Annotated in this window: 48 protein-coding genes, 2 tRNA genes, 1 other RNA gene and 3 pseudogenes (1 of these 54 running past the window's edge); 18 read left to right on the top strand and 36 right to left on the bottom strand. The window is 56.2% G+C overall.

Annotation, left to right across the window (positions count from 1 at the left end; all coding sequences use genetic code 11):
* Positions 1-1,166, top strand: a pseudogene (locus TU74_RS16405) (DUF748 domain-containing protein); its annotated part reaches 1,393 nt to the left of the window's first position; the annotation flags it as partial.
* 244 nt (positions 1,167-1,410) lie between these two features.
* On the opposite strand, the gene TU74_RS16400 reads toward TU74_RS16405, so the two are convergent.
* From TU74_RS16400 to rlmE, 16 genes are all read right to left on the bottom strand, one after another.
* On the bottom strand, positions 1,411-1,764 hold the full coding sequence (locus tag TU74_RS16400) for a BON domain-containing protein (protein ID WP_048377104.1): 354 nt from the start codon (positions 1,762-1,764) through the stop codon (positions 1,411-1,413).
* Between the two features lie 299 nt (positions 1,765-2,063).
* On the bottom strand, positions 2,064-4,169 hold the full coding sequence (pnp, locus tag TU74_RS16395) for a polyribonucleotide nucleotidyltransferase (RefSeq protein WP_047277518.1): 2,106 nt from the start codon (positions 4,167-4,169) through the stop codon (positions 2,064-2,066).
* 225 nt (positions 4,170-4,394) lie between these two features.
* Entirely contained in the window at positions 4,395-4,664 is a 270-nt protein-coding gene (gene rpsO, locus TU74_RS16390) for a 30S ribosomal protein S15 (RefSeq protein WP_047277520.1), read from the bottom strand.
* A 155-nt stretch (positions 4,665-4,819) separates the two neighbouring features.
* The gene (truB, locus tag TU74_RS16385) at positions 4,820-5,737 is read right to left on the bottom strand and encodes a tRNA pseudouridine(55) synthase TruB (RefSeq protein ID WP_048377103.1); all 918 of its coding nucleotides are present in this window, start codon (positions 5,735-5,737) and stop codon (positions 4,820-4,822) included.
* 3 nt (positions 5,738-5,740) lie between these two features.
* A complete protein-coding gene (rbfA, locus tag TU74_RS16380) occupies positions 5,741-6,142 on the bottom strand; it encodes a 30S ribosome-binding factor RbfA (protein WP_047277524.1) in 402 nt (133 codons plus the stop codon).
* A 158-nt stretch (positions 6,143-6,300) separates the two neighbouring features.
* Positions 6,301-8,805, bottom strand: coding sequence for a translation initiation factor IF-2 (gene infB / locus TU74_RS16375; RefSeq protein WP_047277526.1), 2,505 nt, complete (start codon positions 8,803-8,805; stop codon positions 6,301-6,303).
* A gap of 27 nt (positions 8,806-8,832) precedes the next feature.
* Positions 8,833-10,314: a transcription termination factor NusA gene (gene nusA / locus TU74_RS16370; RefSeq protein ID WP_047277528.1), complete on the bottom strand. Its 1,482-nt coding sequence runs from the start codon at positions 10,312-10,314 to the stop codon at positions 8,833-8,835.
* 47 nt (positions 10,315-10,361) lie between these two features.
* Entirely contained in the window at positions 10,362-10,820 is a 459-nt protein-coding gene (rimP, locus tag TU74_RS16365; protein ID WP_047277531.1) for a ribosome maturation factor RimP, read from the bottom strand.
* 142 nt (positions 10,821-10,962) lie between these two features.
* A tRNA-Met gene (locus TU74_RS16360) sits at positions 10,963-11,039 on the bottom strand.
* A gap of 96 nt (positions 11,040-11,135) precedes the next feature.
* Positions 11,136-11,221, bottom strand: a tRNA-Leu gene (locus TU74_RS16355).
* A 28-nt stretch (positions 11,222-11,249) separates the two neighbouring features.
* Positions 11,250-11,633, bottom strand: a complete 384-nt coding sequence (gene secG, locus TU74_RS16350; protein WP_047277533.1) for a preprotein translocase subunit SecG — start codon at positions 11,631-11,633, stop codon at positions 11,250-11,252.
* A gap of 4 nt (positions 11,634-11,637) precedes the next feature.
* Positions 11,638-12,393 (bottom strand): triose-phosphate isomerase, encoded by a 756-nt coding sequence (gene tpiA / locus TU74_RS16345; protein ID WP_047281250.1) that lies wholly within the window; start codon positions 12,391-12,393, stop codon positions 11,638-11,640.
* 66 nt (positions 12,394-12,459) lie between these two features.
* Positions 12,460-13,797, bottom strand: coding sequence for a phosphoglucosamine mutase (glmM, locus tag TU74_RS16340; RefSeq protein WP_048377102.1), 1,338 nt, complete (start codon positions 13,795-13,797; stop codon positions 12,460-12,462).
* 10 nt (positions 13,798-13,807) lie between these two features.
* Complete coding sequence (gene folP, locus TU74_RS16335) at positions 13,808-14,665, bottom strand: dihydropteroate synthase (protein WP_048377101.1); 858 nt, start codon at positions 14,663-14,665, stop codon at positions 13,808-13,810.
* Positions 14,666-14,673: 8 nt separating this feature from the next.
* Positions 14,674-16,581, bottom strand: coding sequence for an ATP-dependent zinc metalloprotease FtsH (gene ftsH, locus TU74_RS16330; protein ID WP_047277542.1), 1,908 nt, complete (start codon positions 16,579-16,581; stop codon positions 14,674-14,676).
* A gap of 192 nt (positions 16,582-16,773) precedes the next feature.
* Positions 16,774-17,424 carry a 23S rRNA (uridine(2552)-2'-O)-methyltransferase RlmE gene (gene rlmE, locus TU74_RS16325; RefSeq protein WP_047277544.1) on the bottom strand — a complete coding sequence of 217 codons (651 nt, stop codon included), beginning with the start codon at positions 17,422-17,424 and terminating at the stop codon, positions 16,774-16,776.
* Between the two features lie 107 nt (positions 17,425-17,531).
* On the opposite strand from rlmE, the gene TU74_RS16320 reads away from it, so the two are divergent.
* Positions 17,532-17,840 (top strand): YhbY family RNA-binding protein, encoded by a 309-nt coding sequence (locus TU74_RS16320; RefSeq protein ID WP_048377100.1) that lies wholly within the window; start codon positions 17,532-17,534, stop codon positions 17,838-17,840.
* A gap of 12 nt (positions 17,841-17,852) precedes the next feature.
* Here TU74_RS16320 and TU74_RS16315 read toward each other — a convergent pair whose 3' ends face one another.
* From TU74_RS16315 to grpE, 8 genes are all read right to left on the bottom strand, one after another.
* A complete protein-coding gene (locus TU74_RS16315; protein WP_048377124.1) occupies positions 17,853-18,257 on the bottom strand; it encodes a hypothetical protein in 405 nt (134 codons plus the stop codon).
* Positions 18,258-18,285: 28 nt separating this feature from the next.
* The gene (gene greA, locus TU74_RS16310; protein WP_047277680.1) at positions 18,286-18,762 is read right to left on the bottom strand and encodes a transcription elongation factor GreA; all 477 of its coding nucleotides are present in this window, start codon (positions 18,760-18,762) and stop codon (positions 18,286-18,288) included.
* A gap of 2 nt (positions 18,763-18,764) precedes the next feature.
* A complete protein-coding gene (gene carB, locus TU74_RS16305) occupies positions 18,765-21,986 on the bottom strand; it encodes a carbamoyl-phosphate synthase large subunit (protein ID WP_047281252.1) in 3,222 nt (1,073 codons plus the stop codon).
* 114 nt (positions 21,987-22,100) lie between these two features.
* Positions 22,101-23,237 (bottom strand): glutamine-hydrolyzing carbamoyl-phosphate synthase small subunit, encoded by a 1,137-nt coding sequence (gene carA, locus TU74_RS16300; RefSeq protein ID WP_047278439.1) that lies wholly within the window; start codon positions 23,235-23,237, stop codon positions 22,101-22,103.
* Positions 23,238-23,496: 259 nt separating this feature from the next.
* Complete coding sequence (dapB, locus tag TU74_RS16295) at positions 23,497-24,303, bottom strand: 4-hydroxy-tetrahydrodipicolinate reductase (RefSeq protein WP_048377099.1); 807 nt, start codon at positions 24,301-24,303, stop codon at positions 23,497-23,499.
* A 10-nt stretch (positions 24,304-24,313) separates the two neighbouring features.
* Complete coding sequence (gene dnaJ / locus TU74_RS16290) at positions 24,314-25,438, bottom strand: molecular chaperone DnaJ (RefSeq protein ID WP_047277553.1); 1,125 nt, start codon at positions 25,436-25,438, stop codon at positions 24,314-24,316.
* A gap of 321 nt (positions 25,439-25,759) precedes the next feature.
* Positions 25,760-27,676 carry a molecular chaperone DnaK gene (gene dnaK, locus TU74_RS16285; RefSeq protein WP_047277556.1) on the bottom strand — a complete coding sequence of 639 codons (1,917 nt, stop codon included), beginning with the start codon at positions 27,674-27,676 and terminating at the stop codon, positions 25,760-25,762.
* A gap of 101 nt (positions 27,677-27,777) precedes the next feature.
* Positions 27,778-28,344 (bottom strand): nucleotide exchange factor GrpE, encoded by a 567-nt coding sequence (gene grpE, locus TU74_RS16280; protein ID WP_048377098.1) that lies wholly within the window; start codon positions 28,342-28,344, stop codon positions 27,778-27,780.
* A 254-nt stretch (positions 28,345-28,598) separates the two neighbouring features.
* Here grpE and recN point away from each other — a divergent pair, with 254 nt between their 5' ends.
* Positions 28,599-30,281 (top strand): DNA repair protein RecN, encoded by a 1,683-nt coding sequence (gene recN / locus TU74_RS16275; RefSeq protein ID WP_047278443.1) that lies wholly within the window; start codon positions 28,599-28,601, stop codon positions 30,279-30,281.
* Between the two features lie 86 nt (positions 30,282-30,367).
* Here the strand turns inward: recN and fur are convergent, their stop codons facing one another.
* Entirely contained in the window at positions 30,368-30,781 is a 414-nt protein-coding gene (gene fur, locus TU74_RS16270) for a ferric iron uptake transcriptional regulator (RefSeq protein WP_047277561.1), read from the bottom strand.
* A gap of 98 nt (positions 30,782-30,879) precedes the next feature.
* On the opposite strand from fur, the gene TU74_RS16265 reads away from it, so the two are divergent.
* Positions 30,880-31,401, top strand: coding sequence for an outer membrane protein assembly factor BamE (locus tag TU74_RS16265; RefSeq protein WP_047277563.1), 522 nt, complete (start codon positions 30,880-30,882; stop codon positions 31,399-31,401).
* A gap of 58 nt (positions 31,402-31,459) precedes the next feature.
* On the opposite strand, the gene TU74_RS16260 is transcribed toward TU74_RS16265, so the two are convergent.
* Genes TU74_RS16260 through TU74_RS16250 form a run of 3 tightly spaced genes read right to left on the bottom strand, consistent with a single transcriptional unit; the run spans position 31,460 to position 33,612 of the window.
* Positions 31,460-31,774 carry an RnfH family protein gene (locus tag TU74_RS16260; protein ID WP_082149886.1) on the bottom strand — a complete coding sequence of 105 codons (315 nt, stop codon included), beginning with the start codon at positions 31,772-31,774 and terminating at the stop codon, positions 31,460-31,462.
* A complete protein-coding gene (locus TU74_RS16255; protein ID WP_047277567.1) occupies positions 31,767-32,201 on the bottom strand; it encodes a type II toxin-antitoxin system RatA family toxin in 435 nt (144 codons plus the stop codon). The genes TU74_RS16260 and TU74_RS16255 overlap by 8 nt, the downstream gene beginning before the upstream one ends.
* Before the next feature lie 7 nt (positions 32,202-32,208).
* The gene (locus TU74_RS16250; protein ID WP_047278451.1) at positions 32,209-33,612 is read right to left on the bottom strand and encodes a sodium-dependent transporter; all 1,404 of its coding nucleotides are present in this window, start codon (positions 33,610-33,612) and stop codon (positions 32,209-32,211) included.
* Between the two features lie 116 nt (positions 33,613-33,728).
* On the opposite strand from TU74_RS16250, the gene smpB reads away from it, so the two are divergent.
* Positions 33,729-34,211, top strand: a complete 483-nt coding sequence (gene smpB, locus TU74_RS16245; RefSeq protein WP_016783457.1) for an SsrA-binding protein SmpB — start codon at positions 33,729-33,731, stop codon at positions 34,209-34,211.
* A 93-nt stretch (positions 34,212-34,304) separates the two neighbouring features.
* On the opposite strand, the gene TU74_RS16240 is transcribed toward smpB, so the two are convergent.
* Entirely contained in the window at positions 34,305-35,072 is a 768-nt protein-coding gene (locus tag TU74_RS16240) for a GntR family transcriptional regulator (RefSeq protein WP_047277571.1), read from the bottom strand.
* 259 nt (positions 35,073-35,331) lie between these two features.
* Between TU74_RS16240 and TU74_RS16235 the strand changes: the two genes are divergently transcribed.
* From TU74_RS16235 to TU74_RS16215, 5 genes are all read left to right on the top strand, one after another.
* Positions 35,332-37,026, top strand: coding sequence for a lactate permease LctP family transporter (locus TU74_RS16235; RefSeq protein WP_047277573.1), 1,695 nt, complete (start codon positions 35,332-35,334; stop codon positions 37,024-37,026).
* A 122-nt stretch (positions 37,027-37,148) separates the two neighbouring features.
* Positions 37,149-37,973, top strand: coding sequence for a (Fe-S)-binding protein (locus TU74_RS16230; RefSeq protein WP_048377096.1), 825 nt, complete (start codon positions 37,149-37,151; stop codon positions 37,971-37,973).
* On the top strand, positions 37,970-39,427 hold the full coding sequence (locus TU74_RS16225; RefSeq protein ID WP_047277577.1) for a LutB/LldF family L-lactate oxidation iron-sulfur protein: 1,458 nt from the start codon (positions 37,970-37,972) through the stop codon (positions 39,425-39,427). Before TU74_RS16230 ends, TU74_RS16225 begins: the two co-directional genes overlap by 4 nt.
* Positions 39,427-40,098: a LutC/YkgG family protein gene (locus TU74_RS16220; protein WP_048377095.1), complete on the top strand. Its 672-nt coding sequence runs from the start codon at positions 39,427-39,429 to the stop codon at positions 40,096-40,098. Before TU74_RS16225 ends, TU74_RS16220 begins: the two co-directional genes overlap by 1 nt.
* Positions 40,095-42,911, top strand: a complete 2,817-nt coding sequence (locus TU74_RS16215) for an FAD-binding and (Fe-S)-binding domain-containing protein (RefSeq protein ID WP_048377094.1) — start codon at positions 40,095-40,097, stop codon at positions 42,909-42,911. The genes TU74_RS16220 and TU74_RS16215 overlap by 4 nt, the downstream gene beginning before the upstream one ends.
* Before the next feature lie 48 nt (positions 42,912-42,959).
* Here TU74_RS16215 and TU74_RS16210 read toward each other — a convergent pair whose 3' ends face one another.
* Complete coding sequence (locus TU74_RS16210; protein WP_047277584.1) at positions 42,960-43,310, bottom strand: DUF6124 family protein; 351 nt, start codon at positions 43,308-43,310, stop codon at positions 42,960-42,962.
* A 532-nt stretch (positions 43,311-43,842) separates the two neighbouring features.
* Between TU74_RS16210 and TU74_RS16205 the strand changes: the two genes are divergently transcribed.
* From TU74_RS16205 to TU74_RS16190, 6 genes and pseudogenes are all read left to right on the top strand, one after another.
* Positions 43,843-44,133, top strand: coding sequence for a hypothetical protein (locus TU74_RS16205; RefSeq protein WP_048377093.1), 291 nt, complete (start codon positions 43,843-43,845; stop codon positions 44,131-44,133).
* 72 nt (positions 44,134-44,205) lie between these two features.
* Positions 44,206-44,597, top strand: a transfer-messenger RNA (tmRNA) gene (gene ssrA / locus TU74_RS23620).
* Between the two features lie 323 nt (positions 44,598-44,920).
* Positions 44,921-45,496 carry a pyocin activator PrtN family protein gene (locus tag TU74_RS24995; RefSeq protein WP_338148447.1) on the top strand — a complete coding sequence of 192 codons (576 nt, stop codon included), beginning with the start codon at positions 44,921-44,923 and terminating at the stop codon, positions 45,494-45,496.
* Between the two features lie 44 nt (positions 45,497-45,540).
* Positions 45,541-45,797, top strand: a pseudogene (locus TU74_RS24720) (hypothetical protein).
* Positions 45,798-45,845: 48 nt separating this feature from the next.
* The gene (locus TU74_RS16195; RefSeq protein WP_048377092.1) at positions 45,846-46,094 is read left to right on the top strand and encodes a helix-turn-helix transcriptional regulator; all 249 of its coding nucleotides are present in this window, start codon (positions 45,846-45,848) and stop codon (positions 46,092-46,094) included.
* Complete coding sequence (locus TU74_RS16190) at positions 46,091-47,596, top strand: YfjI family protein (RefSeq protein WP_053070029.1); 1,506 nt, start codon at positions 46,091-46,093, stop codon at positions 47,594-47,596. The genes TU74_RS16195 and TU74_RS16190 overlap by 4 nt, the downstream gene beginning before the upstream one ends.
* Positions 47,597-47,769: 173 nt before the next feature.
* Here TU74_RS16190 and TU74_RS16185 read toward each other — a convergent pair whose 3' ends face one another.
* The 4 genes from TU74_RS16185 to TU74_RS16170 are packed head-to-tail and all read right to left on the bottom strand — an operon-like array spanning position 47,770 to position 55,225.
* Entirely contained in the window at positions 47,770-48,681 is a 912-nt protein-coding gene (locus TU74_RS16185; protein ID WP_048377091.1) for a restriction endonuclease, read from the bottom strand.
* Positions 48,682-48,690: 9 nt separating this feature from the next.
* Entirely contained in the window at positions 48,691-51,900 is a 3,210-nt protein-coding gene (locus tag TU74_RS16180; RefSeq protein ID WP_048377090.1) for a type I restriction endonuclease subunit R, read from the bottom strand.
* On the bottom strand, positions 51,900-53,252 hold the full coding sequence (locus tag TU74_RS16175; RefSeq protein WP_048377089.1) for a restriction endonuclease subunit S: 1,353 nt from the start codon (positions 53,250-53,252) through the stop codon (positions 51,900-51,902). The genes TU74_RS16180 and TU74_RS16175 overlap by 1 nt, the downstream gene beginning before the upstream one ends.
* Complete coding sequence (locus tag TU74_RS16170; RefSeq protein ID WP_048377088.1) at positions 53,249-55,225, bottom strand: type I restriction-modification system subunit M; 1,977 nt, start codon at positions 55,223-55,225, stop codon at positions 53,249-53,251. Before TU74_RS16170 ends, TU74_RS16175 begins: the two co-directional genes overlap by 4 nt.
* A gap of 866 nt (positions 55,226-56,091) precedes the next feature.
* On the opposite strand from TU74_RS16170, the gene TU74_RS24205 reads away from it, so the two are divergent.
* Positions 56,092-56,352: a hypothetical protein gene (locus TU74_RS24205; protein WP_157315182.1), complete on the top strand. Its 261-nt coding sequence runs from the start codon at positions 56,092-56,094 to the stop codon at positions 56,350-56,352.
* Positions 56,353-56,449: 97 nt separating this feature from the next.
* Positions 56,450-56,794 carry a hypothetical protein gene (locus TU74_RS16165; RefSeq protein ID WP_048377087.1) on the top strand — a complete coding sequence of 115 codons (345 nt, stop codon included), beginning with the start codon at positions 56,450-56,452 and terminating at the stop codon, positions 56,792-56,794.
* Between the two features lie 109 nt (positions 56,795-56,903).
* Here TU74_RS16165 and TU74_RS25115 read toward each other — a convergent pair.
* Together TU74_RS25115 and TU74_RS16155 are read right to left on the bottom strand one after the other, a co-directional pair.
* A pseudogene (locus TU74_RS25115) lies at positions 56,904-57,017 on the bottom strand (recombinase family protein); the annotation flags it as partial.
* 182 nt (positions 57,018-57,199) lie between these two features.
* Positions 57,200-57,493 (bottom strand): hypothetical protein, encoded by a 294-nt coding sequence (locus TU74_RS16155; protein WP_048377085.1) that lies wholly within the window; start codon positions 57,491-57,493, stop codon positions 57,200-57,202.
* Positions 57,494-57,671: the final 178 nt, after the last annotated feature.

Below are 57,671 nucleotides of genomic sequence, written 5' to 3'. Positions count from 1 at the left end.
GTTCGGCTAACTTTGCCGACTTCAGCCTGACCCCCAACTTTGCGACAGCGATTCAACAGCTAAACGGCCAGATTGGCACCATTGATAGCCGACAGGCCAAACCGGCCAGCGTCAACATCGCCGGTAAAGTGGACCGCTACGCGCCTGTCACCATCAAAGGCAGCGTCAATCCTTTCGATCCGATGGCGAGCCTGGACATCGCCACCAGCTTCAAACGCGTAGAACTGACCACACTGACGCCCTACTCCGGCAAATTCGCGGGGTATCGGATCCGCAAGGGTCGCCTGAACCTGGATTTGCACTATTTGATCACCAAAGGTCAGCTCAAGGCCGAGAACAAACTGGTGGTTGAACAATTGCAACTGGGGGAAAAGGTCGACAGCCCTGATGCCGTGGATTTGCCCATTAAACTGGCCATCGCATTGCTCAAGGACACCGACGGCAAGATTTCCATCGAGCTTCCGGTAACGGGGGACCTCAATAACCCGCAGTTCAGCGTGATGCCAATTGTGTGGCAAACCTTGCGCAATCTCGTGCTGCGGGCAGCACAAGCGCCCTTCAAGTTCATTGGCGGGCTGATCAGCGGTGGGGGTGCCGAGGACCTCGGTACCGTGTCCTTCGCGCCTGGCTCCAGTGAGCTGAGCCCTGAGGCCCAGAAAGCCCTGACAACCCTGGCTGCAGCGCTCAAGGAACGCCCTGCGCTGCGCCTGGAAATTGAAGGCACTGCCGCGCAAAGCAGTGATGGTCCGTTCATTGCCAAGGAACGCCTGGAGCGTGAATTCCAGTACAACTACTACAAAATCCTGCAACGCCGCGGCGAGAAAGTGCCGGCGCAAGCGTCACTGCTTAAAGTCCCTGATGACGAGAAAGGCCCGTTACTCGAAGGCATCTATCGCACCCGACTCAAGCAGCAGCCGCCGGCCGAGTGGGCGAAATTGAGTCGTGATGAGCGCGCGCAAAAAATGAGCGACGCGTTGATCGACTTCTGGAGCAAAAGTGAGGTGCTGTTACGTCAGTTGGGGCAGGAGCGCGCCAGCCGCATCAAGGATTTCCTGGTGGACAAAGGCCAACTGGCCGATGAGCGCGTCTACTTTGTGGACGCCACGCTGGGTGAGGCACAAAGCGACGGTCGCGTGATCTCTCCCTTGCATCTGGACAGTGAATGATCGCTGTTCACACATCAAAGTCAGCGCGAGGCAGGTCTGTATGTGGCTTGCCCGTTGCACTTGATGGGTCAGCAAACCCGATCGATGCTTTTATCTCCCCCAAATAGAACAGCCCCCGACGCAAGCGTCGAGGGCTGTAATGACCACATCCATGTGGCCGTCGCATGAACCAATTTTGAAAGCTGCAGATGATCGGTTAGATCATCTGCTCCGGCTTTCCCCCGGTTCTACGAGAAAAGTAAACTTACTGAGCTTTCAGGCCATCAGCCGAAACAGCTTTTACGCCTTTGATTTTCTTGGCGATGTTAACTGCCATTTCTTTTTGCGCGTCAGTGACTGCAACGGTGGAGGACAAAGAAACAACACCTTTGTTGGTCTCAACTTTGATGTCAGTGCCTGGAATACCTTTTTCAGTCAGCAGGTCTGATTTAACTTTGGTGGTGATCCAGGTATCAGAAGTGGCTTCTTTGGCTTGATCCATTTCGCCAGCAGCGACGACCATAGGCGCCTGAGCAGTGGATTGAGCAGCAAATGCTGCGTTAGCCATGGTCAGGGTCAGAGCGGTGGCAGTTGCAGCAGCGATAGCGAACTTCATCATACGAGTAACTCCTGTCTTCTTTAAGATCTGCGCCGGCGTGCGGCTGCAGGGTTATCAGTACTATTGCAGGCGCTGTGCCAACTTTTTGAAAAAATAAAATCCTTTTATATCAAGCACTTAGTAGCATGTCTATTTTTCAGCTTCGTGCAGAATGCATGAACGCTCGCAGTGACTGCATGCAAGATGCGGCTTTTTGATCATGGCCTTTAGCCCACCTGCAAAAAGATCCCCTGTCGTTATCACCGCCCATAAAAAAAGGATCCCGAAGGATCCTTTTTCATCACACGCTCAGGTCGCGATTAAGCTTCCGAAGCCTTGGCGGCAGCAACGTCCTTGATGGACAGCTTGATACGGCCGCGGTTGTCCACGTCCAGTACCAGCACTTCCACTTCCTGACCTTCTTTCAAGATGTCAGTCACTTTCTCTACGCGAGCATCGCTCAGCATGGAGATGTGAACCAGGCCGTCTTTGCCCGGCAGGATGTTCACGAATGCGCCGAAGTCGACGATGCGCTCAACCTTGCCGATGTAGATCTTGCCGATCTCAGCTTCAGCGGTGATGCCCAGAACGCGCTGACGCGCCGCTTCTGCCGCTTCCTTGGTCTCGCCGAAGATCTTGATCGAACCGTCGTCTTCGATGTCGATCGACGCTTTGGTTTCTTCACAGATTGCGCGGATGGTTGCGCCACCTTTACCGATAACATCACGGATTTTGTCGGTGTCGATTTTCATCGCGATCATGGTCGGCGCATTGGCAGACAGTTCGTTACGCGACTGACCAATGATCTGGTTCATCTGACCCAAGATGTTCAGGCGAGCGTCCAGGGCTTGGCCCAGGGCGATCTCCATGATTTCTTCGGTGATGCCTTTGATCTTGATGTCCATCTGCAGCGCGGTCACACCTTTGGAGGTACCGGCTACTTTGAAGTCCATGTCGCCCAGGTGGTCTTCGTCACCCAGGATGTCGGTCAGTACAGCGAACTTCTCGCCTTCTTTAACCAGACCCATGGCGATACCGGCAACCGGTGCCTTCATCGGTACACCGGCGTCCATCAGTGCCAGGGAAGCACCGCACACCGATGCCATGGAGCTGGAGCCGTTGGATTCGGTGATTTCCGATACGACACGAATGGTGTACGGGAACACGTCAGCAGCAGGCAGCATGGCCTGAACGGAACGACGCGCCAGGCGGCCGTGACCGATTTCGCGACGGCCGGCACCACCCATGCGACCACACTCGCCTACCGAGAACGGAGGGAAGTTGTAGTGCAGCATGAACGGGTCTTTCTTTTCACCTTCCAGCGTGTCCAGCAGCTGTGCGTCACGGGCAGTACCCAATGTCGCGACAACCAGCGCCTGGGTCTCGCCACGGGTGAACAGTGCAGAACCGTGAGTTTTCGGCAGGACGCCCACTTCGATGTTCAAAGGGCGAACTGTCTTGGTGTCACGACCATCGATACGCGGTTTGCCGTTTACGATGTTTTCGCGAACGGTGCGGTATTCGATTTCACCGAAAGCAGCTTTGACTTCAGACGCAGAAGGCTGGCCTTCTTCGCCTGACAGCTTGGCAACCACCTGGTCACGCAACTCGCCCAGACGTGCATAGCGCTCGTGCTTGACGGTGATGGTGTAAGCCTGGGAGATCGCTTCGCCGAACTCGGCACGGATTGCGCCCAGCAGTTCAGTGGCTTCTGGAGCAGCAGCCCAGTCCCACGTCGGTTTGGCAGCTTCGGCAGCCAGCTCTTTAACAGCCTGGATAACAACCTGGAATTCGTCGTGGGCGAACAGTACGGCACCCAGCATCTGGTCTTCGGTCAGCTCTTTGGCTTCCGACTCAACCATCAATACGGCTTCCGACGTACCGGCAACCACCATGTCCAGGCTGGACGCAGCGAGTTGTTCGTAAGTCGGGTTCAGCAGGTAACCGGTGCTTTCGTGGAATGCAACACGGGCAGCACCGATCGGACCATCAAAAGGAATGCCGGAGATTGCCAGGGCAGCCGAAGTACCGATCATTGCCGCCACATCAGGATCGGTTTTCTTGCTGGTGGACAGAACGGTGCAGACAACCTGCACTTCGTTCATGAAGCCTTCCGGGAACAGCGGACGGATCGGACGGTCGATCAGGCGCGAGGTCAGGGTTTCTTTCTCGGAAGGGCGACCTTCACGCTTGAAGAAACCACCTGGGATTTTACCGGCGGCGTAGGTTTTTTCTTGGTAGTGAACCGACAGAGGGAAGAAGCCCTTGCCTGGATCAGCTTGTTTGGCGCCGACGACAGTCACCAACACGCTGACGTCGTCGTCAACGGTGACCAATACTGCGCCGGAGGCCTGACGGGCGATACGGCCAGTCTCTAGGGTAACGGTCGACTGACCGAACTGAAATTTTTTGATAACCGGGTTCACGGTGTCCTACCTTCTCTTTGTGGCTCTTGGGGAACAGGTTTCTTGCGAAATACGGGTGCAATGCCGGGTGTCAGCCCGATCAAGATGCTTACGAAAACGGCCGACGGGGTGAGTTTTCGTAAACATCCGGTGAGTCCAGATAAAACTTGAGGCTGGAAGCCCGCCGCCCACCCGCGAGAAACTCGCAGGTGGACGACAGACAACCAGCCTCCAGCAACATCGCTATTAGCGACGCAGACCCAGGCGAGCGATCAGCGTAGCGTAACGGCTGATGTCTTTGCCTTTCAGGTAGTCCAGCAGCTTGCGACGCTGGTTTACCATGCGGATCAGACCACGACGGGAGTGGTGATCTTTACCGTTGGCCTTGAAGTGACCCTGCAGCGTGTTGATGTTGAAGGTCAGCAGTGCAACTTGCACTTCTGGAGAACCTGTATCACCTGGAGCACGCTGGTAGTCAGCTACGATTTCTGCTTTGTGTTCAACTGTAAGTGCCATGTGGCTTTCCTTTCTTCAGGGGTCTGTCTGCACGCAAACAGATCCAATAGGCCGAGGACAAATCCTCGTATTTAAATGTGAGATGTGACCGTGCCTAATAACAGCCACCCTCGTTCCAGTCCTCACAGGCAATAGCCGGCTTGGCCTGGCTCCGGTCATTCCGACCGAATCAGTCGACGCGGCGCAATGCGCCCGTCTTCGCTCACTTCACCGATACCGATGAAGCGACCATTGTGATCTTGTACCCGCACCATGCCAAACTTTGGCGCATCGGGAGCGCGAACCGGTTGGCCATTGAGCCAATAGAACGCGCTGTGCTCCGAGAAGTGCAGCAAAGGCCAGTCAAGCAAGCCGCTGTCCGATGGCATCAGGAAGCGGTCGACAGCTTCATTGCCACCTTCAGCATGCACGGCTTCCAGTTCATCCAGCGTTACCGTCTGGGCCAAACTGAAAGGGCCTGCCTGGGTGCGGCGTAGTTGCGCAACATAGGCTCCGCAACCCAGCTCTTCACCGATATCTTCCACGAGGGTACGAATATAGGTGCCTTTGGTGCAATCCACAGCCAAGCGGGCAGTGTCACCTTCGCTGGCCAGTAATTGGAGGCGGGTAATAGTAACAGAACGCGGTTCGCGCTCCACCACCTCACCTGCACGGGCGAGCTTGTAAAGCGGTTGCCCATCACGCTTGAGCGCCGAGTACATTGGCGGTATCTGACTGATTTGCCCGCGAAACTTCGGCAAGACCGCCTCAATATCGGCGCGACCAACGGTCACCGGACGGGTCTTTAAAACCTCGCCTTCTGCATCGGCAGTGGTGGTGGTTTTGCCCAACTGCATCAAGGTTTCATAACCCTTGTCAGAATCGAGCAGGTATTGCGAAAACTTGGTGGCTTCGCCAAAGCACAGCGGCAGTACGCCGCTGGCCAATGGGTCCAGGCTACCGGTGTGCCCTGCCTTCTCGGCATTGAGCAGCCAGCGGACTTTCTGCAAAGCCGCGTTGGACGTAAAACCCAATGGCTTGTCCAGCAGGATAATGCCGCTGACGTTACGACGGATACGCTTGACCTGAGCCACCGGTTACTCCTTGGTGTCTTCGGGAGCAGTCGCATCGGGATGCTGATTGTCTTCAGCCACTGCACGCTCGATCAACGCAGACAGGTGCGCGCCACGCACGACGCTTTCGTCGTAGTGGAAGTGCAGCTGAGGAACACTGCGCAGCTTCATTTCACGCGCCAGTTGCATACGCAGGAAACCAGCCGCCGAGTTCAGTACCTTGATGGTCTGAGCGATATCTTCAGCGTTGTCCTGCCCCATTACGGTGATGAAGATCTTGGCGTGACCCACGTCACGGCTGACTTCAACAGCAGTAATGGTGACCAGACCCACACGCGGATCTTTGACTTCACGACGGATCAGCTGTGCCAGCTCTCGCTGCATCTGATCGCCGATACGTTGGGTACGGCTGTATTCTTTTGCCATGTCTTGTTACCTGTTACTCACCCATGGGAAACCCATGCGTTCTGAAAGCGGCAAACGCCCGGCCAGACAGAAGCCGGACCGGGCGTTGCGTTTAGAGTCCGGGACGGGCCACGTGCATTGGCATGCCGCGGGACGTCCTGGCTCTTGAGGCTCGCGATTTAGAGGCTGCGAGCAACCTGGACCTTCTCGAACACTTCGATCTTGTCGCCGACTTTAACGTCGTTGTAGCTCTTGACGCCGATACCGCATTCCATGCCGGCACGCACTTCGGCAGCGTCATCCTTGAAGCGGCGCAGAGATTCCAGCTCGCCTTCAAAGATAACGATGTCGTCACGAAGTACGCGGATTGGACGGTTACGGTGAACAACACCTTCGAGCACCATGCAACCTGCGATGGCACCAAACTTCGGCGAACGGAATACGTCGCGAACTTCAGCAATACCCAGGATGTTCTCGCGGACATCGCTGCCAAGCATGCCGGTAAGGGCTTTCTTGACGTCTTCGATGATGTCGTAGATGACGTTGTAGTAACGCATGTCCAGGCCTTCCTGCTCGACAATCTTGCGAGCGCCAGCATCAGCACGCACGTTGAAGCCGAACAATACAGCGTTGGAGGCCAGTGCCAGGTTTGCGTCGCTTTCGGTGATACCACCGACGCCGCCGCCCACTACACGCACTTGCACTTCGTCGTTACCCAGGCCGCTCAGGGCGCCCTGCAGGGCTTCCAGCGAACCACGGACGTCAGATTTGAGGACGATGTTAAGCGTCTTCTTCTCTTCCTGGCCCATGTTCTCGAAGATGTTTTCCAGCTTGCCTGCATGAGCACGCGCCAGTTTCACTTCGCGGAACTTGCCTTGACGGAACAGGGCAACTTCACGTGCCTTCTTCTCGTCAGTCATTACGCTCATCTCGTCGCCAGCGTCTGGCGTACCGTCCAGGCCGAGAATCTCGACAGGGATGGATGGACCGGCTTCCTTGATGGCCTTGCCGTTCTCATCGAGCATGGCGCGGATACGGCCATAATTGGAACCGACCAGAACCATGTCGCCTTGACGCAGGGTACCGTCTTGAACCAGCACGGTCGCAACAGGGCCACGGCCTTTGTCCAGACGGGACTCGACAACTACGCCACGGCCTGGAGCCGATGGAGTGGCCTTGAGTTCCAGAACTTCAGCTTGCAGCAAGACGGCTTCGAGCAACTCGTCAACGCCAGTACCCATTTTCGCCGAGACCGAAACAAACGGAGTGTCACCACCCCACTCTTCCGAGGTCACGCCGTGGACGGACAACTCGCTGCGGATGCGATCGAGGTCAGCACCTGGCTTGTCGATTTTGTTCACTGCAACCACCAGCGGCACGCCAGCTGCTTTCGCATGCTGTACAGCTTCGATGGTTTGCGGCATGACGCCGTCGTCAGCAGCCACAACCAGAATCACGATGTCAGTTGCCTTGGCACCACGTGCACGCATTGCGGTAAACGCAGCGTGACCCGGGGTATCGAGGAACGTGACCATGCCGCGTTCGGTTTCAACGTGGTATGCACCGATGTGCTGGGTGATACCGCCTGCTTCGCCAGCCGCAACCTTGGCACGACGAATGTAGTCGAGCAGGGACGTTTTACCGTGGTCAACGTGACCCATTACGGTCACAACCGGAGCACGGGAGAACGACTCGCCTTCGAACTTCAAGGACTCGGCCAGGGAATCTTCCAGGGCGTTGTCGCTGACCAGCGTCACTTTATGGCCCAGTTCTTCAGCAACCAACTGGGCAGTTTCCTGATCCAGAACCTGGTTGATGGTGGCCGGAGTACCCAGCTTGAACATGAACTTGATGACTTCAGCAGCCTTGACCGACATCTGCGCAGCCAAATCGCCGACAGTGATGGTCTCGCCAATCTGTACGTCACGAACAACCGGGCCGGTCGGGCTCTGGAAACCGTGCGCGTTACGTTTTTTCAGCTTGCCTTTGCCACGACCGCCACGGCGGAAGCTATCGCTTTCTTCGTCAGAAGTGCGCGGAGCAACACGTGGTGCAGGGGCTTTTTCTTTAACCGATGCACGATGAGGAGCATTTTTACGCTCGCCATCACCACTGCCGCGACGATTGTTGTCGTCTGCGCGTGGTTTGTCCGGACGACGCTGTTCATCACGCTTACGTGCATCGGCGGCTGGCGCAGGTGCTGGCGCTGCTGCAGGAGCAGCTTGCGCCGGAGCAGGCGCGGCAGGTGCCGCGGCGGCCGGAGTCGAGGCAGGCTGACGGCGCGCTTCTTCTTCGGCGCGACGCTTGGATTCTTCTTCAGCCTTTTGACGTGCAGCATTTTCTACTGCGCGGCGTTCATCCAGCTCACGCTTGCGCTCAGCTTCGATTTCTTCCGGGCTGCGCTGTACGAAGACTTTCTTCTTGCGTACTTCAACGCTGATGCTTTTGCTGCCAGCGACACGCAGGGTGCTGGTGGTTTTACGCTGCAAAGTGATTTTGCGCGGTTCTTCCACTTTCGCCTTGTGGCTGCTTTTCAAGTGAGTCAGCAGAGCTTGCTTCTCACTGTCGGTTACATTCTGCTCGGCGGCGGTGTGCGGCAGACCTGCCTCACGCATCTGCTGCAACAGGCGCTCAACCGGTGTTTTGACCTCATCGGCCAGTTGTTTCACCGTGACTTGCGTCATGCATTTCTCTCCTCAGGCCGCGCCTAATTACTCGAACCAATGGGCTCGGGCGGCCATGATCAACTTGCCGGCACGATCATCGTCAATGCCGTCGATGTCGAGCAGGTCGTCAATAGACTGCTCGGCCAGGTCTTCGCGGGTAATTACGCCGCGCACCGCCAGTTCCATCGCCAAATCCTTGTCCATACCCTCAAGCGAGAGCAGGTCTTCGGCCGGATGGGCGTCTGCCAGCTTTTCCTCAGTAGCGATGGCTTTGGTCAACAAACGATCCTTGGCCCGAGCGCGAAGCTCGTTGACGATATCCTCGTCAAAGCCGTCGATGTTGAGCATCTCCTCCACCGGTACGTAGGCAATCTCTTCCAGGCTGGTGAAGCCCTCATCAACCAGTACCTGCGCCAACTCTTCATCAACTTCGAGTTCTTCGATGAAGTTGCGCAGAATGTCACCGGTCTCTGCTTGCTGCTTAGCCTGGATGTCCGATTCGGTCATCACGTTCAGGGTCCAGCCAGTCAACTGGCTAGCCAAACGTACGTTCTGACCGCCGCGACCAATCGCCTGGGCCAGATTGTCTGCGCCAACGGCGATGTCCATTGCATGGGCATCTTCGTCGACAATAATTGCCGCCACTTCAGCAGGCGACATTGCGTTGATCACGAACTGCGCCGGATTCTCATCCCACAGAACGATATCCACTCGCTCCCCGCCCAATTCGCCGGACACTGCCTGGACGCGCGAACCGCGCATACCAATGCAAGCACCTTGCGGATCAATGCGTTTGTCTTTGGAACGAACGGCTATTTTAGCGCGAGATCCAGGATCGCGGGAGGCCGCCATCACTTCGATCAGGCCTTCGGAGATCTCAGGAACTTCGATCCGGAACAGTTCGATCAGCATTTCAGGCGCGGTACGCGACAGGATCAGCTGAGGACCACGGTTCTCGGTGCGAATCTCTTTCAACAACGCACGAAGTCTTACGCCAACACGGAAAGTTTCACGCGGAATGATGTCTTCACGGGCCAGCAACGCTTCAGCGTTATTGCCCAGGTCGACGATTACATTGTCACGCGTTACTTTCTTGACAGTGCCGGAAATAATTTCGCCAAGACGCTCGCGATAGGCATCAACGACTTGAGCACGTTCAGCTTCGCGGACCTTTTGCACAATTACCTGCTTGGCAGTTTGTGCAGCAATCCGGCCGAATTCGATGGAATCGATTTTTTCTTCGATAATGTCACCGGCCACCGCGCCTGGCTGTTTCGCCTGCGCCTGGTCAACCGCCAACTCGATTGCTGGATCATCCAGATCTTCGTCTTCGACCACGGTCCAGCGACGGAACGTCTCATAGTTACCGGTGTGGCGATTGATCTCCACACGCAGTTCGACTTCGTCTTCAAAACGCTTTTTGGTAGCAGTGGCCAGAGCCAGCTCCAGCGCTTCAAAAATAACGTTTGCCGGTACGCCCTTTTCATTGGACACCGACTCAACAACCAGCAGTACTTCTTTGCTCATCGTACGCCTCGCCTTTCGCAAGCCATTGGATCCGCGGGATCCGCGTCTCAGTCAAAACTGGGAATAATGTTGGCCTTGTCGATCATATCGATCGGCAGCAGGAACTCATGGTCTTCAACTTGCACCACGATATCCTGTTCCTCTACGCCGCGCAGAAGGCCCTGAAAGTTGCGACGCCCTTCGAATGGCGACCGCAGCTTGATCTTCACTTGCTCACCGGCATACTTGGCAAACTGTTCAAGCGTGAACAGAGGGCGTTCCATGCCAGGAGAGGAAACTTCAAGGGTGTATTCAACGGCGATAGGATCTTCAACATCCAGTACGCCACTGATCTGACGGCTCACGATGGCGCAATCGTCCACCAATACACCGCCTTCCTTGTCGATATACACACGCAACATTGAATGGCGGCCTTGAGCCGAAAATTCAATACCCCAGCATTCATAGCCAAGGGCCACGACCACCGGGGCCAACAAGGCCTGCAACTGTTCTAGCTTGCTCGACACCTGAACCCCCTAGTGCATGTTTGTGCATGCTATGCAGAATGAAAAAATGGGCGAAGCGCCCATCCCTGAAACGCCGTTGAATACCGACGTTATAAAGTGTCCAGTTAACAAAAAGCCCCTGAATTAGGGGCTCCGCTAAAACTGGTTGCGGGAGCCGGATTTGAACCGACGACCTTCGGGTTATGAGCCCGACGAGCTACCAGACTGCTCCATCCCGCGACAAAGCTGGAGCGGAAGTATACGGTTGATCCCTTTCAGGGTCAATCCAACCTTCCACATACAAGAAAGCCCGCTATTGCGGGCATTCCTGATAATTGGTACCGAGAAGGGGACTCGAACCCCTACACCCTATGGGCACAACCACCTCAAGGTTGCGTGTCTACCAATTCCACCACCTCGGCAATACTACGTTACATCATGAAACCCGTTTTACTTTTGCTCTTGAGCTGGAGGTACGTCCGTCGCTGGAGAAGCCGACTTTTGCTCTTGAAGCACCGGCACATCATCTGAAGCCGGTTGTTGCTTTGGCGCTTCCAATACTGCTGGATCTGGCAAACCTACTTGAGTCAGCTCTTGAGCTTTCTCTTTAGCAAAGTAACCTAACCCTAAGCTGGTTATGAAAAAACCTGCGGCAAGTATAGCAGTAAACTTACTAAGAAAGGTAGAGGAACCTTGGCTTCCGAACACAGTATTTGATGCACCTGCTCCGAAAGATGCTCCAGCATCCGCACCCTTACCCTGTTGCAGCAATACCAGAGCAATGACGCCCAATGCACCCAACAGATGAAAAACGACTACGACTGTTTCCAGCATTTTCTCAGTTTCCCGCGGCGCGACAGATCGCACCGAACTCATCTGCATTCAGGGAAGCCCCACCAATGAGCCCCCCATCGATATCCGGCATGCTGAACAGTTCGACCGCATTGGCCGCCTTCACGCTGCCGCCGTATAGAAGCCGCACACCTTGTGCCACTTCAGAATTCTTCTGCGCCAGTTGTGCGCGAATGGCCGCATGCACATCTTGCGCTTGCTGCGGTGTTGCGGTCAGCCCGGTGCCAATGGCCCAGACCGGCTCGTACGCAATCACTGCCTTTGCAAAGGCATCAATACCGAACTCATCAATCACTGCGTTCAGCTGACGCTCTACCACTTCAAGCGTTTGCCCTGCTTCGCGCTGCTCCAGGGTTTCCCCTATACACAACACTGGCGTCAAGCCTGAAGACTGAGCAGCTGCAAACTTGCGATTCAGCGTCTCGTTCGACTCACCCAAAATCAGGCGGCGTTCAGAGTGCCCTATCAGCACCAGCTTGCAACCCGCATCCACCAACTGGCTTGAAGATATCTCACCAGTGAGCGCACCTTGCTTTGCATCTACCGCTGCATCCTGAGCACCAACCGAGATTGGCGTATCTTTCAAGCCATTGATTACACGCTCAATAAACAAGTCAGATGGGAAAACTGCAGTTTCAACAACACTCGGCAAGTCCAACTTACGCAGACCATCGATCAGCTCTGCGACGCTAGCGCGGGTACCGTGCATTTTCCAGTTACCAGCTACCATCTTGCGGCGCATGCTTTACCTCGTCGGTCAAAGTGGGCGCAGATGTTACCCAACCACATCCGCGCTGGCAAGCCGAATTCAAGCACAAACTTCACTTACAAGTTTTGCCAGCTCTTCTGCATAGCCACGGACCATGATTTCGTCGTCGCCTTCGACCATGACCCGCACCAATGGCTCTGTACCCGACTTACGCAAAAGCACACGACCGCGGCCTTTCATCGCCTCCGTAACTTGCGCGCACGCCTCCTTGACGGCCGGATGCTCGACGGGATTTACACCACCCGAGAACCGAACATTAAGCAAAACCTGAGGGCATTTGCGAACGGCCTGACGCGACTGGGCAAGGCTTTCCTCACGACGACGCAAAGACAGCAACACCTGAAGCGCAGCAATGATCGCATCGCCGGTCGTTGTGTGTTGAAAGCAGACAATATGACCTGAGTTTTCGCCACCCACTTGCCAGTCGCGCTCTTGAAGACCCGCAATAACGTACCGGTCACCCACGTTGGCACGCACAAAAGGAATACCTAGATCAGCCAAGGCCAACTCAAGTCCAAGATTGCTCATCAGCGTGCCGACCACACCACCTTGCAACTTGCCACGCTCATGCAGATCTCGCGCAATGATGAATAGCAACTCATCACCATCCACGATTGCACCCGTGTGATCCACCATCAGCACCCGGTCGCCATCACCATCAAAGGCAATGCCCAGGTCCGCATGCTCAGCGAGTACGGCCGCTTGCAATTGCCCCATATGGGTCGAGCCGCAATTGTCATTGATGTTGAGGCCATTCGGCTGAGCCGATAACACCGTCACCTCGGCACCCAGCTCTTTGAACACACTGGGGGCAACTTTATACGTCGCACCATGAGCACAATCGATAACGATCTTCAGACCATTGAAGTTGGTGCTTGTCGGGACACTACTCTTACAAAATTCGATGTATCGCCCTGACGCGTCGTTGATGCGCGAGACCTTGCCCAACTTACCGGAATCAACCACAGTCATCGGCGCATCAAGCAACTCTTCGATCATCAACTCGACTTCATCAGGGAGCTTGGCACCCTCACCCGAGAAAAACTTGATGCCGTTATCATCATGAGGATTGTGTGAAGCGCTGATTACAATCCCGGCTTCTGCATGAAAAGTGCGTGTCAGGTACGCGATTGCCGGTGTAGGCATCGGCCCCAGCAACATGACATCCGCCCCTGCAGCCGACAACCCGGCCTCTAGTGCAGACTCAAACATGTAACCGGAAATCCGCGTGTCTTTACCGACCAGAATCCGGCAAGCACCCATACTGCGAAACGCCATACCCGCCGCCCAGCCCAGCTTGAGCATGAAATCAGGGGTAATGGGGTAAACGCCGACCCGACCGCGAATGCCGTCAGTGCCAAAATATTTCTTCGTCATACTTGCTCCATCATTCTTGGTCGGCGGACTCTACCGCTGCGATCATCCGTACCACATCAACCGTTTCGGCTACATCATGGACACGCAAGATACGCGCACCTTTGGTCACTGCCAATGCCGCCAACGCCAGACTGCCGGACAAGCGATCTGTAACTGGCCTATTCAAGGCCTGCCCGATCATGCTTTTACGCGATACGCCTACTAGCAAAGGCCGCCCCAGCGCATGCAATGCCTCCATGTGCTTGAACAGGCTCAAATTGTGCTGAAGGGTTTTGGCAAAGCCAAACCCCGGATCAAGAATGATCCGCTCAACCTCAATGCCGGCCGAAGCGCAAACTTTCATTCGATCCGCAAGAAATGCGGATACCTCGCCCACCAGATCACCGTAATGCGGGTCATTCTGCATGTCGCCGGGCTCACCCAGCATATGCATAAGACACACAGGCAATCCTGTTGCAGCGGCCGCCTCCAGCGCATCCTCTCGGCGCAATGAACGCACATCATTGATCAAGCCAGCACCAAGACTCGCCGACTCGGTCATTACGACAGGCGTGGAGGTGTCGACAGAAATAATGACATCGAGCTCACGACTGATGAGCTCAACAACAGGTGCAACACGCTCCAACTCTTCCTGCGCTGTGACCGCACGCGCACCCGGACGGGTTGACTCGCCGCCCACATCGATGAGCGTTGCTCCCGCCTGAACCATCGCCTGCGCATGACGCAAAGCCGCATCCAGGCGAGCGAACCGACCACCATCAGAGAAAGAGTCAGGGGTTACGTTGAGAATGCCCATCACGTGCGTGTGGGCCAAATCAAGAACCCGGTTGCCGCAAGGCAACCGGGTCGAGGACTGTACAGAAGTCATTTCAAGCCTTAGTGATCTGCTGCCGGACCACCGATCGGTGTTTCCGGACGCTCGGTTTTATCCAGCGTCGGCGCTGTCGGTGTGCCCGAACCATCACCCCAATCACGCGGCTCACGCGGAGGTCGACCCGCCATAATGTCGTCAATCTGATCTGCATCGATCGTCTCGTACTTCATCAGGGCATCAGCCATGGCTTCCAGCTTGTCACGGTTGTCGGTCAGGATCTGCTTGGCCGTTCCGTAGCACTGATCAATGATGCTGCGCACTTCCGAGTCGATCAACTTGGCTGTTTCACCCGAAACATTGGCACCCTGACCGCCGCCGCCACGACCCAGATAGGACTCATCGTCTTCGGCATACATCAAAGGACCCAGTTTTTCGGAAAGGCCCCATTTGGTAACCATATTCCGGGCAATCTGGCTGGCACGCATGATGTCGTTGGAGGCACCTGTAGTGACACCATCAAACCCCAGCGTCATTTCTTCTGCAATACGACCGCCATACAGCGAACAAATCTGACTGATCAGCGCACGCTTGGACAGGCTGTAACGATCCTCTTCAGGCAGGAACATCGTGACACCCAATGCCCGACCACGAGGGATGATCGAAACCTTGTAAACAGGGTCATGCTCAGGCACTACGCGACCAACAATCGCGTGACCCGCTTCGTGGTAAGCCGTGTTCCGTTTTTCCTTGTCCGACATCACCATGGATTTGCGCTCGGCACCCATCATGATTTTGTCTTTGGCCAATTCAAACTCTTTCATCTCCACAACACGCTTACCGGTGCGAGCTGCGAACAGCGAAGCCTCGTTCACCAGGTTAGCCAGGTCAGCCCCTGAAAAGCCGGGCGTACCCCGCGCAATGACGCCTGGCTGAACATCATCCCCAATGGGCACTTTGCGCATGTGAACTTTGAGAATCTGCTCACGACCACGGATATCTGGCAGACCAACCACCACTTGACGGTCGAAACGCCCCGGACGCAACAGAGCCGGGTCAAGCACGTCAGGACGGTTGGTCGCGGCAATTACGATGATGCCATCGTTCATTTCGAAGCCGTCCATCTCAACCAGCAACTGGTTGAGGGTCTGCTCACGCTCGTCGTGACCACCGCCCATGCCAGCACCACGATGGCGACCTACCGCGTCAATCTCGTCGATAAAGATAATGCACGGGGCGTGCTTCTTAGCCTGCTCAAACATGTCGCGAACACGGCTCGCACCCACACCTACAAACATCTCGACAAAGTCAGAGCCTGAAATCGTAAAGAATGGAACCTTGGCTTCACCGGCAATCGCCTTGGCAATCAGGGTTTTACCCGTACCAGGCGGGCCTACCATCAGCACACCACGCGGAATACGACCGCCCAAGCGCTGGAATTTCCCCGGATCTCGCAAGAACTCGACCAGTTCGCCTACTTCTTCTTTGGCTTCGTCGCAGCCTGCAACATCTGCCAAGGTCGTTTTGACCTGGTCTTCAGACAGCAACCGCGCTTTGCTCTTGCCAAAGCTCATCGGGCCGCCTTTACCGCCAGCGCCGCCCTGCATCTGCCGCATGAAGAACATGAAGACCGCAATGATTACCAGAATCGGGAAGCTCGCAACCAGCAGTTGCGTCCAGATACTTTGCTGCTCTGGCAGCTTACCTTCGACAGTGACGTGGTTATCCACCAGATCACCAATCAAACCATTGTCCTGAATTGCCGGACGAATGGTCTTGAAGGTATCGCCATCACTGCGCTTGCCGGTAATCACGTAGCCGTCAACCGCTACGCGCTCGACCTTGCCATCCTTAACTTGCTGGATGAAGTCGGAATAGTTGAGGGTTTGTGGCTCGTTTGGACTGGAGAAGTTGTTCATCACGGTCACAAGGACAGCGGCGATGATCAACCACAGGATCAGATTCTTTGCCATATCGTTCAATTAGCTACCCTCTGAAGCAAGCTCCGCTACTGAAAGCGTGCTTCGCATGATATTCACCGGCATAACTTACTACATTGCCTACAAGGCTTGCAGGCTCCGTCTGTAACCCTTTGTGAAACTTCGACTACACAATATTCGTTATGCCAGATCTGTAAAGCGATACAAATAAAACTATCGCCCTGGTCAGAGACGCTCATCGCTGGCAGAACCTTCAATACCGCGGAAGCCACGACCCAGCAAATACTGCTCCCGGGACCTGTCACGCGATGACAATGGCTTACGCATCTGCACTTTTTCGAACAGCTTACGGATGTCTTTGTGGTACTGGTCGAAGCCTTCCCCCTGGAAGACCTTAATCAGAAAATCACCACCTGGTCGCAATACGCGCCCTGCCAGATCCAGTGCCAATTCACACAGGAACATCGCGCGCGGCATATCAACAGCGGCCAATCCACTCATATTGGGGGCCATATCTGAAATCACAAGGTCTACCTGCGTATTTCCGACGGCCTCCAGTATTTGGGCCAACACATCGTCCTGAGTGAAATCCCCCTGAATGAAGGTCACGTCAGGAATGCTGTCCATTTCCAGGATGTCGGAAGCAATCAAGCGCCCCTGACCACCGATCAGACGACTGGTCACTTGCGACCATCCACCTGGAGCAGCGCCCAGGTCGATCACCGTCATACCGGGGCGAATCAACCGATCACGCTCCTGGATCTCCAACAGCTTGTAGCTGGCACGCGAACGGTATCCGTCTTTCTGCGCCATTTTGACGTAAGGATCGTTGAAATGTTCTTTCAGCCAATTCAGGCTAGTTTTGGAACGGGCCACGGGCCACCTCAAAAAATATAAACGGGTCGTGATTAACTGGGCGGTCTGGGACTCGCTCGGGTAAACTGGCCGCCGCTTTTTACAAGATCAGACACAGGGGTCAGATTATGCCGCTCACTCAAGAGCAGAAGAAACAGTACAAATCCATTGGCCACCATCTGAAACCAGTATTGACTGTGGCTGACAATGGTTTGACTGAAGGTGTTTTAACCGAACTCGAACGCGCATTGGGCGATCACGAGCTGATTAAAATCAAAGTCAACATCCTGGACCGCGAATCTCGCTTGGTTGCCATTGCAGAACTCTGCAAAAGCGGCAAAGCAGAACTGGTTCAGGTGATTGGCAAAATGGCGCTTCTGTACCGCAAGAACGTCAATGTAAACAAGCAACTGTCGAACATCCACCGCTTCAAGTGATGTCGACAAGGGTCAAGGGCGTGCAAAGCGCGCCCTGATACTCTCACCCGGAATAGGCTGAAGCACCAGAATCAAACCCGAAAAGCCAGCCAACCAGTAAAAAAACGACTGCCAGCGCAATGCTTCAGTCAGCCATGAATGCCCTGCGAGATACAACGCACAACCGACCAGCGCCATCAGCAACAGCTGCCCACGCAGGTCGCGCCAAATACTCTCAACGCCCTCAGTCCTGGCCAATACCAGCGCCTGCACAAACACGCAGACGGCTGAAAATATGACCAGCAGCACTTCAAGCGTATTGCCGATCTCTTCTACCAACAACGGCGCCAGTCCGATTTGGGCCAGCACCGGCATCAATCCTAAATGCATCAACCACAGACCGCCAACCCACAACACCTGGGTTAGCTGCCAAACCAGTGCGCCCGCTCGAAGCGGGCGCCTGTGTTCAGATGTGGCGAACTTCAACAATCTCGTACTCGATCACACCGCTTGGCGTCTTCACAGCCACCACATCGCCCTCTTCCTTGGCGATCAAGGCACGAGCAAGCGGGGACCCGACAGAGATTTTTCCGAGCTTGAAATCAGCCTCATCCTCACCAACGATCTGGTAGGTCACGCTTTCATCAGTTTCAACGTTAGCGATCTCTACCGTCGTACCGAAAATCACCTTTCCGGTATGGGGGATGGTCGTCACATCGATAATGACTGCGTTCTGCATGCGGCCTTCGATATCACGAATGCGCGCTTCCACCATGCCTTGCTGTTCACGAGCTGCATGATATTCAGCGTTTTCCTTCAGGTCACCCAGCTCCCGTGCCGTGCCAATGTCCTGGCTCAACTTGGGCCGAACAACCTTCGTCAGGTGCGCATGCTCTTCTTCGAGGGCTTTGGCGCCCTGAACCGTCATTGGGTATTTGGTTATGCTCATGCCTTCAATCCTGCGTGTAGATCCTGCAAGCGACGTACGGTTTTTTCAGGGCCGAATTTAAGCGCTTCACAGATCGCTTCGCCAGCAGCAATGGTCGTGGTGCAATAAATCTTGTGCTGCAAGGCGTTACGACGAATGGAATAAGAGTCAGCAATCGACTGACGACCTTCAGTTGTGTTGATAATCAGCGTGACTTCGTCATTTTTGATCATATCGACAACGTGAGGGCGACCTTCGGTCACCTTGTTGACACGGCGTACCTTCAATCCTGCCGCTTCAATAAACTTGGCCGTGCCCGCTGTGGAAACCACCTCGAAGCCCAAAGCGATCAGGTCACGCGCAACACCTGCCACCAAAGGCTTGTCGTCATCACGCACACTGATAAAGGCGGTGCCGCCAGTTGGCAATACTTCGCTCGCGCCCATTTGAGCCTTCGCAAATGCCTCACCGAAGGTATCACCTACCCCCATCACTTCACCGGTGGACTTCATCTCAGGACCAAGGATCGGGTCAACACCCGGGAATTTGGCGAACGGGAACACCGCTTCTTTCACACTGTAGAAGTTAGGAATGATTTCTTTGGTGAAACCGATTTCCTTCAGGGTTTTACCTGCCATGACGCGCGCAGCAATCATTGCCAGTGAGACACCAATGCACTTGGAGACAAAAGGAACGGTGCGCGAAGCGCGCGGGTTCACTTCAATTACGTAGATGTCTTCCCCTTGCAGTGCCAGTTGAACGTTCATCAGGCCGACAACACCCAACTCCAGCGCCATCTTCTTGACCTGTTCGCGCATCTCGTCCTGGATGTGCAGTGGCAGCGAGTAAGGAGGCAACGAGCAAGCGGAGTCGCCCGAGTGAACGCCTGCCTGCTCAATGTGCTGCATGATCGCGCCGATCACGACATCCGTACCGTCACAAACCGCGTCAACATCCATCTCGATGGCACAGTTCAGGAAGTGATCCAGCAGAACCGGGCTGTCGTTAGACACCTTCACCGCGTCACGCAGGTAGCGCTTGAGTTCTTCCTCTTCGTACACGATTTCCATCGCACGGCCGCCCAGCACGTAGGAAGGACGAACCACCAGCGGGTAACCGATTTTGCTGGCCGCGCGGATGGCTTCATCTTCACTGCGCACGGTTGCGTTTGGCGGCTGACGCAGGTTCAAACGCTCGACCATTTGCTGGAAGCGCTCACGGTCTTCAGCACGGTCGATTGCATCCGGGCTGGTGCCAATGATCGGCACGCCAGCTTCTTCAAGTGCACGCGCCAGCTTCAGTGGCGTCTGACCGCCGTACTGAACAATCACACCTTTTGGCTTCTCGACCCGTACGATTTCCAGAACGTCTTCCAGAGTGACAGACTCGAAATACAGACGATCCGAAGTGTCGTAGTCCGTCGAAACTGTTTCCGGGTTGCAGTTGACCATGATGGTTTCGTAACCATCAGCACGCAACGCGAGAGCCGCGTGTACGCAGCAGTAGTCAAACTCGATACCTTGACCAATACGGTTCGGACCGCCACCCAGAATGATGATTTTGTCGCGATCCGAAGGATTCGCTTCACACTCTTCCTCATAGGTCGAGTACATGTAGGCGGTGTCGGTGGCGAACTCGGCTGCACAGGTATCAACACGCTTATAAACCGGGAACACTTCCAGCTTGTGGCGATGGCGACGCAGGTTTTTCTCGGTAACCCCCAGCAGCTTGGCCAGACGCTGATCCGAAAAACCCTTGCGCTTGAGGCGATACATCATGTCGCGGTCGATGCTGGCAAGACCCAGCGTCTTAATTTTCTCTTCGTCCTTGATCAGGTCTTCGATCTGCACCAGGAACCAAGGATCAATCATGTTCATGCCAAAGATGTCTTCGACCGTCATGCCTGCACGGAATGCGTCAGCTACGTACCAGATGCGCTCAGCGCCCGGCACTGTCAGCTCGCGCTTGAGCACGGCCATGCTTTCCGGGTTGCTCAGGTCCAGTTTTTCATCCAGACCGCACACACCGACTTCAAGGCCACGCAACGCCTTTTGCAGAGACTCCTGGAAAGTCCGGCCAATGGCCATAACCTCGCCAACAGACTTCATTTGCGTGGTCAGTCGTGCATCAGCCTTGGAGAACTTCTCGAAGGCGAAGCGAGGCATTTTGGTCACGACGTAGTCGATAGAAGGCTCGAAAGAGGCTGGCGTCTTGCCACCCGTGATTTCGTTTTGCAGCTCATCAAGGGTATAGCCAATCGCCAGCTTGGCAGCGATACGCGCAATCGGGAAACCCGTGGCTTTGGAGGCCAGCGCGGACGAACGGGACACGCGCGGATTCATTTCGATGACGACCATGCGGCCAGTATCCGGGCAAATACCGAACTGAACGTTGGAACCGCCCGTTTCGACGCCGATCTCACGCAGTACCGCCAGCGAGGCGTTACGCATGATCTGGTATTCCTTGTCCGTCAGGGTCTGTGCAGGCGCAACAGTGATCGAGTCACCGGTGTGCACACCCATCGGGTCGAAGTTCTCGATCGAGCAGACGATGATGCAGTTGTCCTTTTTATCGCGGACAACTTCCATCTCGTACTCTTTCCAGCCGATCAGCGACTCGTCGATCAGCAGCTCTTTGGTTGGAGATAGATCCAGGCCGCGGGAGCAGATCTCTTCAAACTCTTCGCGGTTATAAGCAATACCACCACCCGTGCCGCCCATGGTGAAGGACGGACGAATGATGCACGGGAAGCCAAGCTTCTCGAGAACGGCGTTAGCCTCCTCCATGCTGTGAGCAATGCCAGAACGCGGGCAATCAAGACCGATCGACTTCATCGCCTTGTCGAAACGCGAACGATCCTCAGCCTTGTCGATGGTGTCCGCATTGGCACCAATCATCTCTACATTGAATTTCTCCAGAACGCCTTCGCGCTCCAGGTCCAATGCACAGTTCAGCGCCGTCTGCCCACCCATGGTAGGCAACAGGGCATCAGGACGTTCTTTTTCGATGATCTTGGCGACCGTTTGCCACTTGATAGGCTCGATGTACGTGGCATCGGCCATGTCCGGGTCGGTCATGATGGTGGCCGGGTTGGAGTTCACCAGAATGACTCGGTAACCCTCTTCACGCAGTGCCTTGCAGGCCTGAGCGCCGGAGTAGTCGAACTCACACGCCTGGCCGATAACAATCGGGCCAGCGCCGAGAATCAGAATGCTTTTTATGTCTGTACGTTTTGGCATGGGTTTGTCACTCAAATCCGCAGGTCAGTGGGCAAGCCGGTAGTCTTTTTCCTGAAGCCTCCAAGGGCCGCCGGTATTCGGGGCCGCCTTGGACGACTTCATCTGGGAAAAGGATTAGCGGCGCTTGGCCATCTCGTTGATGAAACGGTCGAACAGCGGTGCTACGTCGTTCGGGCCCGGGCTCGCTTCAGGGTGGCCCTGGAAGCTGAATGCGCTCTTGTCGGTCAGCTCGATGCCCTGCAGCGTGCCGTCAAACAGCGACTTGTGGATCGCACGCACGTTGGCAGGCAACGTCGCTTCATCCACTGCAAAACCGTGGTTCTGACTGGTGATCATCACAACGCCCGTGTCCAGATCCTGCACCGGGTGGTTAGCACCATGGTGGCCATGACCCATCTTCACCGTCTTGGCACCGGAGGCCAGCGCCAACAGTTGATGACCAAGACAGATGCCGAATACTGGAATTTCGGTTGTCAGCACTTGCTGGATGGCTTTGATTGCGTAATCGCAAGGCTCTGGATCGCCTGGGCCGTTGGACAGGAACACGCCATCCGGATTCAACGCCAGTACATCGCTGGCTGGGGTCTGAGCCGGCACGACGGTTACGCGGCAACCGCGTTCTACCAACATGCGCAAAATGTTCCACTTCACGCCGTAGTCGTATGCCACAACGTGATAAGGCAGCTCGGAGGCGTCGATAGTCGGGTGACTGTCGGTCGCCAGGTTCCAGACACTAGAGCGCCACTCGTACGTTTTTTCGGTACTGACAACTTTCGCCAGGTCCATGCCTTTCAGGCCCGGGAAACCACGCGCAGCTGCAATGGCTGCCTCATCCGAGATGTTATCGCCCGCCATGATGCAGCCGTTTTGCGAGCCTTTCTCGCGCAGGATACGGGTCAGGCGACGGGTATCAATGCCTGCAATCGCCACAACATTATTGGCTTTCAGGTAATCGGACAGCGACATCGTGTTACGCCAGTTGCTCGCGACCAAAGGCAGATCACGAATAACCAAACCTGCGGACCAGACACGATCAGACTCGGCATCTTCCGGGGTAGTACCGGTATTGCCTACATGCGGGTAAGTCAGGGTAACGATTTGCTGAGCGTAGGAAGGATCGGTAAGGATTTCCTGATAGCCGGTCATTGCGGTGTTAAAAACGACCTCACCAACGGTTTGACCGTCGGCTCCAATGGCTTCGCCGCGAAAAATGCTGCCATCAGCAAGGGCGAGTATGGCTTGCTTAGTCAAGAAGACCTCCCGTAAATAAAGCCTGAAAGGGCGATCGCAGGTTGTAAAAAAGCGGAGTGACGTATGGACACGTCACCCCGCTTCTTCATCGAATTATCTGCGCGCTTTTAGTGGACACACTAAAGCTGTAGGTTACAGAAAAATGCTTTTTTGGTCTACCGCTAAAAAGCCTTAAAGGCAGGGGAATGCGACAGGAAATCGCTTAGCGGTTAAAAATCCGGCTACTGGTACAGCAACAGCCGGATTTTACAGGGGGGAATCAGCGCAGGTCGAGCACATCCTGCATATCGTAGAGACCGGGCTTGCGCCCTTCCAGCCACAACGCAGCGCGAACGGCACCCTTTGCAAAGGTCATGCGACTGGAAGCCTTGTGGGTAATTTCGAGTCGCTCGCCTTCAGTAGCGAACAACACGGTGTGATCACCCACCACATCGCCACCACGCACGGTTGCGAAACCAATGGTTTCACGCTCACGAGCACCGGTATGACCTTCGCGACCGTAAACCGCGACCTTCTCCAAATCACGCCCCAGTGCATCCGCAATTACCTCACCCATGCGTAACGCAGTGCCCGACGGCGCATCGATTTTATGACGATGATGCGTTTCAATGATTTCAATATCCGCATCATCCCCCATCACTCGCGCCGCCATATCCAGCAGCTTGAGCGACAGATTGACCCCCACACTGAAGTTAGCCGCAAACACGATCGGAATGTCTTTACCCGCCTCGGCCAGCAAGTTCTTTTGAGCCTGAGTCAACCCGGTCGTACCAATCACCATGGCTTTGCCCGAGCAACGACACATTTCGAGGTTTTTTAGCATTACCTCCGGCAACGTGAAGTCGATCAACACATCGAACTCGTCAATGACCGCCTCCAGGCTGGACGACAACGGCACACCAATGCGCCCTAGAGATGCCAGTTCGCCAGCATCAGCACCCACCAGCGTGCTCCCCGGTCGAACGATAGCCGCCGTAAGCCCACCCAGCGGCGAGCGCTGCTGAACGGCATCGACCAGCGTTTTACCCATGCGCCCGGCAGCGCCCATCACAGCTATACGTCGCATGTCTCGTCCCTTACAAATCGCCGAAGAAGCGCTTGACGCCTTCAAACCAGCCCGTGGCATTCGGCGAATGACTGCTATCGCCTTCGAGCGTTGTGCGGAACTCCTCCATCAGCTCGCGCTGACGACGGCTCAATTTGACAGGCGTCTCAACCACAACGCGGCACATCAAATCACCCGCACCACCGCCACGCACGGGCGCAACACCCTTACCGCGCAAACGGAACTGCTTGCCGGTCTGAGTACCTTCCGGAATTTTCAGCTTCACCCGACCATCCAGCGTCGGCACTTCAAGCTCAGCACCAAGCGCTGCGTCCGCCACGCTGATTGGCACCTCACAGAACAAATGCTTGCCATCGCGTTGGAAAATCGCGTGCTCACGCACATCGATCACAACATACAGGTCGCCGGTAGGGCCCCCTTGAACCCCCGCCTCACCTTCACCGGAAAGACGAATGCGATCACCCGTATCAACGCCAGCAGGCACTTTTACAGAGAGGGTTTTGTACTCTTCGACACGACCCGCACCATGGCAGCTGTCGCAAGGGTCGGAAATGATCTTGCCTTGACCATGGCAACGCGGACAGGTCTGCTGCACGGCGAAGAAGCCCTGCTGCATGCGCACCTGACCAATGCCGCCGCACGTTGGGCACGTGACCGGCGAAGAACCCTTCTTGGCGCCCGAGCCGTCGCACGGCTTGCAATTAACCTGCGTCGGAACACGAATATTGACGGTTGTACCGCGAACAGCCTCTTCCAGATCCAGCTCCAGCGTATAGCGCAAATCGCTACCGCGCTGAGCACCGCCCCGGGAGCCGCCACGACCACCGCCAAAGAAATCACTGAACACATCACCGAAAATATCGGAGAAGTTCTGCCCACCAAAACCACCGCCGCCGCCACCCATCTGCGGGTCTACGCCAGCATGGCCGTATTGGTCGTAAGCAGCTCGTTTGCTTGAGTCCGAAAGCACTTCATAGGCCTCATTGGCCTCCTTGAAGAGCTCTTCAGATGCTTTGTCATCCGGATTGCGATCCGGGTGATGCTTCATTGCGAGACGGCGATAAGCTTTTTTCAGCTCCACCTCGGTAGAGGTGCGTTCAACACCTAAAATTTCGTAATAATCGCGCTTTGCCATAATTCTTTGCACTCTCAAGGACGTTCGGCAAAACCCTCCCGAGCCTCACCAAACCCGCCAAGCCCGATAGAGATCAGTCTCGACTCACGTCTTTTTCAACGATTTTGGTTTCTGATTAACAGCCAAAGCATTGGCCGACAGGAGCGGTCACTTCAGGCCGAAATACAAGAAAGTTTCGAGCCAGACCGCCAGCACCCGACCTTGTCGCATGCTGTAAAAATTCTTCAACTCCAGACACGCCAACGCGGGAGCTAGCTCCCGCGCGGCGACATCCTACCAGTCACCGCTTACACACGGTCAACCGGCCGACAAACAAGCTGATTACTTGTTGTCTTTAACTTCTTCGAACTCAGCGTCGACAACGTCATCCGCTTTTTCAGCCGAGTCAGCTGGCTTGGACGCTGCGTCCGCAGGGTTCGCTTGCTCAGCGTACATCTTTTGAGCAACCGGAGCCGACACCTTGGACAGCTCTTCAACCTTGGCTTCGATAGCCGCTTTGTCGTCGCCTTTAACAGCAGCTTCCAGAGCCACTACAGCAGCTTCGATCGCAGCTTTCTCTTCCTCGGTTACTTTATCGCCCGCATCGGCGACCATTTTACGGGTCGAGTGCACCAGTGCATCACCCTGGTTACGTGCAGCTGCCAGCTCTTCGAACTTGCGATCTTCTTCAGCGTTGACTTCAGCATCACGCACCATCTGAGCAATCTCTTCCTCGGACAGACCCGAGTTAGCCTTGATCACGATGGACTGAGACTTGCCAGTCGCCTTGTCTTTCGCACTTACGTTCAAGATACCGTTGGCATCGATGTCGAAAGTCACTTCGATCTGAGGCACGCCACGTGGAGCAGGTGGAATGTCAGCCAGGTCGAACTTGCCCAACGACTTGTTCTGAGCCGCTTGCTTACGCTCACCTTGCAGCACGTGAATCGTTACTGCGCCCTGGTTATCGTCAGCTGTCGAGAACACTTGCGATTTCTTGGTAGGAATCGTGGTGTTTTTCTCGATCAGAGGCGTCATGACACCGCCCATGGTTTCGATACCCAAAGTCAGCGGGCTTACGTCCAGCAACAGCACGTCTTTAACATCACCAGCCAGTACCGCGCCCTGGATAGCAGCACCCATGGCAACCGCTTCGTCCGGGTTCACGTCTTTACGTGCTTCTTTGCCGAAGAACTCGGTTACCAGCTTCTGCACCAACGGCATACGGGTCTGACCACCCACCAGAATGACGTCGTTGATTGCACCCACATCAATACCGGCATCTTTCAGCGCCAGACGGCAAGGTTCGATCGTGCGCTGAACCAGATCTTCAACCAGCGATTCCAACTTGGCGCGAGAGATCTTCACGTTCAAGTGTTTAGGACCGGTGGCATCTGCAGTGATGTAAGGCAGATTCACGTCAGTCGACTGGCTCGAAGACAGTTCGATTTTGGCTTTTTCAGCAGCTTCTTTCAGACGCTGCATCGCCAGCGGATCACCTTTAAGGTTCATGCCGCTTTCTTTCTTGAACTCGTCAACCAGGTAGTCGATCAGGCGGATGTCGAAGTCCTCACCACCCAGGAACGTATCACCGTTGGTAGCCAACACTTCAAACTGATGCTCGCCATCCACTTCAGCAATTTCGATGACCGACACGTCGAACGTACCACCACCCAAGTCATAAACGATGACAGTGTGGTCGCCCTTCGCTTTGTCCATACCGTAAGCCAGAGCAGCCGCGGTAGGTTCGTTGATGATGCGCTTAACGTCCAGACCGGCAATACGACCTGCGTCTTTAGTTGCCTGACGCTGGCTGTCGTTGAAGTAAGCCGGAACTGTAATAACAGCTTCGGTCACTGGCTCGCCGAGGTAATCTTCGGCGGTTTTCTTCATTTTTTTCAGAATTTCAGCCGAGATTTGTGGCGGTGCCATTTTCTGGCCGTTCACTTCAACCCAAGCGTCACCATTGTCTGCCTTGACGATTTTGTAAGGCACCATCTGGATGTCTTTTTGTACAACTTCTTCGTCAAAACGACGACCGATCAAACGCTTCACCGCGTACAGGGTGTTATGCGGATTGGTCACTGCCTGACGCTTGGCCGATTGGCCAACCAGAATTTCGCCATCGTTGGCGTACGCAATGATCGACGGCGTAGTGCGCGCGCCTTCTGCGTTTTCAATAACTTTTGCCTTGCCATTTTCCAGAACCGACACACACGAGTTGGTGGTGCCCAGGTCAATACCGATAATTCTGCCCATGTTAACTCTCCCTAAATTTGAATTTTTTTGCCGCAGCAGTAATGACCAACTGCGGCATTACTTAAACGCTTGACTTCTAAATGGGGGCCTTGCGACCGATTTCAAGCCTGCTCATCAATTGAAGGCGAAACCGGTGCTGGCGCTTTGCTTACCACGACCATCGCCGGGCGCAGCAGGCGACCATTGAGCTGATAACCCTTCTGGAACACCTTGAGCACGCTATTGGGCTCCACGTCAGCACTTTCCTGCATCGCCATTGCCTGATGATGCTCGGCATTGAACGGTTCGCCGTGCGGATCAATGGCTTCAAGCTGATAACGCTTAAGGGTGTCCTGGAACATTTTGAGCGTCAGTTCGATGCCTTCACGCATCGGACGAATGCTCTCGTCATCAGGACTCGACAGCTCAAGACCACGCTCCAGGCTGTCAATCACTGGCAGCAGATCGCCTGCAAATTTTTCCAGAGCGAATTTGTGTGCTTTCTCAACGTCCTGCTCGGCACGGCGGCGGACGTTCTGCAGATCGGCAGCTACGCGCAGAGCCTGATCATTGGCGGCTGCCAGTTGCTCTTCAAGCACCTGCACGCGGGCTACCAGATCTTCGCTTGATGCATCGGCGGCCTGATTAGCGTCTTGGTTCTGCGTATCCATAGTCTGTTCGTCTGCCATAGATTTCTCCTTTCAAACTTTGTCCGCGAATTCAAGTTCGCGCTTGTGCCAAGGTATATGGGGTCGCAATTCTCAGGTTCAAGAGCCAAAAAAACGGAAGACATGAGTTATCTCGACCCGGTGCTTTCGATCACAAAAAACAAAACGACCTAAAAAACAGGAATTCGGGTGTAAATCGAACTAAGACTGCCCATTGTCAGCCCGCTCAAAAACACTGTATAAATAACCAGACATTACGTTTTGGAGCGGCCCCCATGCTGGTGCACCTGTCCGTACACAACTACGCCATCGTTGAACATCTCGATCTGGAACTCGATCGCGGTATGAGTGTAATCACTGGCGAAACCGGCGCCGGTAAATCGATCATGCTCGATGCGCTGGGGTTAACGCTGGGCGACCGTGCGGACAGTGGCGTTGTACGTCCTGGTGCCGACAAGGCAGACATTCTCGCCACCTTCGACCTGCAGGCAATTCCAGAAGCCCAGGCATGGCTGGCCGAACGGGATCTTGAGAACGACGGGCCCTGCATTCTGCGCCGCGTCATTACCAGCGAAGGTCGTTCTCGCGGCTATATCAACGGCACACCTTGCCCCCAAGGCGATCTCAAAGCCCTTGGCGAGTTGTTGATCGACATTCATAGCCAGCACGAACACCAGTCGCTGCTAAAGCCCGAAACGCACCGCCGACTGCTGGATGAATATGCCGGCGCCACCGACCTGGCGCGGCAAGTCCAGCTGGCGGCACAACGCTGGCGCCAAACCAAACAAGAATTCGAGCACCTCTCCAATTCCGGGGATGAACAGCAAGCTCGCCATCAGTTATTGAGCTATCAACTCGAAGAACTGGACAACCTGGCGCTTGCTGAAAACGAACTGGAAGAACTGGAGCAGGAACACAAAAGCCTCACCAATGCTGAAGCGTTACTTTCAATTTGCCGCCAAGTGGTTGAGCAATGCAGTGAAAGCGACGCAGGCAACGTGCTCAACACCCTGACTGGCAGCCTTAATCGTTTGGCCAGCGTCAATAACAACACCAGCGCACTGAATGAAGCCTCGGATTTGCTTGCCAGCGCCCAGATACAGGTTGAAGAAGCGGTCGGTGAGCTCAATCGTTTTCTCGATCATTTCGATGCTGACCCGCGGCGCCTGCAGTACCTGGAGGAGCGTCTCGACTCGATCTACACCATGGCACGCAAACATCGCGTTCAGCCTACCGAGGTCTATGCCCTGCAACAAAAATTGATGGATGAGCTTGAAACGCTGAACGCCAATGATGAATCCATCGAAAGGCTGGCCAACGAGCTGACAGCGTTTGCACGTCATTATCAAGAGTGCGCGCGCGAGCTCAGCAACATTCGCACTCAGGCCGCTACGCGTCTGGGCAGCGCTGTAGAAGAAGAAATTCAGCGCCTTGGCATGCCGGGAGGCCGTTTCGTCATTGAGTTAAAACCGCAAAACAGCTCCGACCCACAGCCTTTCGGCCTGGAACACGTCGAACTGCTGGTCAGCGCCAACCCCGGACAGCCGCTCAAAGCACTGGCTAAAGTAGCGTCCGGTGGTGAGCTGTCACGTATCAGTTTGGCGATTCAGGTGATCACCGCACAAACCTCGCGCGTTCCGACACTGGTATTCGACGAGGTAGACGTCGGTATCGGCGGTCCAACAGCAGAGATCGTGGGTCAACTGCTACGCCGCCTCGGCGATCGCGGCCAGGTATTGACCGTTACACACTTGCCTCAAGTCGCTGCGCAGTGCCACCAGCACCTGTTCGTGCACAAAGTTCGGGACAGCGAGGCTACCCGCACAGCAGTATCCAAACTGAGCCAAAAAGAACGTGTGGAAGAGGTAGCGCGCATGCTGGGCGGCATCGACCTGACTAAAGAGTCTTTGGCGCATGCCAAGAAAATGGTCGTTTCAGCCAAGAATCAGACCGCTTAACGACGAACGGTCATTCAGCAGACAGCACGAAGGCGACCCTAAGGTCGCCTTCGATCGTTTCGCAAACCGAAATTCGCGTGACCTGCTTACTTGGTTTTCTTACGTACGTAGAGCACCAAGTTGTGATCCACCAGCTCAACGCCGTGCTTCTCGGCAATTGCATGCTGCAATTTTTCGATGTCTTCGTCGAAAAACTCAATCACTTCGCCGCTTTCAACGTTGACCATATGGTCGTGATGACCACCGTCTGCGTCGGCCAGCTCAAACACGGCATGACCGCCATCGAAATTATGGCGGATCACCAGCCCGGCTGACTCGAACTGGGTCAACACACGGTAAACCGTGGCCAGACCGACGTCCTCGCCTGCCTGCATAAGCGCCTTGTAAACGTCCTCGGCACTCATGTGACGCTGATCAGCAGAATCAAGCATTTGTAGAATTTTGACTCGTGGCAGAGTCACCTTAAGTCCGGCCTTACGTAGTTCGCTATTTTCAACCATGGTTAGCTTTCTCGCGGAAGCCGCTTCGCAGCTTCTCTTAATACGGGTATGATCGGCGTTTACGTTGTCCCAGCCAAGATAGTGGAAGTCGCCCACCGATGCAAAACACCAAGCTCTTGCTAACCAGTTTCACCTTTGTGGGACTGCTCGCACTCGCCGGTTGTTCATTCCCCGGGGTTTACAAAATCGACATCCAGCAGGGCAATGTCGTCACGCAGGACATGATAAACCAGTTACGCCCGGGAATGACCCGCCGGCAAGTGCGGTTTATCATGGGGAACGCCCTGCTGACCGATACATTCCATCCGGATCGTTGGGATTATTTGTATAGCCTCCAACCAGGCGGCGGTGAACGCCAACAGGAACGCGTCAGCGTGTTCTTCAATGAAAACGACCAGCTCGTCAGCTTGTCAGGTGACTTCATGCCTGGCGTCAGCAAAGACGAAGCCATTCTCGGCAAAGACGGTGGCGCAAATGTGACCACACCGGCTGCTCCGACCGAGAAGAGCGAAGTTCCGGCCAAGCCTGGATCCTTGCTCGACCAGATCCAGAAGGATGTCGACGGGGTCGAAACAGTACCTGTCCCGACACCAGAACCTCTGGATACCACCGACCAATAAACGTCGGTACAAAAAAGCCCGGCATGCCGGGCTTTTTGTTGCCTGCGAAAAACCAGGTTTAAGGATTAAGACGCTTGGCCTCAGCGGCTCTCGCCGCCCGTTGGCGACGAATTTCTTTGGGGTCAGCCAGCAGCGGTCGGTAAATTTCGATGCGATCACCGGCTTGCAACACACGATTTTCAGAATCACTGACCTGTTTACCAAAAATGCCGACCGGGCAACTCGTCAAATCCAGTTCTGGAAACACCTCACCCAAACCCGATGCCAAAACAGCTGAACGCACATTGGTACCCTCAGGAACGGTCATCGCCAGTAAACGCTGACGCTCAACCGAGGCGTACACCACCTCAATGGCAATCATTGGCTCAGCCATACAAATGCTTGGCACGTTGGCAAAACGCATCAACCAACGTATTGGCAGCCTGATTGAACAACGGCCCCAGCGTGGCTTTTACAATCGCGCCCGCATAATCAAACGTCATGTCCAGGCTAATCTTGCAGGCTTTTTCGCCCAACGGCTTGAACACCCATACACCATGCAATTTGGTAAACGGGCCTTCCTCCAGATTCATCTCAATCGACTGGCCCGGCACCAGCGTATTGCGCGTTACAAAGTGCTGGCTCAAGCCGCCCTTGGCCACGCCAAGACGGGCACGCATCAGCACTTCGGTACTCTCAAGGATCTCGGCCGATGAGCACCATGGCAAAAACTCGGGGTACTTGGCCACATCATTGACCAGGTCATACAAAGCCTGCGCAGGATAAGGCAGCAAGGCGGAGCGTTGGATATGGGTAGTCATGTCAGCGTTACTTCCACAGCTGGGCGGCAAACACGATCAGGATGCCGAGTGGCGCCACATAGCGCATCAAAAAAAGAGTCAAGGCGAACAACACCGGGCTGCGCATCGACAACTCGTCGCGTACAGCACCACGGCCCATGATCCAGCCCGCAAAGACTACGAAACACAGTCCACCCAAAGGCAGCATGATACGCGAGGTGAGGAAATCGACGACACCAAAGAAGTCCAGCCCCTGCTCCGCGCCCCATTGGTAGAGGTGGAAACCGGATTCTTCGTTCACGAAAAATTTGGCCTGCTTCCAGATATTGAACGAGAACACCGTGCCCAGACCGACAAACCAGCAACTGAACGCTAACCAGAAGGTGACCCACAACCGACGGATTTTGGTGCGTTCAACCAGATAAGCCACCATCGGTTCAAGCAACGAAATCGCCGAACTCCAAGCCGCGACAGCCACCAGCACAAAAAACACCACACCCATCAACTGGCCAAATGCGACGTTGCCGAAAGCAAAAGGCAACGTCACGAACATCAGGCCCGGCCCTTCACCGGGGTTCAATCCCGACGCAAACACAATTGGAAACAAAGCCAGGCCCGCCAGCAATGAGACAAAGGTATCGATCAGCGCAACGCCCACAACCGTGCCGGAGATCGACGCATTCTTCGGCATGTACGCGCCGTAGATCATGATCGAACCCACACCCACGCTCAGAGAGAAGAACGCATGGCCCATCGCCGCCAGTAGACCGTCCATGACCCGATCCGGGTTGAAGTCGAACATAAAATGCACGCCTTCCATGAAATGCCCAGTGGTCATGCTGTAGCCGAGCAACACCAGCAGTAGCACAAACAGAATGGGCATCATGATGCGCAAACTGCGCTCAAGCCCCGCCACCACGCCTTTGGCGATGACAAAAGCAGACAACACCATGAACGCGGTATGCCAAAACGTCAGGCGCCACGGGTCAGCGATGACGTGACCGAAGTACGCCCCGACCTGATCGGCCGTCGCCCCTTGAAAGTCGCCCTTGCCCATATTGAGGATGTAATCCAGCGACCAGCCGCCGACCACACTGTAAAAAGACAGAATCAGGAGTGCCGTAATCATCCCGGCGAAAGCCCACCAGGACCACCGCGCCGAATGACCCGCCTCTACCGCCAGCACCTTCAAGGCATTCGCCGGGCTGAGCCGCGCACGGCGTCCGATCAAGGTTTCGGCCAGCATCACCGGCACACCGATCAGCGCGATGCACGCCAAAAACACCAGCACAAACGCGCCACCACCGTAGACGCCAACCATGTAGGGGAATTTCCAGATACTGCCCAAACCCACGGCAGAACCGGTCGCAGCGAGAATAAAGACCCAACGGCTTGCCCAACTGCCGTGGACAGAAACCTTGTCTGTCGACATCGTTACTACGCCCAACCGATAAAAAAGAGGGCGCATTGTCCGGGATTCAACCTACGTGCTCAAGCACGCAGGTGCCCGTAGCCGACTTGCTCGCAACTGCCTATAATGCCGCCCCTATGGCTAAACAGAAGAAACACCCCACAGGGACCATCGCGCAGAACAAAAAAGCGCGACACGATTACTTCATCGAACATCGGTTCGAGGCTGGTCTGGTCCTGGCCGGCTGGGAAGTAAAAAGTCTGCGTGCAGGCAAGGCACAGCTGGTCGACAGCTACGTGCTACTCAAGGACGGTGAAGCCTGGTTGCTCGGCAGCCACATTGCCCCCCTGACGACCGCCAGCACGCACGTTATTGCCGACCCGACGCGCAGCCGCAAACTGCTGCTCAACAAGCGCGAGCTTGAAAAGCTGTTTGCCTCGGTGCAGCAGAAGGGTTACGCCTGCGTCTGCCTCTCCCTTTACTGGAGCAAGCACTTGATCAAGTGTGAAATTGCCCTCGGTAAAGGCAAAAAGGAATACGACAAGCGTCATACCGAACGCGAGCGCGACTCCGATCGCGAGCTGCAACGCGCGGTACGCAACAAGGGCAAGGAAGACTAACCCTCTTCTGCTGCCCGCCTGCTCGCGATGAGTTCAACCCGATGACTGGGGTGATCTCAATCGCGAGCATTGCTGTTGCTGAAGGTTTTACCCCTACAAACCATTGCGCCGCTCAGCACGCGCCGTTCGCTGAACCTCCTGGCGCACCTCCTCCAGCACTTCCTGCACATACATCAGATGGCGACTGGCCACTTCCCGCGCATCCTCGGCACGCCCCTCAATAATCGCCAGGTACAACTCCCGGTGCTGACTGATGAGCATGTCTCGCGTTTCGCTGCGCTGCTTGTACATCCCGCCGATATTCGTCACCACGTTACGTTTGAGCAAATCAAATAACCCGCGAATCGTGTGCAACAACACCGCGTTATGGCTCGCCTCGGCTATCGCTAAGTGAAAACTCGCGTCCGCCTCGCCCTCTTCGGCACGACTGACTTCATCGACCCGCGCGTAACAATCCTGCAACCGTTCAAATGCCAGACGCAGCCGCTCGCGGTCCACGTCCGTAGCGCGCAAGGCGGCATAAAACGCGCAGGACGCTTCCAGCGTATGCCGAAACTCCAACAAGTCGCGTTGCGCCTCGGGGTTGCTTTCAAGCAGTTGCAACAGGGGATCACTGAAGGTCGACCCCAGTGACGTGGCGACATAATTGCCGCCGCCCTGGCGACTGACCAACAACCCCTTGGCCGATAATTTTTGGATCGCCTCGCGCAACGACGGGCGCGACACCCCGAATTGTTCAGCCAGCGCACGCTCAGCCGGCAACCGCTCGCCCGACTTCAACGTGCCCTCAAGGATCATGCCCTCAAGCTGCTCGACAATATCGTCAGACAAACGGCGCTGACGAATCTGATCAAACCCCATAACCCTCTCCACCCTTCCCGACCACGCGCCGGGGCCGCCATTCTCGCTGATTAGCGCGCTTCAGACACCTGCCAGACGCAATCGCAAACACCCCATCAGATGCCATGCCGACGTTTTGTCAGACAAAAGATTTAGGGCGGCAAATTGACACATGCCTCATAAGGCTTTTAACCTAGCCGACAGCGGTTGTAAATTGGTAATACCAATTAGCCAAGCGCGACCAGCAGCAACGACCAATAACAATTAGGGGCCACCCCATATGCAAACCTGGCAACAGCTCTATAGTCCGCTCGGCAGCCTCGGCCTGTCCGCACTCGCCGCCGTCATCCCGATCGTGTTCTTCTTTTTGGCCCTGGCCGTGTTCCGTCTCAAAGGGCACGTCGCCGGCAGCATCACCCTTGCCTTGTCGATTCTGGTGGCGATTTTTGCCTTCCAGATGCCGGTCGACATGGCGTTCGCAGCAGCGGGCTATGGATTTGCCTACGGCCTCTGGCCAATTGCATGGATCATCGTGGCCGCGGTGTTCCTCTACAAACTCACCGTAAAAAGCGGTCAATTCGAGATCATCCGCAGCTCCGTCCTGTCGATCACCGATGACCAGCGCCTGCAAGTGCTGTTGATTGGTTTTTGCTTCGGCGCTTTCCTCGAAGGTGCAGCCGGTTTCGGTGCCCCGGTCGCGATTACTGCCGCACTGCTGGTAGGCCTGGGGTTCAACCCGCTGTACGCCGCAGGCCTGTGCCTGATCGCCAACACCGCACCGGTGGCATTCGGCGCATTGGGTATCCCGATCATCGTGGCCGGCCAGGTCACTGGCATCGACGCGTTCAAAATCGGCGCCATGGCCGGTCGCCAACTGCCCTTGCTGTCACTATTCGTGCCGTTCTGGCTGGTGTTCATGATGGACGGCCTGCGTGGCGTGCGTGAAACCTGGCCCGCAGCACTGGTGGCCGGTTTGAGCTTCGCCGTCACCCAATACTTCACCTCCAACTACATTGGCCCCGAGCTGCCGGACATCACATCGGCCCTCGCCAGCCTCGTCAGCCTGACCCTGTTTCTGAAAGTCTGGCAGCCAAAACGCACCGCAGGCGCGCAGATTGCGGGCGTCACCTCAGACGTAATCGTCACCGCCAGCGCAGGTGGATTCGGCAAGCCAAGCAACCTGATGGCATCGCCTTACAGCCTGATGCAGATTCTGAAAGCCTGGTCCCCGTTCCTGATCCTGACCGTGCTGGTCACCATCTGGACACTCAAACCGTTCAAGGCCATGTTCTCGCCAGGCGGTTCGATGTACGGCTGGGTGTTCAACTTTGCAATCCCGCACCTTGATCAACTGGTCATCAAGACGGCTCCCATCGTCAACGCACCGACCGCCATTGCGGCCGTGTTCAAGCTCGACCCGATCTCCGCGACCGGCACTGCGATTTTCTTCTCGGCGCTGATCTCGATGCTGGTGCTGAAAATCAACGTCAAGACTGGTCTGACCACTTTGAAAGAGACCTTCTACGAGCTGCGCTGGCCAATCCTGTCCATCGGCATGGTGCTGGCCTTCGCATTCGTCACCAACTACTCGGGCATGTCCTCGACCATGGCACTGGTGTTGGCCGGTACGGGCGCAGCCTTCCCGTTCTTCTCGCCGTTCCTGGGCTGGCTGGGCGTATTCCTGACAGGCTCCGACACATCGTCCAACGCCCTGTTCAGCTCGTTGCAAGCCACCACCGCGCACCAGATCGGCGTCAGCGACACCTTGATGGTGGCCGCCAACACCAGCGGCGGCGTGACCGGGAAAATGATTTCCCCGCAGTCGATCGCCGTCGCCTGTGCGGCCACTGGCCTGGTGGGTAAAGAATCCGACCTGTTCCGCTTCACCCTGAAACACAGCCTGTTCTTCGCCACCATCGTGGGGTTGATCACGCTGGCTCAAGCCTACTGGTTCACCGGCATGCTGGTGCACTAATAGGTCTATGGTTATCGCACGTTAAAATCGCCGGGGTTCGCCCCGGCGACAGCCATTCACGACCCGGTCTGCCTGGCTCAACGCCTGGCGGACACATAACCGGGACCACCCGGAGACGCCTGATGAGCGAGTTTTTCTACAACGCCGTGCCCAACGCGACCCGTGTCGCCCCGCCCCTGCCTGTGCCACGTATGTATCCCACGCAAAAACCAGCCAAGGTTTACCTGTTTGGCACGTGCGTGGTCGACCTGTTCTTCCCCGAAGCCGGCATGGACGCGATCCATTTGTTGGAACGCGAAGGCATCGAAGTCGACTACCCGCAAGGGCAAAGCTGTTGCGGCCAACCGGCCTACACCTCGGGTTACACCCAGCAGGCGCGCGATGTCGCTCGCTCGCAACTGGCCCTGTTTGCCGAGGACTACCCGGTCGTAGTGCCGTCTGGTTCCTGTGCGGGCATGCTGCGCGAGCACTATGAAGACTTGTTCAAAGACGAACCCGACACCCTGAAGCGCGTTCACGCCCTGGCCGAACGCACCTACGAACTCACCGAATTCCTGCTGTTCGTGTGCAAGGTCCAATTCAAGGACCACGGCGCCCCGGTCAAAGTCGCCTTGCACACCTCCTGCTCCGCCCGCCGTGAAATGAACACCCACCTGCACGGCCGCGAAATGCTGGCCCAGTTGAGCAACGTTGAACGCATCGACCACAGCCACGAAAGTGAATGCTGCGGCTTTGGTGGGACATTCAGCGTACGCATGCCGGATATTTCCGGCGCCATGGTGGCCGACAAGACCCGCTCCTTGATCGAAACCGGCGCACACCAAGTGCTCACCGCCGACTGCGGCTGCCTGATGAACATCAACGGCTCGCTGGAAAAACAGAAGCAATCACTGCGCGGCCAGCATCTGGCCAGTTTTCTGTGGCAGCGCACCGGAGGTGAACAATGAGCACCAGCACACTGATCCCGACCGTCGCCGTCGAAGAAGACTTCCGCGAACGCGCCCACGAAGCCCTGGCTGACAAACAACTGCGAAATAACTTTCGCAGTGCCATGGATTCTCTGATGACCAAACGCGCCGTGGCCTTCAGTGATGCCCACGAACGCGAGCACTTGCGCGCCCTGGGCAACGCCATTCGCGCCCGCGCCCTGTCCAAACTGCCCGACTTGCTGGAGCGACTGGAAGCCAACCTGACCCGCAATGGCGTGCAGGTTCATTGGGCCGAGACCGTCGAAGAAGCCAACGAAATTGTCTTGTCGATTGCTCGCCGTCGTGCGGCCAAGCAAGTGATCAAAGGCAAATCGATGGTCAGCGAAGAAATGGAAATGAACCACGTGCTCGGCGCCCAAGGCATTGAATGCCTGGAATCCGACATGGGCGAATACATCGTTCAGCTCGACAACGAAAAGCCTTCCCACATCATCATGCCCGCGATCCATAAGAACGCCGGGCAAGTGGCCGACTTGTTTCACGAAAAACTCGGCGTGGAATACACCAAGGACGTCGACCAACTGATCCAGATCGGTCGTCGCGTACTTCGGCAAAAATTCTTTGAAGCCGACATCGGCGTCTCCGGCGTCAACTTCGCCGTGGCCGAAACCGGCACCTTGCTGCTAGTGGAAAACGAAGGCAACGGCCGTATGTCGACCACTGTGCCGCCCGTGCACATCGCTGTGACCGGCATCGAAAAAGTCGTCGAAAACCTGCGCGATGTGGTGCCGCTGGTATCACTGCTGACCCGCTCCGCCCTCGGCCAGCCCATCACCACCTACGTCAACATGATCTCCGGCCCGCGCAAACCCGGTGAACTCGACGGCCCTGAAGAAGTGCACCTGGTCTTGCTCGATAACGGCCGCAGCCAAGCGTTTGCCGACAGCGAACTGCGCCAGACCCTGAACTGCATTCGTTGTGGGGCCTGCATGAACCATTGCCCGGTTTACACGCGCATTGGCGGCCATGCCTACGGCGAGGTCTACCCCGGTCCTATCGGCGCGATCATCACACCGCACATGGTCGGGCTGGCCAACGTCCCGGATCACCCAAGCGCGTCCTCGCTCTGCGGCGCCTGCGGCGAAGTTTGCCCGGTCAAAATCCCGATCCCGGCGTTGCTGCGCCGACTGCGCGAAGAAAACGTCAAAGCGCCCGACACCCAGCCGCGCATCATGCGCGGTCAGGGCAGCAAGTATTCACGCAAAGAGCGTTTCATCTGGAACGCCTGGGCCAAGCTCAACAGCTCGCCCAACCTCTATCGGTTGTTCTTGAAAGCCGCCACCCGCCTGCGCGGTTTGACCCCGAGCAACGTAGGTCCGTGGACCCAAAACCACAGCGCCCCTAAACCCGCCGCCCGTTCGCTGCACGACATGGCCCGCGAGCATTTGGCGAAAAAGTCGGGAGACCAGTGATGAGCGCCAAACACAATATCCTCAACAAACTGCGCAAAAGTCTGACGGGCACAACGCCTGTGGCTGACAACTTTGACGAAGTGCTGGTGACGCAACCCTGGACCTACCCCCCGGAACAACGCATCCCGCAATTGCGCAAGCTGATGGAAGCCGTACACACCGAGATTCACCTCAGCAGCGAGCACGGTTGGCCTGCCCTGTTGGCGCAACTGGTCACGGACCGGCAACTGCCCAGCCTGCTGATTGCCCCGACAACCCCTCATGGGCAAAAAGTGACGGCGCATTGGGCGCAAAATCCTGCGCTACCAGCACTTAAAGCCTACGACCGGCGGGTAGAAGACTGGAAAGACGAACTGTTCAATGACACGCCTGCCAGCCTGACCACCACCTTGGGCGCCATCGCCGCCACCGGTAGCCTGATCCTCTGGCCGACACCCGAAGAACCCCGCTTGATGAGCCTCGTTCCGCCGGTGCATTTCGCCTTGCTTAAGGCCAGTGAGATCCGCGACAACTTCTATCAGGTGCAACGTGAAATGAACTGGGCCGCCGGCATGCCGACCAATGCACTGCTGGTGTCCGGCCCGTCTAAAACGGCCGACATCGAGCAAGTTCTGGCCTACGGCGCCCACGGTCCGAAAGACCTGGTGGTGTTAATCTTGGAGGACGCATGAGCCTGCCCGCTGCTTTTCTACGCGACGCCGAACGCCTGATCCCGCAAGACCGGCGTTTCACCGACGCCCTGTCGACCCTGGCCTTTGGCACCGACGCGAGCTTCTATCGGCTGATCCCGAAACTGGTGGTGCGCGTTGAGTCCGAAGACGAAGTGGTTGAACTGCTGCATCTGGCACGGCGCGACAACGTCTCGGTGACCTTCCGCGCAGCGGGCACCAGTTTGTCCGGCCAAGCCATCAGTGATTCAGTACTGATCGTGCTGGGGGATAACTGGAACGCTAAAGAAATTCGCGGTCAGGGCACGCAAATCCGTCTGCAACCTGGCGTGATTGGCGCCCAAGCCAACGCATGGCTGGCGCCGTACGGACGCAAAATCGGTCCGGATCCGGCCTCGATTAACGCCTGCAAAATTGGCGGCATCGTGGCCAACAACGCCAGCGGCATGTGCTGCGGCACCGCTCAAAACACCTACCACACGCTGGCGGGCATGCGGGTGGTACTGGCCGACGGCACACGCATCGACACCGAAGATGCAGCCAACGTGGCCGCGTTCCGTCAAAGCCACAGCGCACTGCTCGAACAGCTGGCGACATTGGCCCTCGAGACCCGCGCAAACACTGAGTTGGCAGCAAAAATCCGCCACAAATACCGTCTGAAAAACACCACCGGCCTGTCGCTCAACGCCCTGGTGGATTTCGACGACCCGCTGGATATCCTCAGCCACTTGTTGGTGGGCAGTGAAGGCACCCTGGGCTTTATCAGTTCGGTCACCTACGACACGGTCATCGATCACCCCAACAAAGCCTCGGCGCTGATCGTGTTCCCGGACGTGGAAACCTGCTGCACCGCCGTGACGGTGTTGAAAAGCCAACCAGTGTCCGCCGTTGAACTGCTTGATCGCCGCAGCCTGCGTTCTGTGCAGGACAAGCCCGGCATGCCTGCTTTCGTACAGCAACTGTCGGCCAATGCCTGCGCACTCTTGATCGAATCTCGCGCGGCCACGCAGACGTTGTTACACGAACAACTGGCGCACATCATGGGCTCGCTGTCGGCATTTCCTGTCGAGAAACAAGTCGATTTCACTGAAGACCCGGTCGAAAACGCAAAGCTGTGGGCCATCCGCAAAGACACCTTCCCCGCCGTGGGCGCCGTGCGCAAAACCGGCACCACAGTCATCATCGAAGACGTGACCTTCCCCGTCGAACAATTGGCCATCGGCGTAAACCGCCTGATTGAGCTGTTTGACAAGCATCACTACGACGAAGCGATCCTTTTCGGACACGCGCTTGAGGGCAACCTGCACTTCGTCTTCACCCAAGGCTTCAACAGCCCGGAAGAAGTCGCACGCTATCAGGCGTTCATGGATGACGTAGCCCAGTTGGTCGCTGTGGAATTCGGCGGCTCGCTTAAGGCTGAACACGGCACCGGCCGTAACATGGCGCCCTTCGTGGAACTGGAATGGGGCAGCGATGCTTATCAACTGATGTGGTCGCTCAAGCGTTTGCTCGACCCACAGGGCATCCTGAACCCGGACGTCGTACTCAGCGACGACCCACAGATCCACCTCAAACACCTCAAACCCCTGCCCGCCGCCGACGAGATTGTGGATAAGTGCATTGAGTGCGGGTTTTGCGAACCGGTGTGCCCGGCCAAGGGTTTGACCCTTAGCCCGCGCCAGCGAATCGTGATCTGGCGTGACATTCAGGCTAAAAAACGCGCCGGGGTGGACACCCGCGAGCTGGAAAAAGCCTACGAATACCAAGGCATCGACACCTGCGCGGCGACCGGCTTGTGTGCGCAACGTTGCCCGGTCGGCATTAACACCGGCGAACTGGTGAAGAAACTGCGCGCCCGCAACGCCGATCATGTCAAAACGGCCGACTGGCTGGGCAATCACTTTGCGACCACGCTGCAAGGGGCGCGTTTTACGCTGCATGTGGCCAATGGCGCGCGCATGCTCTTGGGCGCGCCGCGTCTGGCCCGGCTGTCTGCCACTCTGACCAAGGCCAGTAAAGGGCGCGTGCCCCAGTGGACCAACGCCATGCCGCAACCTGAGCGGGCGATACGCTTCACCCCGCCGATCAACGATGCACGCCCGCGCGTGGTGTACCTGGCGGCGTGCGTGTCCCGCGTCATGGGCCCCGCAGCGGGCGACCGCGAACAAATGTCCCTGTTGGACAAAACCCGGGGGCTGCTGGAAAAAGCCGGTTACCAAGTCGTCTTCCCCGACAACCTGGACAGCCTGTGTTGCGGCCAGCCGTTTGCTTCAAAAGGGTACGCCGAACAGGCAGAACACAAGCGTCAGGAACTGATTGGCGCCTTGCTGCACGCCAGCCGTGGCGGGCTTGACCCGATCTACTGCGACACCAGCCCGTGTACCCTGCGACTGGTGCAAGACCTGGGCGACACCCGCCTCGACCTGTACGACCCGGTGCGCTTCATTCGCACCCACCTTGTGGATAAGTTGCGGTTCACCCCGCAACCGGCGCCGATTGCCGTGCATGTCACGTGCAGCACGCAACACTTGGGCGAAAGTCAGGCACTGATCGATATTGCGCGGTTATGCAGCCAGGAAGTGGTCATCCCAGAAGGCATTCACTGTTGTGGCTTTGCGGGAGATAAAGGCTTTACCACGCCTGAGCTCAATGCCCACTCGCTGCGCAGCTTGAAAGACGCCGTGCAGCACTGCAGCGAAGGCATTTCCACCAGCCGCACGTGCGAGATTGGTCTGACGCAACACGGCGGTATCGACTACCACGGGTTGGTGTATTTGGTGGATCGGGTCACCACGGCCAAAGCGCTACAGCCTTAGGGCGTTCGGTCAATGTGACGCGCCTGCTTGCACTCAGGCGCGTCCTGCTCAGTGCGTCGTCAAACCGTCCAGCGATTTGTCGACATGCTCCCTGGCCAGCTCCACCAGGTGCATGACCGACAACACCAAATGGCGCGTGTGCCCGCTCAAACCATTCCCCGCCTCACTCGCCGAAGCGCCCGCGCAGCGCAACAAGTCTGACGCTTGGGCCAAAGCCGCTTCTAAATTGACACTGCTGGGGGCGGCATACGGGTGCGTGCCCGTGTGCCACGTGGGCTTAAGGTCGAGCCGGTAATAACGAAGGGCGCGTTCGGCGGCGGCCCGGTCCAGCGACTGTGAATCGCACGGGGCAGCATCTTGCAGGGGAAACAGGGGTGGATCAGGGGTGATCTTGCTCATGGGGCTCTCCAAATTTAGGGAGCTGCCAACAGTCGCGACTAAACGATTTGGGTGGCAGCCGTACGCAGGTTAGTCGACCGGCAAACTTGGAAACCGGCGCACCCGAAGGCGCCCTGCGCACGGCCACCATAACGCGGAGGCCAAAAAAAGCACCTCTGGAAGGTGGCGCCTTGCGCCAAGTTTGAAAGCCAGGCGACTAAACCCGACCGCTGATGAGCAGCGATGGGCCGAGACTATGCCCTGAACTGGACTGGCGCAAGCGAACGGGATTTTCTAGGAAGTTTCGACGGAATGAAAGGGATGAGGCCTACGAAACCCTCAATTTCAGCGTCTGCGGGCGCCTGTGAAGTCACGCATGATCGCGCCCTCACACCGTCGCTCACCGCAGGACAAAAAAATTAATCCCATGATGGCCAATTAAAAGCAGAACCCTTGAGCACGGCTATAGTCAATTGGCTTGAGCCCCATTGTTTTGGGCTTATAACCGAGCCCGGAGCCACCGGGCCTAACGTCTGCACAAGGAGTTTTCCCCATGAAACGTACCGCGCTTGCTGGCCTGTTTGTGGCTGCTGCAATGTTGGCCTCTCCGGTGTTCGCCAATGAGCCCGCAAAAGATGACCTGTGCGCCATCAATCTGCAAAAAATCAACGATGCAATGGCCACCTCCGGGCAAACCAGCGAAAACACCAGCGACGACATCAAGACGGGCATAGAGAAAGCAACGTCCGAACAAGCCAAGGGCGACAAAGCGGCTTGCATCTCCACCACCACACAATTGCTCCAGCGTATCCACGACATCAACACGAGTGGCGCAAGAAATTAAGCCTTGAAATTGGCCTTCTGCGTCAGATTGGCGTAGACTCCGCAAGCTTGCTGGTTATGCACAGCAAGCATCGGGGCCGTTTAGGATTCGACGCCGGTTGCGAAACTCTAGGTGCATGCCGAGTTGGTAACAGAACTCGTAAATCCACTGTTGCAACTTTCTATAGTTGCCAATGACGAAACCTACGAGGGTCAAGCTCTCGCAGCGTAAGCTGCCTTAGCCATCCTCCTGGTACCTTCGGGTCCAGCAATCACTAGGGGATGCCTGTAAACCTGAAGTGATTGTCATATAGAACAGGATCGCCGTGCAGTACGTTGTGGACGAAGCGGCTAAAACTTACACAACTCGCCCAAAGCACCCTGCCCTTCGGGTCGCTGAGGGTTAACTTAATAGAAACGGCTAAGCATGTAGTACCGACAGCGGAGTACTGGCGGACGGGGGTTCAAATCCCCCCGGCTCCACCAAATTAGCTATAAAAATCAGGCACTTAGCGTTTATCGCAAGTGCCTTTTTTGTGCCTGAATGGGTGGTTTTGGCTCGGTTATGCCAGGTTAATGACAGCATCTGCGATGATTATCTGCTGCATTCCCGCTAAGCTCAGGCGATAACCAGGAGCGGTGCAAAGATGAATGAAAACGCAGAAGGACCTGACAGCTATCATTCGCGCGCGAAGGAAGACGAGGCTTTCGTGACGACTTTTTCGTGAGTCGACTTGAGCAGAGAGAGTGGCAAAATGCTTGGACCCGAAGGATGGAACAAACCGCACCGGTAGATTAATGTCGCCGTTATGCGAAGGAGTCGAGCGATGAACACTCTTTTTCTCTTAATGGCTCAATATCATGGCCAGACGATTGTGTCCTTGAGTCGGGTATGCGCCGACTATTTCACTCATCTGACACCAGCAAATCTACGAACAAAGGTCTCCTCAGGCGAGATTGACCTACTGATTGTCTCCATGGAGCTGAACGAAAAAACTGCACGAGGCGTTCATCTGTCGGATCTTGCTGATTACATTGATCGACAGCGAGATAGAGCCAAGCTTGAGCTTGATCGGACGAGAAAGCAGGCTACCAAAACCTTGAGCCAAGAGCCGCGCGAAGTCGAAAAACCTGAGGCTGATACATTTTCTCGACCTAGAGAGTCAAATGATCTTAGTCGGCAACCGATCCTTTTCATTAGGCTGGCTGAAGTAAAGCGAATTACTGGTATGTCGACTAGTACGATCTACAAAATGGTAAGTCAGAGCACATTTCCACGACAAATTAAACTAGGTGGTCGAGCTGTGGCCTGGGTTAGGGTAGAGGTAATCGAGTGGTGCGATCTACGAATCAAAAAGTCTAGAATGCTAAAGAGTCAGAACTAGGGATGTAGCAGAACAGCCAATAAATCGCATCTCTCATCTCAAAAATCGGACCTCCCACGCCCAACTCAGCCCTGCTCCCCACTTTGCTTTACAAGATCAACGAAAATCAGCTCGCGCTCGAGGCAGCCATTATGGATTGTCCAAATGGGCGGAGCAGCAAGGATCGTCAGAAGTCTCCGACAATGTGCGCGGCGCCCTGGACTGTCTAACCGCAAAGCCCATCCGCGGCTGTCGCCTTTACTTCAACAATCGACAGAACGTTTTCCGGCGCTTTTTTGGTTTGAAATCGCCCCCCCACTGACCGGACAGGATATTTAATAGGAGTCGACTTACACACAGAGCCCCATACATGTCGACACATGCCCCCAAGAAATACCTGATCAGTCACACCTCTCTTCAGCACTGCTTCGACAAGAGCCGCTCCGGACTAGAAAAGCTGCGCGAAACCGATGCCAGCTTCCCACGCCCCATCAAATTTGGCCCGAGCAAACAGGCTGGGGTGTACTTCGTTGTCTCAGAGGTGGAAGCCTGGCTGGAGAGCAAGATCAGCGAGCGTGATGGTATCGCTCTGGATCTCGCCGGGCGAGAAGAGCAATGACTACACACGAGCAGATACCGTCGTTCTTAACAGAGATGCCCGCGCCGGCATTTGCCGCATACATGAATCCTAACATTGCGCCAAAGCCACTACCGAGCGGGTTGGCCAGGGTCATGCCCTGGTTTGATGAACTATTGCCTACTGCTCTTCAGGAGTACGTGCGAGATGTTGCTGAGCGTACCCAGTGCCCACCTGATTTTGTTGGGGTCGCGCTTATCGTGGCAGTCAGCACAGTAGTCGGGCGCAAATTCAGCGTCTACCCGAAACAGAACGATGACTGGATGGTCGTTCCAAACCAGTGGGGCGTCATCATCGGGCGCCCGTCTGCGATGAAAACGCCGGCACTCAAACAGGCCCTGCTTCCATTGCGCGCCTTGGATGCCAAAGCGCGAGAACGCTATAGCCAAGCTCAAGCCGAGCACAAGGCCGCTAGCGAGCTTTACGACATGAAGCGCAATGCAGCCAGGGTAAAAGCCAGAAAGCTTTACAGTGGGGGTGACGAGAATGCAGCTCAGGAAGAACTGAAACGTCACTCAAGCGAGAACCCGCCCCCAATTCAGCGGCGCTACATCGTCAACGACGCAACGGTCGAAAAACTCGGCGAGCTGCTCAACGAGAATCCAAACGGCCTAGTAGTTGAGCGTGACGAGCTGGGGGGCTGGCTGGCAACGATGCAGAGCGAAGACGGTTCGGTTGCGCGAGCATTTTATTTGGAATGTTTCGACGGCAACGGCTCATTCACCTATGACCGTATAGGCAGAGGAACCATTTATATCAAATCATGTTGTTTATCGTTGATCGGTGGGATTCAACCCTCACGAATTGCGTCCCTTGTAAACGCTGCCGTCAGCGGCGAACTGGATGACGGCCTGATTCAGCGCATGCAGCTGGCGGTATATCCCGACGATGTTCGAGAGTGGCGTTATATCGACCGTTGGCCGAACAAAATCGCCGCTGAGCGCGTCTCGGAGGTTATCGAACAGCTCGATCAGATACCTGATGAGCCTCACTCTGCCCTCAGATTTACTCCAGAAGCCCAGGAGAAGTTTATCGCCTGGTATACCTCCCACATGCAAGCAAGCCGGAGCGATCATCTTCACCCCGCATTGCAATCCCATTACCTGAAAATGCCGAAAACCATTGCAGGCTTGGCCCTCCTATTTGAGCTGATTGAAGGCGGACGGGAAGCCGTGGGCGCTAAGTCCACTGACCGCGCCATCAACTGGGCAAACTACCTGATGAGCCACGCCCAGCGGCTGTACGGGGCGGCAATTAACGCACCACTAATCGCTGCGCGGCTGATTCTGGAGCGCCAGCGGAAATTGCCCGAGCCATTTACTGCCCGAGAGGTGCGCCAGAAGGATTGGACAGGATTAGGCACGCAGGACGCGGTAAATAATGCGCTCGCCGTTCTAGCTGAACATGACTTCATCGTTGGCTACGAGGTGGCCGGAGAAAAAGGTGGCCGCCCATCGATTCGCTATGTCTGGCGAAAAACGTAGCTCACCCCAACCTGTTCACTAAAAAGACCGGTAGGGCGACCTACGAAACCTACGAAACCTAGTTCTGTAGGTTTCGTAGGTAGCTCTTACCCCTGGCAGGGATAAAACTGCCACAACAACAGTGATCTCCGAGTTCATACTTACTTGGGTGAGCCGGCTACCTGGGTTGTGACTTACTCCTCTGTGAAGTAGTCGCTGTCGAGCTGCTTCACCTCGTACACCTGCTTAACGCTCACCCCCAGGTTGTTCTCCACCATCAGACGCGCCAGCTCAACACCGTCGATCAGCACCACCTTGATATCCAGCCCCAGCGCTGCAGTACGGGCACCATCGGAAAAGTCCGAAGTGGTGATAAACACGCCCTTTCGCGCTCGCTGGCGGGTTAAGGCTCCGATGAACTTGTCGATCTCCGGGCGATGCACCGTGTTGGTCCAGCGCTTGGCCTGCAGGTAGATCACGTCAAGACCGAGCTTGTCTTCTTTGATGATGCCATCGATACCGCCATCATTGGTCGCTTGAGTCGCCTTGCCGGCTTCGTTGCGCGAACCGCCGTAGCCCATGGCGATCATCAGATCGACCACCAGCTGTTCAAAGAAGCTAGGTGTCGCTGCCCGCACTTGCGCCAGCAGCTCGTCTGCCAGTGACTGCACTAATGCCTGATGCGCTTCGGCCAACTGCTCATCCGGCGTGGTCTCGGAAATCTCAATGTCCAGTGCAGCAGGTAAATCAGCTACTTGAGGCTTGGCGGCATGGAAGTTAGCGAACTCGGGGAACTGCTTTAACCAGCTCACCGTGATGCGCTCCGGCCCATTGGCCAGGGCATCGAGCCCGCGCGGCGTGATCTGCACCATGCCCTTGGCGGGAATGCACAGCAGCCCGGCCTTATTCAGGTAGGTGCGAGCCCAGCCCACACGGTTGTTGATCACCGTCTGATGGCCGGATGGCAGGCGTTCCTTGCGCTCATCCTCGCTTAGCTGGAACTGATCGGCCACCCGCTCGCGCAACTCATTGAGCGGTAACGGCACACCGTTCTGCACAGTGACCAGCACCGGCCGCATCACGCTTTGAAAATCCGGAATTGCCATCAGTACTCCTTAACCTTGTTGGCCGCCGCGCAAGCCACTCTCATCGAGCCCGGCTGCCGTCTTCAGCATCTTCAAAATCACCAGCGCAAACGCCCGGCTCTTAGTTTCGTTATCCAGCACTTCCAGTGACAGCTTTTCGTGGTCGGTCATGGCATCGAGCACGGTGTCCAGCACGCGCTTGGGGAACAGGCCGTGCATCACTTGGTCAACCGAGTGGTTGTTCACCTGGGCCATCACATCCTCTTGGCGGCTGATGCGCTGGGCGATACCGGTGAGGAACTGCAGTTGGTCGTCATCGCTCACCTCGGCACCGAAGATATCGTTCAGCGCGTCGATGATTTCCGACAGGCGCTTTTTCTCCGGATCATGCGGTTTGCCGCTGCCCACGTCGCTGCCGGGTTTGAGGGTGTATTCGCCGCCTTCTTCGCTCAGGCGTAACTGGTGCTCGGCGCGCTTGCTCAGGCGGTAGTGGCTCAGTTGCAGTTCGCCCACGTCCACGTCGTCTTGTTGCAGGCGATCCACGCGCAGCAGCGGGTGCAGGTGCTTGGCGTACACGCACAGCTGCTCCAGTTCGCGGTCCTCATAGGGCACGATCTGCGAGAGGAACTCGTACAGGCGCACGAAGCTCTGCAGGTTCTTGCGGAACAGGTCGAGCTGATCAATCTGCTCGCCAGCCTCTTTCAGCGCGTGCTCGGCTTTTTTCAGGCCGGCGCTGTCGCCGTTGGCTTCGGTGGTGCGCTTGTAATCCAGCGCCTGCTGGTGCGATTCGATCGAAAAGGCATAACGCTTGGCAAAACGCTCTTTAGCCGGGGTGCAGTAATAGCTGAGCTTGCTAGCAGCCGCCTTGGGGTCGAAGAAGGCCATGGCGAACGCTTCGACCTCCTGCCAGTGATAAATCCCTTCGGCATCCAGAGTCTTCTGCAGGTCATAGATGATCTGCGGGTCGGTTACATCGGTCAGCTCGGCCTTGGTGTAGTACGGCAAGAAGGCGTCGAGAATGTCCTGCGGCTCGTTGAAGAAGTCGAGGATAAAGGTTTCCTTGCTGTCACCGAAGGTGCGGTTCAGCCGCGACAGGGTCTGCACGCAGTCCACGCCTTGCAGCTTCTTGTCCACGTACATGGCGCACAGCTTGGGCTGATCGAAGCCGGTCTGGTATTTGTTGGCCGCGATCATTACGTTGAAGTCCTGGGTGTCGAACGCTTGCGCCAGGTCACGGCCATTCAGGCCGGCGTTGAGCAGGCTGCTGCTTTCCGTCACCTCCTCGGAGATCACCTCATCCGGCAACACGCTGCCGGAGAACGCCACCAGCGGGTGTACATCGCTGTAACCCATCTGCTGCACATACGCCTTCACCGCCAACTGGTAGCGCACCGCTTCCTGGCGGCTGCCGGTCACCACCATGGCCTTGGCCTGGCCATTCAGCAGGCCACGGATATTGGCGCGGAAGTGCTCGACGATCACCTCGACCTTCTGGCTGATGTTGTACGGGTGCAGACGCACCCAACGCGCCAGCTTGATGCGCGCTTTCTTGCTATCCACCTCGTCGTCTTCACCATCCGGGTGGGCGATCTTCCAGGCGGTGCTGTAGGTGGTGTAGTTACGCAGCACGTCGAGGATAAAACCCTCCTCGATGGCCTGACGCATGGAATACAGGTGGAACGCCTCGGGCTTGTTGCTGGAGCTGGCTGGCAGCGTTGGGTCGGCCGGGCGCCCGAACAGCTCCAGGGTCTTGGCCTTGGGCGTGGCGGTAAAGGCGTAGTAGCTGATGCGCTCATTCGGTTGACGCGCCTGCACGGCGGCGTCGAGCAGCTCTTCGGCGCTGACTTCTTCACCATCCAGCGCATCGCTGCCAAGAATCTGCTTCAGCTTGCTGGCCGATGAGCCGGTTTGCGAGGAATGCGCCTCGTCGGCGATTACCGCATAGCGCCCGCTGGCCAGCTTGGGGTGCTTGTCCAGCGCATCGAACAACGCCGGGAAGGTCTGGATGGTGACGATAATGATGCGCGTCTGCTCTGCCAGCGCTTCGGCCAATTGTTCGGACTTGCTCTGGTTGCCTACATCCCGGCTGATCGGTTTGACCACACCCTGGGCGTGCTCGAACTGGTAGATGGTGTCCTGCAGCTGCTTATCCAACACGGTGCGGTCGGTAATCACGATCACCGAGTTGAACAGCCGTTGGCCGGCCTCATCGTACAGCGAGGCCAGTTGATGGGCCGTCCAGGCGATGGAGTTGGACTTGCCCGAGCCGGCGCTGTGCTGGATCAAATAGCGCTTGCCCGGCCCTTCGGCGCGGGTGGTGTTGATTAGCTGGTTGACCACTTCCCACTGATGGTAACGCGGGAAGATCATCGTCTCCTTGGTCACCAGGTTGCCGTCGAAGCCTTCGCTGGTCTTCTTGTCCAGGTGTAGAAAGCGGCCCAGCACCTTGAGCCAGGCATCCGGTTGCATCAGGCGTTGCCACAGGTAGCTGGTAGCGTACTGGCTGTCATCCTCCGGCATCGGATTACCCGCGCCGCCTTCCGCGCTGCCGAGGTTGAACGGCAGGAAGAAGGTGTCTTTACCCGCCAACTTGGTGGTCATCGCCACCTCGTTCTGGCCCACAGCAAAGTGCACCAGCGCGCCGCGCTTGAAGGTCAGCAGCGGCTCGGGTTTGCGGGTGAGCGGGTCTTTTACCGGGCGGTCGTAGCGGTACTGGCGCTTGGCGTTTTCCACCGATTGCTTGAACTCGCTTTTCAGCTCCAGCGTGGCTGTGGGGATGCCGTTAACAAACAGCACCAGATCCAGCCGTGGGTTGTAGCTCTGCTCGCCGCTAGCGGCATCACGCGCATACGGCGAGTAGGACACCTCCGGCACCACGCGGAGGCGGTTGCACTGGTAGCGTTTGAGGGTGTCCGGGTTCATCCCGTGGTCGGGCTGGAAGCTGCACAGCTCGACCTTTACCGCCGGCAGCTTAAAGCCGTGGCGCAGCACATCTAGGGTGCCGCTCTGCTCCAGCTCGCGCACCAGCTTCTGCACCAGCACGCCGCCTGGATCATTCGGGTTGGCTTTGGCGAATTTGTCCCAACGCTCCGGCCAGGCATCCTTGATGTAACCCAACACATCTTCGGTATACAACGCCGTGCGCCTGTCATAGCCGCTGGCCGTGCCCACTAGCCAGCCTTGGGCGGCCAGAGCGTCGATAATGTCCTGCTGAAACTGAGCTTCCTTACTGTCCGCCATTACACGGCCTCTTGTACTAATTCGGGAATTGGCACGTTGGCCGGAGGCTGCCAACCGCGCACGTCGATTTTGCCGGTGACGGCGGCAGAGATAAGGGCTGAGCGGCGTTCTTGGAGAAGTTCTACTGCTACGTCGCCCTCGACAATCAGTTCGTCAATTCGTCCAGTTTGCTCATTGATCAGTTCGGCAATAGCGCATTGTTCGTGTTCAGGAGGTATAGCCAGCCAGAAGGCGAGCAAGGAAGACTGTGGCAAATTATTGGCCAGGCCATTACCGCCACTCAGCGCCTGTTCTATTTGAGATCGCATAAATTGCGCGTTCATTACCCAAACAAAAAATTGGTTACTGACCTTTTCTTCCAAATGAATACGGAAGATTTTGTCAGAGAGCATCAACCGCTCACGCACCTGCCCCAACAATGCAGTCGAACCTACGAGTTCAGGTGATCCACTTGCTCGTGACATTAATATGTCACCAGCACGAACCTCGTACTCGGGAATTGGGTTCAGCGAAGAAGGCAGAGTCTTGTTCTCGGAGGCATCGAAAAAGCCTCTGTTAACGCAGCCTGCTTTCAGTACGCCCCAGCCATCCTCTTCGGCAGGGTATGACTCACATTCAGGACTCCAGCCTTGCTCAATAAATCGGATTACACGCCGAGTAGCACAAACAACCCAATGCGCCGGCACATCCCCTAGCCACTCCACGCCGGAGTCTTTCATCGGTACCGTGGAGTCGAGGCCTTTGGTGACGGCGTGGGAGATCACGGCCTGGCGCTTTTCCTTGAGCAGTTCAATCAGGCGCTGCTGCTCTTCGATCAGCGCGTCGATGCGGGCGGTTTCGTGGTCGAGGAAGCGGGCGATTTGGGTTTGTTCGACCTCAGAAGGAACACCCAGCACAATGTTCTTCATGTCAGAAAAATTCGTGCTCCAAAGGTCAGCAACTATTCCCTTGCCCCAACGGTAATACTCTTCCTGAAAAAGCTCGCTTCTGAATAAGTGATGAATAAATGGGCCGTGTAATCCAATCGGGATCAATACAGTACAAATCAAAGAGACTGATCCATCCAGGGGGGACAATCCGGAGGATCCTTTGCGGTCAGAGCGGCTATTGATAACAAAATCGCCAGCCAGAACCTTCTTCCTGTTATCCCCATCCTGAGTTTTTGCTGCGCTCTCAAGCCGGGGAACAATCCCGTGCTTGGTCACTGACAGAGGCTCGAACTCAGTATCACTTGCTCTTTCGCGGCGCTCATCGAAGTAGTGGCCAAGGCGCTTGAGTGCCCAGCTTTCAGGCACGTCTCCCAACCAGATAAAGCCTGATGCCTTGTATTTCGAATAACATGGGAACGTCATGCCGACAGCCCCTCGATCATCTGCTTGATGCGGTCGGTGCAGGCTTTCAGATCGAGGTCGATCTCGGCCAGCGGGCGCGGCGGCTGGAACACGTAGAAGTGGCGATTAAAGGGAATCTCGAAACCGACAATACCGACCTCGCCATCCAGCGCGTCGGTTTTGCTTTCGTCGATCCAGGCATCCGGCACATGGGGGATGACTTCTCGCTGAAAGTAGTCGTAAACCGACTCACCCAGCGACACGTTCTCGTTGTCACGCAGGCCGGCGTCGGCTTCCGGCTGGCCTTTGCTCATGCAGATATCCGCCTCAGGGTCGCGCTCGCTCAGGGCGCTCATCAGGGCTTTGAGTTCCGGCGTACTGAGGCTGACGCTGTGCGCGCTCAGGGCCTTTTTCAGCAGTTTGCTGAATTGCTCACGGTTGCGGTGCAATACGCTTGAGTCCATCGCTTCCAGGGCGGCCAGTAGCTGTTGCTGAACGGCGCTGTCGAGTTTCTGCAGGGCTTTTTCTTCCAGCACTTTAGCGATGCGCTCGGCACTGGTCCGGAAGTTCAGGCGCAGCGGGCGTTCGACGGTGATGCGGCGGTAGCCGAAGGCGTCGATGGGGAAGATTTTGCTCTGCGCGGTTTGCTCAAAACTGCCATACAGGCGCACCAGCTCGCTGATTTGATCTTCGGTGATGTACTGGCGCTTGCTGCCCAGCGACTTGCGCATCTTGGCGTAGTGCTGGCTGCCGTCGATCAACTGCACCTTGCCCTGGCGCGCGGCGGCCTTGTGGTTGCTGAGTATCCACACATAGGTGGCGATGCCAGTGTTGTAGAACATGTCGGTGGGCAACGCGACGATGGCTTCGACCAGGTCGTTCTGCAGCAGGTAGCGGCGAATCTCCGACTCGCCCGAACCCGCGCTGCCGGTAAACAGCGGCGAGCCGTTGAGGATGATGCCGATGCGCGAGCCACCGTCGCGCGGGTCACGCATCTTGCTGACCAGGTGCAGGAGGAACAGCAGCGAACCGTCGGACACCCGTGGCAGGCCGGGGCCGAAGCGGCCATCGAAGCCCTTGTGGCTGTGCTCGTCGGTGATCTGCTTTTGCACCTTCTTCCATTCCACGCCGAACGGCGGGTTGCTCAGCATAAAGTCGAAGCGCTTATCGGCCAACTGGTCGTTGGACAGGGTGTTGCCGAGCTTGATGCTCGCAACGTCCTGGCCCTTGATCAGCATGTCCGCCTTGCAGATGGCGTAGGACTCGGGGTTGAGCTCCTGGCCGTGCAGCGACACGCTGACCTTTTCACTTATGGACTGGATGTACTCATCACCCTCAGACAGAAAGCCACCCGTACCCGCGGTTGGGTCATAGATGGTGACGATGCTGTTGGGCGCGAGTTTGTGGTCCTGATCGGTGATCACCAAGGATGTGGTGAGATGCACGATGTCGCGCGGGGTGAAGTGCTCCCCGGCGGTTTCGTTGGAGCTTTCTGCGAACTTGCGGATCAACTCTTCAAAGATGATGCCCATGCCGAAATTGCTGATGAACTCGGGGCTCAGATCGGTGGCGGCGAAGCGCTGCACCACCTGATACAGCAGGTTGGCGGTTTCCAGCTGCTGAACGAAATCTTCAAAGTGAAAGTGCTCGAAGATCTCGCGGGCATCCTTGCTGAACGCCTGCACGTAGCTCATCAGGTCGGCGGCGGTTTGGGTGTCTGACAGAGTGCCTAGGATCAGCGGCGAGTTGTTGAAGAACTGCTGGCCGGCAGCGCGCAGCAGAATCATTTCACGCACTTGGTCCGGACGGCCTTCCTGAGCGAAGGTTTGTTTGATCACCTCCCCCTTGGTCGGTGCGAGCACGCACTCCATGCGCCGTAACAGGGTGAATGGCAGGATGATGCGACCGTATTGCGATTGTTTGAAGTCGCCGCGCAGCAGATCGGCAATGGACCAAAGAAACGCGGCCGTCTGGGAATGGTTTTCCGTGTTCACGCAATAGTTCCTTGGAGTACAGGCAAAAACGCAAGTTTACCCCGTAGTGCTGGCAGCCGGTCACCGAACCGACGGCCTATTTTCACTCCGCTCCCAACACTCAAAAATGCTCAAAACGCACTCGAACGTGTCGCAAGCAACGACATGTCTGGCGCAACGTGGCCTCGAAATCGGTTTTTTGCAGCCTATACAGTGGTTAGCCAGCAAGAAATTGATTCGCCAGCCTAACCATTTGAGTAGCGAGTTCTAAAACAACTCATCGTCGTCATCTGTTGTGCATTCATTACTCGCGCCCTTTCGCTGGCCGGGAGAGTCGTCATTTGCCCACCATGTGTTGTCACAGCGCGCGCCTGGCGAATACCTCCTGGTGCTCAGTTGTCATCTGCTGTCGTTCTACCGCTGCCGCCATAGAACATTATGAACTGTGGAGACCCTGTATCCATCAAGCGGCAGCGACGACGCCTACTCACGACACCTCTTCACAACGCCAACTATCTTGTACAAAGCTCGTGAAAGGCCTGAAACCCAGTATTCATGTGGGTTATAGAGACAACACCCCTTCACGACACCCCTTCACAACGCCAATTATCTTGTACAAAGCTCGTGAAAGACCTGAAACCCAGTATTCATGCGGGTTACAGAGACAACACCCCTTCACGACACCCCTTCACAACGCCAATTATCTTGTACAAAGCTCGTGAAAGACCCGAAACCCAGTATTCATGCGGGTTACAGAGACAACACCCCTTCACGACACCCCTTCGCTCAGATCGGCAGATCACTCTATGGGAGGTGAACCGTCAGACTCCCATAAGTAATAGATGGGAAGTGAGCATATTTTTTTTGAAACGTGTCGCGGAGCAGATATGAGCGGTGCTCTGGTGGCTTTGGAATTTAGTCACCCAAGAGCCGACGGAACGCATTTCAGGAGGATAAAGACCTTGGGATTGGCATGGCAGGTGAGAAGCTGGATTCTGTGCAAATTTTCAGCCCAGAAGGAGCAAGACATGGACTCGATTGAGCTACTGGTTTATGCGGTCATCGGCGTGGTCGGCACGCTGGGAGTGGCTGCAGTGATTGGCTACAAGGTCGCAGATCATCTCGATAAGAAGCATCACACCGACTGATTTTGCAGCACATCGGCAGATGCGCATGGTGGTGGCTTGGGATTCGCCAGTGCTTGGGTAACGTTCAGGCATGTGCCAAGTCCAGCAGGTTCACGTCATGAGCAAAGTTAAGTGCCAGTGCTGCAAGAAGATGATGGTTCCAAAGGTGGTCACTAGCGTGCCGTTCTACATCAATGGAATACCCGTGGGCGGCCGTGACCCGGAGTCGTCCGTATGCCCCTTCTGCCTATCGCAGAAGTGGATGCTCACCGAACATCAGGCTCTGGCTGCCGGTAGGGCCAATGCCGAGTTCTACGGCATCATGGTTCTCGCCATGGTGAACATCGTTGCGTTCGCCCGTTTCGGCGAACTGGCGGGCGGTATGACGCTTGCGGTGTCAGTCGCAAGCTTTCTCCTGCGCGCCAGAATTATCAGGGTATTGCTACGGCATCTGGGCCGCTAGACGAGCCAGCACATTACAGGCGACCGGAATGCTACCAGGCGGCGAATACTGCCTGGTTAGAATTCGTAAAGGATGTCACTGCTGCTCGACAGTGAGCAAAACTGCGTCGTTACTTGGTCACTTCATCGGGTTTAAGCGCTGTGGTGGTACTGAACCCTGCATGGCGAGCGGTTGCCCGAATGCCCTGGCCAGCACCAAGCAGTTCCCCAATGCGCTGATGTAACCCCGTTTCAGGCGGACCTTTTTAAACACCGGAAACTTTGCCCCTACTAAGGGGAAGGTTGGCCGTTCGAACCGGCCCTGGGACACCATATTATTCAAGGCTTTCAGAGATTTTACGGTTTCAGTCTTTCGCTTCATGGGTGCACTATGGGTGCAACCGTGTGGAACTTATCTGACTAATCGTCATAAAAGTGAAGCTAGCTCTGAGAGTTCTGCCGCTGGAATATTCTTTAGCCCCAGCAGATCTACGAGCCGTTTGCCCGTACCGGATACAATCGCCTCAGACGGAAGTACGAGGTTGATTTCGTACACAAAGCCTCCCCGGCCGTGCTCCTTGCTGAAGCTGATAAGTAACTGTCGCTGATACAGGTACAGAGCTTGCTGAGCCGCGTCCATGGAATCTGCGTTAACGGCCCCACCTTCCGCCCAGAGCGTATCTCTGACTTTAAATTTGTCCGTTTGGCTGATTAGGCTCATCAGGCAGAACTGCCTGTAAGTCAGTGCTTCAGCGATGCTCAGGAGATAGTTTGAACTGGCCTAATAATTCCGGACACCTCTTTAGGGCGATATGATTTCGCCAACTTGGAGGTTCCATGAACGAAAGAAAGGTCTATACCCGCGAGTTCAAGCTGCATGCTGCCAGCATGGTGCTTGA

The organism is Pseudomonas lundensis (genome assembly GCF_001042985.1).
Taxonomy (GTDB): domain Bacteria; phylum Pseudomonadota; class Gammaproteobacteria; order Pseudomonadales; family Pseudomonadaceae; genus Aquipseudomonas; species Aquipseudomonas lundensis.
Note: the sequence above shows the minus strand (reverse complement) of the source record. Positions and strands in the feature narration are given on the sequence as shown.

Bases quoted from the DNA above. Each gene is read 5' to 3' on its own strand.
- TU74_RS16400 (WP_048377104.1), bottom strand. From the start codon at position 1,764: ATGATGAAGTTCGCTATCGCTGCTGCAACTGCCACCGCTCTGACCCTG.
- rpsO (WP_047277520.1), bottom strand. From the start codon at position 4,664: ATGGCACTTACAGTTGAACACAAAGCAGAAATCGTAGCTGACTACCAG.
- rbfA (WP_047277524.1), bottom strand. From the start codon at position 6,142: ATGGCAAAAGAATACAGCCGTACCCAACGTATCGGCGATCAGATGCAG.
- infB (WP_047277526.1), bottom strand. From the start codon at position 8,805: ATGACGCAAGTCACGGTGAAACAACTGGCCGATGAGGTCAAAACACCG.
- nusA (WP_047277528.1), bottom strand. From the start codon at position 10,314: ATGAGCAAAGAAGTACTGCTGGTTGTTGAGTCGGTGTCCAATGAAAAG.
- secG (WP_047277533.1), bottom strand. From the start codon at position 11,633: ATGCTGGAAACAGTCGTAGTCGTTTTTCATCTGTTGGGTGCATTGGGC.
- tpiA (WP_047281250.1), bottom strand. From the start codon at position 12,393: ATGCGCCGCAAGATGGTAGCTGGTAACTGGAAAATGCACGGTACCCGC.
- glmM (WP_048377102.1), bottom strand. From the start codon at position 13,797: ATGACGAAGAAATATTTTGGCACTGACGGCATTCGCGGTCGGGTCGGC.
- folP (WP_048377101.1), bottom strand. From the start codon at position 14,665: ATGACTTCTGTACAGTCCTCGACCCGGTTGCCTTGCGGCAACCGGGTT.
- ftsH (WP_047277542.1), bottom strand. From the start codon at position 16,581: ATGGCAAAGAATCTGATCCTGTGGTTGATCATCGCCGCTGTCCTTGTG.
- TU74_RS16320 (WP_048377100.1), top strand. From the start codon at position 17,532: ATGCCGCTCACTCAAGAGCAGAAGAAACAGTACAAATCCATTGGCCAC.
- carB (WP_047281252.1), bottom strand. From the start codon at position 21,986: ATGCCAAAACGTACAGACATAAAAAGCATTCTGATTCTCGGCGCTGGC.
- dapB (WP_048377099.1), bottom strand. From the start codon at position 24,303: ATGCGACGTATAGCTGTGATGGGCGCTGCCGGGCGCATGGGTAAAACG.
- dnaJ (WP_047277553.1), bottom strand. From the start codon at position 25,438: ATGGCAAAGCGCGATTATTACGAAATTTTAGGTGTTGAACGCACCTCT.
- dnaK (WP_047277556.1), bottom strand. From the start codon at position 27,676: ATGGGCAGAATTATCGGTATTGACCTGGGCACCACCAACTCGTGTGTG.
- grpE (WP_048377098.1), bottom strand. From the start codon at position 28,344: ATGGCAGACGAACAGACTATGGATACGCAGAACCAAGACGCTAATCAG.
- recN (WP_047278443.1), top strand. From the start codon at position 28,599: ATGCTGGTGCACCTGTCCGTACACAACTACGCCATCGTTGAACATCTC.
- fur (WP_047277561.1), bottom strand. From the start codon at position 30,781: ATGGTTGAAAATAGCGAACTACGTAAGGCCGGACTTAAGGTGACTCTG.
- TU74_RS16265 (WP_047277563.1), top strand. From the start codon at position 30,880: ATGCAAAACACCAAGCTCTTGCTAACCAGTTTCACCTTTGTGGGACTG.
- TU74_RS16260 (WP_082149886.1), bottom strand. From the start codon at position 31,774: ATGGCTGAGCCAATGATTGCCATTGAGGTGGTGTACGCCTCGGTTGAG.
- TU74_RS16255 (WP_047277567.1), bottom strand. From the start codon at position 32,201: ATGACTACCCATATCCAACGCTCCGCCTTGCTGCCTTATCCTGCGCAG.
- TU74_RS16250 (WP_047278451.1), bottom strand. From the start codon at position 33,612: ATGTCGACAGACAAGGTTTCTGTCCACGGCAGTTGGGCAAGCCGTTGG.
- smpB (WP_016783457.1), top strand. From the start codon at position 33,729: ATGGCTAAACAGAAGAAACACCCCACAGGGACCATCGCGCAGAACAAA.
- TU74_RS16240 (WP_047277571.1), bottom strand. From the start codon at position 35,072: ATGGGGTTTGATCAGATTCGTCAGCGCCGTTTGTCTGACGATATTGTC.
- TU74_RS16235 (WP_047277573.1), top strand. From the start codon at position 35,332: ATGCAAACCTGGCAACAGCTCTATAGTCCGCTCGGCAGCCTCGGCCTG.
- TU74_RS16230 (WP_048377096.1), top strand. From the start codon at position 37,149: ATGAGCGAGTTTTTCTACAACGCCGTGCCCAACGCGACCCGTGTCGCC.
- TU74_RS16225 (WP_047277577.1), top strand. From the start codon at position 37,970: ATGAGCACCAGCACACTGATCCCGACCGTCGCCGTCGAAGAAGACTTC.
- TU74_RS16220 (WP_048377095.1), top strand. From the start codon at position 39,427: ATGAGCGCCAAACACAATATCCTCAACAAACTGCGCAAAAGTCTGACG.
- TU74_RS16215 (WP_048377094.1), top strand. From the start codon at position 40,095: ATGAGCCTGCCCGCTGCTTTTCTACGCGACGCCGAACGCCTGATCCCG.
- TU74_RS16210 (WP_047277584.1), bottom strand. From the start codon at position 43,310: ATGAGCAAGATCACCCCTGATCCACCCCTGTTTCCCCTGCAAGATGCT.
- TU74_RS16205 (WP_048377093.1), top strand. From the start codon at position 43,843: ATGAAACGTACCGCGCTTGCTGGCCTGTTTGTGGCTGCTGCAATGTTG.
- TU74_RS24995 (WP_338148447.1), top strand. From the start codon at position 44,921: ATGCGAAGGAGTCGAGCGATGAACACTCTTTTTCTCTTAATGGCTCAA.
- TU74_RS16195 (WP_048377092.1), top strand. From the start codon at position 45,846: ATGTCGACACATGCCCCCAAGAAATACCTGATCAGTCACACCTCTCTT.
- TU74_RS16190 (WP_053070029.1), top strand. From the start codon at position 46,091: ATGACTACACACGAGCAGATACCGTCGTTCTTAACAGAGATGCCCGCG.
- TU74_RS16185 (WP_048377091.1), bottom strand. From the start codon at position 48,681: ATGGCAATTCCGGATTTTCAAAGCGTGATGCGGCCGGTGCTGGTCACT.
- TU74_RS16180 (WP_048377090.1), bottom strand. From the start codon at position 51,900: ATGGCGGACAGTAAGGAAGCTCAGTTTCAGCAGGACATTATCGACGCT.
- TU74_RS16175 (WP_048377089.1), bottom strand. From the start codon at position 53,252: ATGACGTTCCCATGTTATTCGAAATACAAGGCATCAGGCTTTATCTGG.
- TU74_RS24205 (WP_157315182.1), top strand. From the start codon at position 56,092: ATGAGCGGTGCTCTGGTGGCTTTGGAATTTAGTCACCCAAGAGCCGAC.
- TU74_RS16165 (WP_048377087.1), top strand. From the start codon at position 56,450: ATGAGCAAAGTTAAGTGCCAGTGCTGCAAGAAGATGATGGTTCCAAAG.
- TU74_RS16155 (WP_048377085.1), bottom strand. From the start codon at position 57,493: ATGAGCCTAATCAGCCAAACGGACAAATTTAAAGTCAGAGATACGCTC.